Raw genomic sequence first — 55449 nt, 5'->3', positions numbered from 1 at the left:
GCCATCGACTTGGCCACCGCCGCCGCCGCCGCGACCTCGTGGTGGCTGACGAACTCGCCCGGCAGCACGTCGACCAGGCCCGCCGACAGGCTGACGAGGGGATAGCGCTGCATCACCCCGCGCCGGTCGACCGCACTGTAGCCGCGCACCGCGACATGCTCCGGCGAAAAGTGCGACTGCACCGACTGCTCGAACTGCAGCAAGGCGCTCTGGCAGCGCAGCTGCGCATCGTCGGCGCGGAACAGCACGACGAAATCGTCGCCGCCGATATGGCCGACGAAATCGCGCACCGGGTCGGCACAGCCGAGCAGCGTCTCGCCGCACAGCCGGATCAGCGCGTCGCCGCGCGCGTAGCCGTAGACGTCGTTGTACGGCTTGAAATGGTCGAGATCGAAGTAGGCGACCGTGAACGGATGCCGCTCGGCCAGCCAGCGCTCGATCCGCTCCTGGATCGGCACGTTGCCCGGCAACAGGGTCAGCGGGTTGGCGTGCCGGGCCGCATGGACCTGCAGCTCGGTCATCGCCCGCATCAGGTCGTGGCCGGTGCCCATGCCGAGGTAGTTCGCCTGCGAGGTAATGATGAAACCGTCGGCGAGATAGCGCCGCTCGGCCGCGGTGACGAGCTGCGACAGCTCCTGCAGGCTGGTCGTCGCCTCGACGATCAGCGGGCTGCGGTCCATCAGCACGCTGCACGGCCGGTTGCCGAACAGCTCGGGCGTGAACGGCCGGGCGAAGAGCTCGAGCACCTCGTGACGCTTGAGCAGGCCGACCGGGCGGGTGCCGTCGACCACCGGCAGCGCGTACAGCGTCGCGTCGTCGGCGAAGCGGCGGTAGATCGCCTTCGCCGGCTCGTCCGGCGACACCTTGGTGACGTCGACGAGCAGGTCGCCGGCGCTGCCCTGACGGTTGCTCGCCAGTTGCGGCCGCTCGATGCCGTCGAACTCGAGCGCCAGCCGCGGCGGCGGGCTCGCCTGCGGCCGGCCGATCAGGTAGCCCTGCGCCAGCGAGATGCCGATGCCGCGCACGACGTCGAGTTCGTCCGGCGTCTCGATGCCCTCGGCGACGACCCGGGTGCCGGTATTCAGCGCGATATGGTGGATCGAGCGGACGAACTGGCGCTTCTGCGCGTCCTGCCGCAGCCCCTGGATGAAGTACTTGTCGATCTTGACGTACTCGGGCTTGAGTTCGGACCACAGCCGCAGCCCCGAGAACCCCTCGCCCAGATCGTCGATCGCGATCCGGAAACCCATCTCGCGGTAGTGCAGCAGCGCTTCCTTCAGCAGATCGTAGTCGTGCGTCGGCTGCGTTTCGGTCAGTTCGATCACCACGCGCTGCGGCGGCAGGCCGACGTCGCGGAGGATCTCCAGCGTCGCGCCGGGGCGGAAATCCGGGTGGATCAGCGTCGCCGGGCAGACATTGAGGAACAGCTTGCCCGGCAACTGCTCGCGGACGAAGGCGGCGACGACGGTGCGGCGACAGGCGAAGTCGAGCTGCGCCAGCAGGCCGTTTTCCTCGGCGACACGGAACAGGTTGATCGGCGAATGCAGGAAGCTGGTCGACGGCCCGCGCACCAGGCCTTCGTAACCGAACGCTTCGCCGTCGCGCATCGACGCGATCGGCTGGAACAGCGCATTGAGGCGCCCCTGGGCAATGATCTGTTCGAGATCGCCGCGCAGGATTTCGCGACCGTTGGACATGACTGGTTCTGTAGGGGGAAGGTCGACCCAGTCTAGGACCGGGCCATTACGGAAAAATGACAAGTTCATGCCTACACGGTATTTACAGACAAAGAAATCTGAAAACATCGGGCGGCGGCACGCCGCCCGCATGACTTGCTCAGCCCGGATAGGCCCACAGGTCGACGACCCGGTTGCCATCGTCGACGATCAGCCGCAGCTTCGCCGGTGCGTAGTCCGGATCGGCGAACAGCGTTCCGGCAGCCGTGGCGGGCAGGCCGGCGCAGCCGGCGAACGTCAGCGTTACCGCCAGCGCCCCCGGCAGCGTCGACGGGCCGGTCTGGCCGCTGATCCGGCAAGCGCCTTCTCCCGCGGCAATCGCGCCCTGCGCCGACAGCAGGATCGCCGCCACGCCGCCGCCGGCGAGTGGAATCTGGTAGGCCCCGGCGAGCGCGGCGGTGCTGGCCGCCGGACTGGGCCGCGGCTCACGCCCGCTCAGCGTCACCGTGGTATCGACACCGGCCGGCGGCACCGCGCGCCATGTACCGCTGGCGTCCTGCTTGTACAGCGTGCGGGCGGCCTCGTCGGCGTCGTTGACGACCAGCAGGCGGCTGCCGTCGCTGCCGGCGTAGTACTGTCCGGCCGCCGGCGCATCGCCATCGCCGGTCGCCACCGTATAGCTGCCGGCCGGCAGCGCCTCGACGTTGACCTTGGCGGCAGGGGCGTCGGGCCGGCTGCCGTCATCGCCGCCGCAGGCGGCCAGCAGCAGCGCCAGCAGCAGCGGGCTTGCAGTTCGGAATCGCTTCATCACCGCTCCCCTCACTGCGCCAGCAGGTCTTTGAGACGCAGGCGCAACCATTGCTGGGCCTGCGGCCGGGCTTCGTAGCCGACCTGCATCGTCGTCACCGTCGCATAGCCCTTGGCGTTCAGCGCCGACTCGCTGTTCGCATCGGCGGCCGACGGCGTGTTGTTGAGCCTGAACGTCACGCCCGGGTAGGGATACTTGACGCCATAGCCGGTCGAGATCGGGTCCTTGGACAGATCGGCGACGAAGCGCGGCGCCATCGCCGTGTAGCTGCCGAAGCGGCCGAACACCCACTGCACCCTGGCGCTGCCGCCGGCATCGAACTTCGGGAAGTTGACATTGATTGCCGTGCCGGCGGGCATGATCGCACCACTGCCGCGTTTGGCGAGCAAGGCATTGACGAACCTGACCGTCAGCACCGCGGCCTCGTCGGCCAGCGCCGCGTTGTCCTTGGTGTTCGTATCGGCGCTGACCGCGATCGCCGGAATGCCGCGGCTGGCGGCAAAGATCGCATTACTGACGGTGCCCGACGAATTGACGATGCTGCCGAGGTTCTGGCCCTCGTTCGGGCCGGAGATCAGCAGATCGGGCGCCTTGCCCCAGCGCGCCGGGGCCAGCACGTCGAGCCCGTACATCGTCGCCATCACCGGCGTGCCATCGACATAGCTGATGTCGGCGATCGCCGGATCGGTGCCGACCGCCGCCGCGCCGGCCTTGACCGTGCCACCGCGGCAATCCTTCGCCAGCGGCGTCAGCGGCGTCAGGAAGTTGACCGATGCGCCCTTGCCGCTCTGGTCCTGGCACGGTGCCGACACGATCACGTCGTGGCCGGCCGCCTTGAGCCGGGTGTACAGCGCACGCACATTGGCCGCGGTAAAGCCGTCGTCGTTGGACAACAGAATGTTCAGTGCAAAAGCCGGCGTAGCCAGGCCGGATACGACCAGTGCTGCCGCAATGTGACTCGGTTTCATCTCGCTCTCTTGTTGGGCTTGGAGCGCAAAATGAAAACAAATATGTATGTATTTTTGATGAAAGGCAGTACAGGCCAGCATTTCGGTGAGAAAATCGACGCCGGACTTTAATCAAAATGACTATCACTTATGAAATTATGGCGATTGGGTATTGGTATTAACCCTAAGTGATACCGGTACCAATCGGCATAAAATCGCTTCCTATGGCTACTCAAATCGAACGCTCCAGCGCAACCCAGGCCCGGCTGATCGACGCGACCATTTCGCTGCTGGACGAACTCGGCTACGCAAGGCTGAGCGAAACCCGCATCTGCGAGCGCGCCGGCGTCAGCCGCGGCGCGCTGCGCCACCATTTCCCGAGCGGTCGCTACGACCTGCTGCCGGTGGTTGTGGAAAAACTGGTCTCATCCGAGGCCGCGCGCTTTGCCGCGCTTGGCCAGTTGACGCCGCTCGAGCGCGTCCACCTGATGCTGCACAGCACCCTCGCCTACCCCGATCACAGCACCAGCGTCGCGCTGTTGCAGATCTGGATGGCCGCGCGCGGCGATGCCAAGCTGTTCGACGGCGTCGGGCCGATTTTCGACAGCGCGCTGCCCCGCCTCTTCGGCCTCGAGCCCGGCGTACCGCACGACCCGCAGACGCTGGCGTTGCGCTTTCTGCTGCACGGTGCGGCGCTGCACCGCTTCAGCGCCGACTACGACGTGGCCAAGCTGCGCGATGCACTGCGCTGGATGCTGGGCCTGCTCGAGCAGCCGGCAGGCTTCGCCGAACGCTTCGCGTCGTTCACCGGTCAGCGGGCCGTCGAAGCGGTCTGATCCGGGCTACGACGAAAAAAAACGGCGCCGATGGCGCCGTTTTTCATGGGCCACCCGGGGGTGGCACCGGCTTCATTCGCGGTAGCCGTTGGTGATCGGCATCCGCCAGTCCTTGCCGAAGCTGCGGTGGGTGATGCGCGGACCGACCGGCGCCTGGCGGCGCTTGTACTCGTTGATCCTGAGCAGCCGCACCACGCGGTCGACATCGGCCTGGACGAAACCCAGCGCGACGATTTCGGCCCGGCTGAGGTTGCGCTCGACATAGGCCTCGAGGATCGCGTCGAGCACGTCGTACTCGGGCAGCGAATCCTGGTCTTTCTGGTCCGGCCGCAGCTCGGCGCTCGGCGGCCGGGTGATGATGCGCTCGGGAATCACCCCGGCCAGCGCAAACGCATCGGTGCGATTACGCCAGTTCGACAGCCGGTAGACCAGCGTCTTGGCAACGTCCTTGAGCACCGCAAAGCCGCCGGCCATGTCGCCGTACAGCGTCGCGTAGCCGGTGGTCATCTCGCTCTTGTTGCCGGTGGTCAGCACCAGGCTGCCGTGCTTGTTCGACAGCGCCATCAGTAGCGTGCCGCGAATCCGGCTCTGCAGGTTTTCCTCGGTGGTGTCGGGCTGGGTGCCGGCAAACTCGGGCGCGAGCCCGGCCATGAACGCCTCGTACATCGGCCAGATCTCGATTTCCGAGTACTTGCAGCCCAGGCGCCCGATCATCTCGCGCGAGTCGTCGACCGAGATGCCGGCCGTATAGCGCGACGGCATCATCACCGCGTGCACCTTGTCGGCACCGAGTGCGTCGACGGCGATCGCCAGCGTCAGCGCCGAGTCGATCCCGCCCGAGAGGCCGAGCAGCACGCCCGGAAAGCCGTTCTTGCCGATGTAGTCGCGCACGCCGGTCACCAGCGCCTTGTAGACGCTTTCCTCCTCGCTGCATTCGGGCGCGACCTCGCCGAGCTGCAGGTCGCCGTCGAAGTAGTCGGCGTAGGCGAGCGTGGTCGCGAACGGCGCTGCCTGGACGACGACGTCGCCGCTGCGGTTCATCGCGAACGAATGGCCGTCGAACACCAGTTCGTCCTGGCCGCCGACCATGTTGACGTAGACGACCGCGATGCCGTTCTCGTCGACGCGCTGGCGGACCACCTCGTGGCGCTTGTCCTGCTTGGCCTTGTGGTAGGGCGAGGCATTCAGCACCAGCAGCAGCTCGGCCCCCTCGTCGCGCGCGGCGGCGGCCGGCTCGATGTCCCAAACGTCCTCGCAGATCACCACGCCGATGCGGACATCGCCCGCCGCATTCGGCTGCTCGAACACCAGCGGCACGGCGCCGGGCGTGAAGTAGCGGACTTCGTCGAACACCTCGTCGTTCGGCAGCAGCATCTTCTCGTAGCGGCCGAGCACGTTGCCGTCGCGGATCACCGTCGCGGTGTTGTAGCGCTCGTCGCCCGAGGCGCGCGGGTGGCCGACGACCAGGGTGATGCCGTCGACCTCGTCGATCAGCCGGCCGATCGCGCGCGCGCAGTCGGCAAGAAAGCTCGGCCGCAGCAGCAGGTCTTCGGGCGGGTAGCCGGTCAGCACCAGCTCGGGCGTCACCAGCACGTCGGCGCCGGCTTCGCGGGCTTGCTGTGCAGCGGCGAGGATCAGGTCGAGGTTGCCGGCGATATCGCCGACCTTGGGATTGAGCTGCGCAAGGGCGATTTTCATTGGGCGGGTGCCGCGATGGAACAAGCGGGCATTTTACGACACCGCGCCGCCGAGCGCCTTGCCAAGATCGCGGTACGGACCGGCTGCATTTTCCCGACGCCGCTGCCGTCGCGCGCCGCCCGCAGGCGGCCCGATGAGCATGACGTACCGGCCGCGGCAATCCATGCGTCCTGGGCTTGGCGAGCCGGCCAAAGCGGCACGCGGCAGCAGGCCGGCGCGGGTCCTTCGGGCCGGGCGCAAATGCCACGGCGCGGCGGGCTAGCGCCGGCAGGATCCGAAGGTGGCGTTCATGCGGCGGACTTCGCGACGGGCCGGCCATTGCCGTTCGGGCTGTCGGTGTGGTCGAGAACATAAAAGCGCGGGTCGGCGCAGCCACTGATGCGGTAGCCGGCGGCGAGGAGCGGATCGAGCAGTGCCGCTGCCAGCCCGTCGCCCACCATCAAGGCAATGACGGTGGCGCTGCGCGTTGGTCCCGCCGGTGCAGGTCGGGTCGCCATGGCGCCTGGAACGACGGGTAAACACGGCCGGTGTTTGTTCATGCTCACGATCCTTTGACAAGGAGCGGATGGCGCCGGGCACCCTGCAGGGAAACAGCCCTCGTCGGCGCGGTCCATCCAGAACGAATTGGCAGGGCACTCGAAAAAGCACCCGGCGAACTTGCTTTGCTGATTCAGCAAGGCGTGTTCCACAACGCACAACCGATTGTTTTATTTGAGTTAATCGGATCAAAGCGGGCGAGGAAGACCGTGCCGGCGCTGAAACCGTCTCAAGCCTGAGACTTCCAGCCGCGGCCGGCTTGGCGGCCACGACCGGGGAGCCGGGCTATCTGCTTGTTCCGATTGGGAAATCCGGATCGCGCGGCAGTCTCAGCCCCGACACGGACGGTCACGGTCTGGGCTGCGCCACGACCACCGGCCGTAGTGCGTCACGGCGTCGCGCTCAGCCCAGCGCCCTGGCGACGTCGACGTCGTCGATCTGCTCGGGGCGCAGATAGCGCCTGGCATAGTCGAGATAGACGCCACTGTTGAGGAACAGCGCGAACAGCTCGGGGTCGATGTGCGCGTCGTCGCGCATCTTGCTCATGATCGCGATCGACTGCGACAGCGTCTTGCCCTTCTTGTATGGCCGGTCGACCGCGGTCAGCGCCTCGAAGATGTCGGCGATCGCCATCATCCGCGCCGTCGCGCTCATTTCGTCGCGCTTGAGCCGTTTCGGATAGCCCTTGCCGTCCATCTTCTCGTGGTGGCCGCCGGCGATCTCCGGCACGCGCCTGAGGTGGCGCGGGAAGGGCAGCTTCTCGAGCATCACGATGGTCTGGACGATGTGCTCGTTGATCTTGTAGCGGTCCTCGTCCGACAGCGTGCCGCGGCCGATCGCGAGGTTGTGCAGCTCGCCGCGGTTGTAAAGCAGTTCGGGCACGGTCATCCGGAAGCCGTGGCCCTCGGGCAGCGCATCGCGCGGGCTGCGCGGGAAACGGTGCTCGGGCCGGTCGGCCAGCAGCGGCTCGGTCACCGGCAGCGTCTGGGGCACATCGCCCTTCCTGAGCAGCTCGTCGTGCGAAATGCCGAGCCGGTCGTCGAGCGTGCGCTGCCAGCTGCGCGCGGCGATCGCCTGCAGCCGCCCGACCCGCTCGGGCGCCATGAACTCGCCGCCGAGATTGCACTCGGCGACGAAGGCGAACTCGTCGTCGAGTTCTGCCCACTGCTCGCGCAGCCGCGCCGCCAGCGCTTCGCGGTCGCCACCGGCGGCCACCGCCTCGAGCATGGCGATTTCGGCATCGCGCTTGAGCACCTCGAAGCGCATCCGCACCTCGTGGATCCGGTCGTAGATCGTCTCGAGCTTGGTCGCCTTGTCGACGACGTACTCGGGCGTCGTCACCTTGCCGCAGTCGTGCAGCCACGCGGCAATATGCAGTTCCTCCCAGTCGTCGTCGGACAGCGCGAAGCCGGCGAACGGCCCGCTGCTGGCGTTGCACGCGGCGCGCGCGAGCATCTTGGTCAGTTCGGGCACCCGCTGGCAGTGGCCGCCGGTATACGGGCTCTTGGCGTCGATCGCGCCGGCAACGAGCTGGATGAACGATTCGAGCAGCTTCTTCTGTTCGAGGATCAGCCGCTGCGTCTCGATCGTCACCGCCGCCGTGCCCGACAGCGCCTCGACCAGCGTGATCAGCTCGCGGCCGACGCCGTAGCGCAGCACCTTTTCGTCCTGCAGCAGGAAGATGACGCCGACCAGCTCGTCCTGGCGGTTTTTCAGCGGAATCGAGATCGTCGTCAACGGCTTGTCGAAACGGCCGAAGGCACCGTACCAGTCGTTGAGCGTCGGCGTCAGCAAGGACGCCAGCGTGCTGCCGCCACCGGCGGCGATCAGCGCCGGGTGGACGCCGTCGCTGCTCGACGTCAGCGTCGGCAGCGCGCGCGGATCGGCCAGCGCCGCGTCGTCGAGCCTGGCCTGTGCCGGCACCAGCTCGCCGTGTTCGCCGGCGAGGTAGATCACCCCGCCCTTGGCCTGGGCGATCTGCGTCGTTTCCTCGAGGATGCGTGCCAGCAGCGGCTCGAAGCGCTTCTCGGCCGCCATCGCCTCGCCGATGTCGAGGAAGTTGTGGATCGTCGACTTCATCAGCGCCATCGCCTGTGCCAGCTCGTCGATCTCGGAGATGAACGACGTGATCGGCGCCGATCTGCCGAAGCGCATCGCGCGGATCTGCTGCGCCTCTTCGGTCAACGCCTTCAAGGGGCGCGACGCCAGCTTGGAGATCACATAGGCCGCCAGTGCGGCCACCAGCAGGATCGTGATGGCGATCAACAAGGAGCGCGTGCGCAGGCGCTGCGCCTCGAGCAACAGCTCGTTCTGCGGCGCGCCAACCGCCAGCAGCAGCGCATTGCCGCCGCGCAAGGGGATCGGCGCCGCGAAACCGAGCCAGTCCTGCCCGCCGACGCTCAGCGTTTTTGCCGCACCGCGCTCGAACACGGGCTCGATCAGGCGCTCGAGCACCGGCTGTTTCAGCTCGGCCACCCGCGCCTGCCTGACCTGATGATTGCCGGCCTCGCGCATCAGCGTCTGCCCGTTCGATGCGGCAATGACGTGCCCCTTGCCGTCGACGATGCCGAGCACCGCCCCCGGCGTCATCTTCTCCTTGGCGAGCACGGTATCGAGCGCAGCCAGCGTGATGTCGGCGCCGACGACGCTGCGGCCGTTGGCGGTGCGCCGCGACAGCGTGGTGCCGACTTCGCGCGTGGTGAAGAACAGGTAAGGATCGCTGATCTGGTGCGCCGGCCTGCCGATGGCGCTCAGGTACCACGGCCGGGTGCGCGGGTCGAAACGGTAGCCGGGCGCGAAGCGTTTCTCGATCAGGCTCAGGTCGCGGCGGTAATAGAGAAAGGCGCCGTCGCCGTCGACCAGGCTCTGTACCAGGAAGGCCGTACCGGGCGGCAGCGGCTGTGCCGCACCGATCAGCGGCGCACCGGTCAGCTTGCGCACGAGGAAGAAGTCGCCGTTCTCGTAGCCGATGTAGATCGCCGACAGGCTGGGCTGGCTCTGCAGCGCTTCGGTCAGGTAGGCAAGGCTCTCGAGCCGCTCGTCCAGATCGAAGGCGTACATCAGGTGCTGCTGCGCCAAGAGGTCGACCACCGTCAGCGCCGGCGTGTAGATCCCCTCGACGGTGCGGACCGTTTGCGAACCGATCTGGTTGAACAGGCTCTCGGTCGCCGTGAGCAGCATCTGCCGCGTGCTCTGGTACTGGTAGAAGGTGTTGATCAGCGCGTAGACGGTGATCAGTGCGACAAACAGATAGGCGATATGCAGGTGCAGCGGGTAGCTCAGTCGCCGTCTGGTCGCGGCTCGCGGTTCTGGCATGACGGCAGCTCCGTTCGGTACACCTCTGAGCTTAGAGCCTGTTCATGATCTTTTCACAGTCAGCGCCGCGCCGGAAAAAGCGTAATCGTGAGGAATGAGACGCAACCCATCACAATTGGCAAGGCGTACGACGCAGCGAATGCGCCTTGCCGGCACACCGGCGTGGCACGGTCAGCGGCCCAGCCACGGCGGCGTCAGCCCCTGCGCCGCCCAGTGCGCCTCGAGCCGCACCCAGACGGCGTCCTTCTCGGCCTCGCTCATCGACACCCAGTTGGCGACTTCGATATAGGTGCGGCCGCAACCGCGGCAGACGTCGTCGCCGAGCCCGGTCGAGCAGACGGCAATGCAGGGGGTGTCGGGGCGGTGCTTGGCGTTCATGGCCGCGATTTGACGCGAGTTTGCAACAGCCGGCAAGCGCCGGACGGATGCGCGGCGGCGCGGCTGGCCGCCTTTCGGCCAGTGTCATGCATTTGACGCACCGGCGTCACGGCATCGTCACACATGCCTCGCACGATGGGCCCAACCCATCGCAGAGACGCCTATCGAATGAGTGACGCGCCGCTGGCTTTCCGCAGTATCTGGATCTCCGACGTCCACCTCGGCACCGCCGGTTGCCAGGCCGACTACCTGCTCGATTTCCTCAAGCACGCCGAGTGCGAGCACCTCTATCTCGTCGGCGACATCATCGACGGCTGGGCGCTCAAGCGCAGCTGGTACTGGAAACAGAGCCACAACGACGTGATCCAGAAGGTGTTGCGCAAGGCGCGCAAGGGCACGCAGGTCACCTACATCCCCGGCAACCACGACGAAGGCGCGCGGCAGTTCCTCGGGCTGATGTTCGGCGACATCCGCATCGAGGACGAGGTGATCCACACCACCGCCGACGGCCGCCGCTTCCTGATCCTGCACGGCGACCGTTTCGACGGCGTGGTCCAGTGCGCCAAGTGGCTGGCCATCGTCGGCGACCGCGCCTACGGCATCACGCTGCGGCTCAACTACTGGTTCAACCGGCTGCGCGCGCGGCTCGGCCTCGGCTACTGGTCGCTGTCGCAATACCTCAAGCACAAGGTCAAGACCGCGGTGAGCTTCGTCGGCAAGTTCGAGGAGGCCGTCGCCGCCGAGGCCAAGGCGCGCGGCGTCGACGGCGTGATCTGCGGCCACATCCACAAGGCCGAGATGCGCGAGATCGACGGCGTGCTCTATTGCAACGACGGCGACTGGGTCGAAAGCCTGACCGCGCTGGTCGAGACCCACGCCGGCGAGCTGAAGATCATCACCTGGCAGAAGTTCTACGCCGAACAGCAGGCGCCCCGGCTGATCGCCGCGCCCGACAACAGCCTGCAGCCGCAAGCCTTGCCGGTCGGCAAGCACAGCACCGATCTCTCCACGGAAAAAAGGGTTGCCGCATGAACATCCTCATCGTCACCGACGCATGGGAGCCGCAGGTCAACGGCGTGGTGCGCACGCTCAAGCAGACCCGGCGCGAACTCGAAAAGCTCGGCCACAGCGTCGAGCTGATCACGCCGCAGGACTTCACCACCTTCCCCTGCCCGACTTATCCGGAAATCCGCCTCTCGTGGCGGCCGGGCAAGAAGATCGCCGCGCGGATCGAGGCCTTCCGCCCCGATGCGATCCACATCGCCACCGAAGGCCCGCTCGGCCTGGCCGCGCGCAAGTACTGCATCCGGCACAAGCTGCCGTTCACCACCGCCTACCATTCGCGCTTCCCCGAATACGTGCAGCTGCGCTTCGGCATTCCGGTGGCGTGGACCTACCGCTGGCTGGCGCGCTTCCACAACGCCGCCGAAGCAACGATGGCGCCGACCCGCGTCGTCGTCGACGACCTGAAGGCGCGCGGCTTCACCAAGACCGTGATGTGGTCGCGCGGCGTCGACCTCGACATCTTCAAGCCCGTGACGCGCGACAAGCTGCAGACGCGCCGGCCGATCTTCGTCTACGTCGGCCGCGTCGCGGTCGAAAAGAACGTCGAAGCCTTCCTCGAACTCGACCTGCCCGGCTCCAAATGGGTCTGCGGCGACGGCCCCGCCGCCGCCGCGCTCAAGGCCAAGTACCCGGGCGTCAACTGGCTGGGCGTGCTGAGCCAGGACGAACTCGCCGAGGTCTACAGCGCCGCCGACGTGTTCGTGTTCCCGAGCCGCACCGACACCTTCGGCCTCGTCCTGCTCGAAGCCATGGCCTGCGGCTGCCCGGTGGCCGCCTACCCGGTGACCGGGCCGATCGACGTCATCGGCAACGACGGCCCCGGCGCGCTGCAGGACGACCTGCAGGCCGCCTGCCTTGCCGCATTGAAGATCGACCGCAACGAAGTCCGCCGCTTCGCCGAACGCTTCTCGTGGGCCGCCGCCAGCCGGCAGTTCCTCTCCCACCTGCACCCGTTCACCCCGGCCGCGCAGCAGGAGTTGCAGTTGAGTATGCAGGCGGCGAAGTAAGCACAACCGCAGACCCGCCCCATCAAGGCCGCGCTCAACAAGCGCGGCCTTGATGCATTTCGCACCACTCGTCCTCGCTACCGCATGCCTCGGCACTGCGCACGTGTAAACTCGCAACAATACTGAAAGCAATTGGCATTCTGTCGATGTTATCGGACATGTCGCCTATTTCTTTATTTACCCTGTAATGCACCACACTAAAACCATGACGCACCCAGAAAAACTCTATAAGTACACCTCGTCCAACACTGCTTTGATCGTCTTACAGAACTCTCGCCTAAGATGGTCAAGCCCATTGCTTTTCAACGATCCGGCCGAGTTCCAGCGCATGCCACGCTTTGAGCCAACGATTGCCGAAGCTTCTAAAGAATTCCCTGAAACTCTGCTTAAAATAGCGACTGAGAAAACCAATATTGACGAGTCAACCCTTTCTCCATCCGCAAGACTCTTACTTAGAATCACAAGAGAGCTAATTATTCAAAAAATTCCTAACGCAGAAATAATTGCCGCACTTGCTACACCTAGAAATGAAGACCCAGATACCTATGTAGCATCTGGCCTGCGTGATTTTATCGGAAGCGCGCTCTTATCCACTGCACGGGTAATTTGTCTCACAACCAATCACAGCAACGATGCAATGTGGGCAAATTACGCCGAGGGTCATAAGGGGTGTGTTCTAGGATTTAGGCACATTCCAGAGTTGTCTACGCCATTTCTTGAAGCAAAACAAACAAGATACTCTGAAAGCCCTCCAGTAGTTGGAGCGGGGCTTGACTTTCTTCTTTATGGAGATACCAAGCAGCTGAGAGAATCTACGATGAGAGCTATTTGCTATACAAAAAAATCTGAATGGGCATACGAACAAGAATGGCGAGCTATTACGTGGCGCCCAAATGAAGGAGACTCACAATTTGGTGATTACAAATTTCATCCTAATGAACTAGAATCGGTAACTCTCGGGACAAAAATTTCGCCAGACACGGAGTTGATCATCAAGCAGTTATTGCGAGACATCTACCCATCTTGCAGCTTATATCGTTTAGAAATGAAAAATGGCGAGACGATTCGCACCCCCATAAACCACTGCGTAAGTGATGCATAACAATTCGCTCAAAGCGCTAACTTCGTTCTCCGAGACGGTGTTTCGCCGCCCCTTAGCTTAATCATTAAATAGCCCTCCAAGCAAAACCAACCTCACCCCCGCTTGCACGACAGGATGTAATCCAACGCCGAGTAGTTCTGTTTCAGATACTCGGCCACCCCCGGTGCCTGCAGCTTCTGCACATCCGGCCCCTTGCCCCAGGGCGGAATATCGCCGTAGCTCATGTTGAAACGGCTGACGGTCTGTTGCATCGACGCAGGTGTCACATAGCCGATCGGTGTTTCCCACGGCTGGGTGCCGAGGTGTTCGACCTTTTCGCCCAGCGTGATGAACAGGTGTTCGGTGCGGGAGTTAGTGCCAGCACCGGCGAAGCTGATATAGCCGCGCTTGAACGATCGCAGTGCCGGCTGCTTTAGGTCGTCGGCGATCGCCGGCCATTTTTTTGCCGCGGCCTTCGATTGCGGAAAGCCGAACTGGCACAGCACGCCGTCGATGCAGCGGAAGAACGGCACGCGGTTGAAGTGGCCGGCGTCGACCAGTTGCAGGAAGCGCTCCGCACCCTTGGGACTCCATTCCGGGCGGATGACGATGTCGATCGCGCCCTTGGTGGTCTGGCACACCACATTGATTTGGCCGGCGGCGCTGCCGGTTGCGGCGGCCGTCGCCAGCGCCATGCTTACGAGTTGCAGCTTCATCTTGTCTCTCCCTGTGGCCTGCGGCCTTGTTGTCGGATGCTCCGCCGGCCTTGCGCCGGCGTGGGTGCAGCTTGCCGTTGCGGCTGCCGGGCCACAAGCGCGAGGCTCGCCAGCGTTGCGGCCGGGCCGATGACCGTCGATACGCGCCGTCCGGTCATTGAATCTATTTCTGCCGGGCCCATCTGAACGGGTAAACAAGGAGACCGCATGTTCGGCTTTCTCAAGACCCGCAAACGCGCCAGACTGCTGGCCGCCAACCCGATTCCCGATGCGCTGTGGCAGCAGGTGATGCGTGCGCCGCTGTTCATCGGCTTGTCCGACAGCGAACGGCTGACCCTGCGCGACCACGCCGCGTGGTTTCTGGCCGAGAAGACGATCACCCCGGTGAACGGGCTGGAGCTCGCCGACGCGGCGCGCGTGCTGCTGGCGGCGCAGGCGGTGCTGCCCATCCTCCATCTCGGCTTCGACGCCTACGACGACTGGCACGAGGTCATCGTCTACCCGGGGCAGTTCCTCAGCCGCGACCGCTATACCGACCACATTGGCCTGGTGCACGAATTCGAGCAGGAACTCGCCGGCCAGGCGCGCAGCGACGGCCCGGTGCTGCTGTCCTGGCTCGACGTGTCCGAATCGCCGTGGCTCGACGGCTGGAACGTCGTCATCCACGAGTTCGCCCACAAGCTCGACATGCGCTCGGGCGACGCCAACGGCTGCCCGCCGCTGCACAAGGGCATGGACTACGCCGGCTGGAAGCGCAGTTTCTCGCTGGCCTTCGACGACCTGAGCCGCCGCGCCGACCACCAGCTCTACAGCCCGATCGACCTGTATGCGGCCGAAAACCCGGCCGAGTGCTTCGCGGTGTTCTCCGAATACTTCTTCGAGACGCCGCACGCGCTGACCGACCATTACCCGGCCATCTACGAGCAGCTCAAGGCGTTCTACAAGCAGGATCCGGCGGCGCGGCTGCCGCGCGTCCGTTACCGGCCGTGCTTCGAGCCGGTAAACTTCGGCCCGGTGACCATCCCGACCCCGGCACCGGAGTATTAGGAGCCCATTCAAAGCCTTTTCACGCCTGCGCCGAACCGGAAAAAAGTCAGGCATAAGACGTGCGATACAGGCGATAACCACCTGTTGGCAAGAGTCGCAACACAGTGGATGATTTTTTCCGGCCCGGCACTGCGGGTTCGGTGCATTACCGGCGGCGTACCGCGTTGCAAGCCGCTTACGGTACGCGTACCGTGGCGCGACTTGCGCCTTGCCCGCCACCGGTACTACGCCGAACGCAGGCGCGAAAAGACTTTGAACAGGCTCCATGAAATGCAGATGTTGTTGAATGCCGGTGACACCGTCGCCGGCGAACTGGCCGCGCGCTACGGCTTTGCGCCGGTGCACGACGCACCGGCCGGCGGCCACTACCTGGCGTTCGAGGACGGCCGGCTGGTGCTGCAGCAGGCCGGCGACAAGGCGCGCGTCTGCGTCGACTTTGTTGAAGGCGCCGCGGCGCACCGGCGCAAGTTCGGCGGCGGCCGCGGCCAGCCGGTCGCCAAGGCGGTCGGGCTCAAGGGCGGTGCGAATCCGGGCGTGCTCGACGCGACCGCCGGCCAGGGGCGCGATGCCTTCGTGCTCGCCAGCCTCGGCTGTACGGTCACGCTGATCGAGCGCAGCCCGGTGGCCGCGGCGCTGCTCGAGGACGGCTTGCGCCGTGCGGCGCTGGATGCCGGAACGGCGGAGATCGCCGGCCGGATGACGCTGGTCCACGCCGATTCGCTGCAATGGCTGATCGACGCCGACGCAAAGTCGTTCGACGTGGTCTTTCTCGACCCGATGTTTCCCGAGCCGGACAAGCGCGCGAAGTCGAAGAAGGAAATGGCGATGTTCCAGGCGCTGATCGGCGGCGATCCGGATGCCGATGCGCTGCTCGCGCCGGCAAGGCGCATCGCCCGCCAGCGTGTCGTGGTCAAGCGGCCGCGGCTCGCGCCGTGGCTGGCGGGACTGAAACCGAACTTCGATTACCTAGGGGACAGCACCCGCTTCGACGCCTACCTGCCGCTGGGCTGAGACGCCGAGATGCGCCGCAACTCGACGCAATCGTCGTCGACACCGCCGCCGCCGACCGACAGCGTGCAGCTCGTGTTGCCGAAGCGGCGATACGCCGGCTCGCGAACCGGCGCCACGGCGGGCGCCGCTTGCACGGCATCGGCCGCGACGACGGTGCTGGCCGCGGAGGCCTCGGCGGCGGCCCGGCTGGCCATCGCCGTCAGTTCGTCACGGAGCCGGTGAACTTCGCCACGGCTTTGCGACAGCTCGCGGCCGAGCGCGGCGATGCGCGCGTCCTGCGCCGCCGCATCGGTATCGGCGAGCCGCTTGCCGAAGAACACGCCGGCGAGCAGCGCCAGCGCCACGAACACCAGCACCAGCGACGCCCACAGCAGCGCCCTGATCACGCCCATCAGAACGTCCCGGTCTTCGGCGCGTCGCCGGCCGGCAGGATCTCGCCGAGCGCCGGCAGATCACCCTTCTGGTCGAAATCGATGCCGCCCGGCCGCCACGGCGAGAACAGCTTGCCGTGCAGCCGGTACGACGGCGCGGCGCCGTTGCCCTGCTTGAGCAGCCGCGCCAGCCCGCCGAGGTTGCTGACGATGTCGACCGGCACCGTCGCCTCGCCGAGCGCCGGAATCGTCACGCTGGCGTTCGACACGCCGTCGGCCACCGGCTTGCCGTTGACCTCGAGCTTGGCGTTCAGCCCCGACACCGGCACCGAGATGTCGTTCGGGTTCTGCACGCGCAGGGTCAGGGTAAAGCGTTGCTCGAACAGGCCGATGTCCTTGATCGCGATCCCGGCAACCGACACCTTCGGTTTCTCGTACGAGGTCGGCACGCCGGCGCAGGCGGCCAGCAGCGCGATCAGCGCGATCGCCAGCAGCCTTTTCATGCCGCCACTCCCGCCAGCACCGCCAGCCGCTCGGCCAGTTCGCCGTCGAGCTTCAGCGCGCCCGGTGTTTCCGGGTGGATCACCGCGAAGGTCACGTCGGCCTCGGCAACGAGCTTGCCGTTGTCCTGGCGGACGATGCGCTGGGCGATGACGCCGGCGCGCTCGTCGAGCCGGTCCAACCGGGTTTCGACCAGCAGCACGTCGCCCATCGTCGCCGGGCGCTTGTAGCGGATGTCGATGCGGCTGACGACCAGCGCCAGCCGGCGCTGCATGAACCAGTCGAGGTCGCCGTGCGCTTCAAGCGTTTCCCAGCGCGCTTCCTCGAGAAATTCGAGATAGCGTGCATTGTTGACGTGGCCGTACAGGTCGAGATGGTAGCCACGGACTTTGATTTCGGTCTGGTGCATGGGAAAGCCAAGCGGACGGAGGGAGAGCCAAATCTTAGCACTTTGATTTCCCACGGGTCTTAGTGATAATCGGGCGTTCGCCGTTTCAAAACGCGCCTGTTTGTTAACGCCGGCGCGCCGCAACCCGGTTTGCCAGGGGCGGCCCCTACAATATGCGACCCTGCCAGCACCGATACCGCGCCTTGCGCGACCGGTTCGCGGTACGGGCCGCAGGAGACTACGCCCGATGGACCTGCGCCACTCGCGGCCATTCCGGATCTTTCTGCTTCTGATCGCCGGATTGACGCTGCTGATCGGCATCGTGCCGTACTTTGTCGAAGCCACCGTGCTGCGCGAAACGCTCGCCAGCCAGATCGCGTCCGAGACCCGCCGCACGCTCACCGTTGCCGGCAATGCCCGCTTCGTGCTGCTGCCCCGCCCGGCGTTCACGCTCGGCGACGTCACGCTGACCCAGCCCGACACCCAGACCCGCTTCATGCACGCCGACCGCGTGCGCGTGCGGCTGGCGCTGTGGCCGCTGCTGCGCGGCAAGCCGGTGATCGACCAGGTCGAGATCGACAGCCCCGAGCTGACGATCGAGCGCTTTGCCGACGGCACCTACAACTTCGAAGACCTGCTTGCCGACCCGACACACCCGCGCAAGGTCGACATCCGCCTCGACGCGCTGCATTTCGACCAGGCCAAGCTCGTCTATCGCGACGCGCTGGTCGGCGTCAACGGCACCTTGTCGGGCCTCGACTTCAGCCTCGACAACCTCGCCGACCCGAAGAACGGCAAGCTCACGGCCGGCGGCCAGTTGCAGATCGGCGACGGCGCCACCCCGTGGTGGCGCGGCAGCGTCGAGGTTGGCGCAGCGATGCGCTACACCGAGGCGGAGCGCCGGTTGTCGGTCGCCGACCTGCGCTTCGAGCTCAAGCAGCAGGGGCCGAGCAAGCCCGGCGTCGACATCGAAGCCAGCGGGCTGACCGCCGTCGGCAACCTCGTCTACGGCTGGCAACCGCTGCGGCTCGCCGGCGGCGAGCTGAAGATCACCGGACACGGCCGCCGCGGCGTGCAGGACTGGCAGGGCGAACTGAACCTGCCGGCGCTCAAGGTCACCGAGAGCACGATGCAGCTCGACCGGCCGAAACTGGCGCTGCGGATGCAGGGGCCGCGCGGCCGCTTCGCCGCCGGCGTCTCGGTGCCGCAGCTGTCGGGGACGCTGCAGGGACTGATGCGCGCCGACCAGGCGCGGATCAACGTCGAGCTGATCACGCAGCAGCAGACGCTGGCGCTGAACTTCGTCAGCCCGCTCGAGCTTTACAGCGGCACGCTGGCGCGGCTGCCGAGCTACCAGCTCGCCGGCCAGTACGGCAACAAGGCGCTGCCGCGCGGCGCGATTCCGTTCGCGCTGGCCGGCACCGCCGCGCTGAACCTGCGCAACGAGACGATCCGGCTCGAAAGCCGGGGGACGCTCGATCACTCGCCGGTCAAGGCGCTGTTCAACGTCGACGACTTCATCACGCCGCACTACGGCTTCGACGTCGATCTGGCCCAGCTCGACCTGACACCCTATCTGCCGGCGGTTGCCGCCGGCGCCAAGGGCGTCTCGGCGACAACGCCGATGGCCTTCCAGTGGCTGGACCGGCTCGACGCGCAGGGCCAGTTGAAGATCGGCCAGCTGACGATGAACAAGCTGCACTTCAACGACATCGCCCTCGGCCTGACCGCCAGGAGCCGCAAGCTCGTACTCGACCCGCTCGCCGCCAATGTCTACGGCGGCCAGCTCTCCGGCCGACTCGAAATCGACAACGGTCGCGGCAAGCCGCGCTGGCACGCGACGCAGAAGCTGTCGAACATGAACATCAACATGCTGCTGACCGACCTGCTCGACACCTCGCGCTTCGAGGGACGCGGCCACCTCGACCTCGACGTCAGCGCCGTCGGCGACCGGCTCGCCGACCTGCGCAAGACCGCCGGCGGCGACGTGCGCGTCCAGTTGTCCAAGGGCTCGGTCCGCGGCATCGACATCGAGGCGCTGCTGCGCACCGCCAGCCGCCAGATCAAGGCGATGAACGGCGAAGTCACCCAGTTGCCCAACCTCGAAGCCCGGACGCGCTTTTCGGAGCTGAATGCCACGCTGCAGCTCAAGCACGGCGTCGCGACCAACAACGACCTGCTGGTCCGCGCCGGCGTGCTGCGGCTGGCCGGCAGCGGCAGCATGGATCTCGGCGAGGGGCGGCTCGACTACAAGCTCAAGGCCGGCGCCAACCCCGACGTGCCCGAACTCAAGGGTCTGGCCGGGCTGATCCTGCCGATCGAACTCACCGGGCCGATCGCCGCGCCGAGCTATCACGTCGACTACGCCGCGCTGAAGCACCAGTTGCTCGAGCGGCAGAAGGCCGAGGAAGCGGCGAAGGCCAGGGCGCACGAGGCCGAACTGGCCCGGAAGGCCGCAGCCGAGAAGGCGGCGCAGCGCAAGACGGCCAAGCCGGCCGCCAAACCCGCCCCCAAGGCGCCCGCCAAGCCGGCCAAGGCCCGGCAATGAGTGCGTTCGCCACCCGGCTGGTCGGCTGGCAGCGCGACCACGGCCGGCACGACCTGCCGTGGCAGGTTGCCGACCCATACCGCGTCTGGCTGTCGGAAATCATGCTGCAGCAGACGCAGGTGACCACGGTCATCGACTACTACCAGCGCTTTCTCGCCCGCTTCCCGGACATTGCCAGTCTGGCCGCCGCGCCGCTCGACGACGTGCTCGCGCTGTGGAGCGGCCTCGGCTACTACAGCCGCGCGCGCAATCTGCACAAGGCGGCGCAGGCGGTGATGGCCGATTTCGGTGGCGTGTTTCCGCACGCGCCGGCCGAGATCGAAACGCTGCCCGGCATCGGCCGCTCGACCGCCGCGGCGATCGCCGCGTTCTCGTTCAGCACCCGCGCGGCGATCCTCGACGGCAACGTCAAGCGCGTACTGGCGCGCTGGGCCGGCATCGACGGTTTTCCCGGCCAGAAGGCGATCGAGAACCGGCTGTGGGCGCTGGCCGACAGCCTGCTGCCGGTTGCCGCCGACATGCCCGCGTACACGCAGGCACAGATGGACCTCGGCGCAACCGTGTGCACGCCGAAGAAGCCTGCATGCCTCGCCTGTCCGGTCGCGAGCGACTGCATCGCGCGGATCACCGGCCGCCAGGCCGAGCTGCCGACACCGAAACCGAAGAAGGCGGTGCCCGAGCGCCGCACGGTGATGCTGCTGATCCGCGACGACAAGGGCCGGCTGCTGCTGCAGAAGCGCCCGCCGACCGGCATCTGGGGCGGGCTGTGGAGCCTGCCCGAAACGGCCGACACGCTCGGTGCCGAACGCCATTGCGCCGACGCGCTGGGGCTCGCGGTTGCACTCGAACCGGCGCAGCCCGACTTCGTCCACGTGTTCACCCACTTCAAACTGACGATCACGCCGCAACCGGCGGCACTGCTTGGCGCGACCGCGCTGGCCGACAACGACACGCTGCGCTGGTTCGGCCGCGACGAAGCGCTGGCCGCCGGCATTCCGACGCCGCTGCGACGGCTGCTCGCACCGGGCTGACACACGGCGGTCATTCAGAACGGGCATATTGCGGCCAGGATCTCTTAGACGCAGTACGCTCACAGGGGCAGGCCACGGCCTGCCCCTCTTTTTTTGCCATCAGCGGCAGGTATAACCGCCATCGACGGCCAGGCTGACGCCGGTGATCATCGCCGCCGCGTCGCTGAGCAGGAACAGCACCGGGTCGGCAACCTCGACCGGTTCGGCGAAGCGGCCGAGCGGGATCGCCGCCAGCGCCGGATCGCGCTTGGCCGGATCGCTCCATGCTGCCACCGCCATCGGCGTCAGCGTCACCGTCGGGTTGACGCTGTTGACACGGATGCCGAGCGGGCCGAGTTCGAGCGCCATCACCCGCGTGATCGCGTCGAGCGCCGCCTTCGATGCGCAGTAGCTCAGGTGCGAATCCAGCGCGATCAGCGCGGCCTGGCTCGAGACGTTGACGATGGCACCGCGCCTGCTGGCGGCGACCATGGCCTTGGCCACGTGCTTGGCCACCAGCGCCGCACCACGTGCGTTGACCGCCATCACCCGGTCGAACTCGGCCGGGTCAAGCTCTAGGCAGCCTTCGAGCGAGGCGATGCCGGCGCAGTTGACGAGGCCGTCGAGCGGCCGCAGATCGTTCAGCGCACTGCCGACCGACGCCAGATCGCCGACATCGAGCAGCAGCGGCTCGAAGCCTTCGTCGCGGCGCAGCCGCTCGGCATCCTGCGGCTTGCGCACACCGGCGATCACGTGGGCACCGGCCTGCACCAGCCGCTGTGCAATGGCCAGACCGATGCCGCTGGCAGCGCCGGTGACAAGGATGTGTTTGCCGTTCAGGTCGGGAAACAGGTTCATTGCAAAATTCCAAGAAAGGCCGGACCGAGCCGGCACACAAAAGAAAGGGTCAGATCGAAGCCAGCCCGTGCATCACCGGCTTCAGGCTGGGATAGAGATCGCAGTACAGGTCGTACAGCTTCTGGTAACGCGCCCACGCCTGCGGCTCTGGCCGGGCGCGTTCGGCCAGCGTCACCCAGCCGCGCTCGGCATCCGCCGCGCCAACCATGCCGGTGCCGACTGCCGCGAGCAGTGCCGCACCGAGCGCCGCCTCGACTTCCTCGACGATGGTGTAAACCGGGTAGCCGGTGATGTCGGCAATGATCTGCATCCACAGATCCGAATGTGCGGCGCCGCCGACGACGATCAGGCGCTCGTCCAGCCGTTCGGCGCCGCGGGCGCCGGCCTCCATATTGTGTTTGAGCGCGAAGGTCACGCCTTCGAGCACTGCGCGATACAGATGGGCGCGACTGTGGAACAGCGACAGCCCGACGAAGGCCCCGCTGGCCTTGGCATCCCAGACCGGGCTGCGCTCGCCCATCAGATAGGGCAGGAACAGCACGCCGTCTGCCCCGGCCGGCACCGCCTGCGCACGCTGCTCGAGCAGCACGTGCGGATCGACGCCCTGCGCCCTGCCCTCGGCGATCTCGGTCTGGCAGAACGCGTCGCGGAACCAGCTGACCGATGCACCGGCGGTGATCGCGCCGCCGAAGATGTAGTTGTCGCGCTCGCCGTTGTAGACGTGCGGCATGCTGATCAGGCCGTGACGGGCGTCGACGTCCTTGTTCAGATAGCCCCAGCACATGCTGGTGCCGATCATCGCCACATGGTCGCCGGCCTTGACGACGCCGGCGGCGAACGTCGCCACCGCCGCGTCGACGCCACCGGCGATCACCGGCGTACCGGCCGCCAGCCCGAGCGCATCGGCCCATTGCGGCAGCAACCCGCCGACCACGTCGCTGCTGTGCACCAGCCGCTCCGGCATCATGGCCGCCGGAATGCCGAGCATCGCCATCGCCTCGGCCGACCACGTCCGCGCCCGGATGTCGTAGACGCCGCCGATGTTGCCAGCCGAGCTGTGGTCGACGGCGACCTCGCCGGTCAGCAGGTAGTTCACGTAGCTGTTCGGCGGCAGCAGGTAGCGCGTTTTCGCCCAGACTTCGGGCCGCTGATGCTTGAGCCACAGCATCTTGGTGTAGCCGTAATAGCTGTCGACGCCGTTGCCGGTGAGGTCGTACAGCCGCTCTAGGTCGACCCCGGTCTTCACCCGCTCGACCTCGTCGCCGGCGCGCCGGTCCATCCAGATCAGGCACGGGTGCAGCGGGTTCATGTCCGCGTCGACCGGAATGCCCGAGCCGCCGTACAGGCTGCTGACGCAGATTGCGCGCACGCTCGCCGGCGGCACTGCGCTCTTGGCCATCACCTGCCGTACGCATTCGCACACCGCATCGAACCAGACCTGCGGCCACTGCTCGGCCCACAGTGGCCGGGGCGTGTCGACCTGATAGCCCTGCGCGTGCTGGGCAATGATGGCACCGCCGGCATCGACCAGCAGCGCCTTGGTACTCTGGGTGCCGATGTCGACACCGATCACATAAGCCATGGGAGTCCTTCATGCCCGTCCGAGGGCGGGCTGAACGTTAGATAAGCCGGAAGCAAAATCCAGAGCAACTGTGCTGGCAAGGCGCGCGAAATGTAGGCAGTACAAGCAGTACGACCAGCGAGCGCAACGCCGCCAGCAGGCTTGCGGCGTCAGCCCGCATTGGGGGTCAGCAGCACCTTGATCGAGTCAAGCGAATCGGCCACCTTGATCGCGGTGTCCCACTCTTCCAGCGTGTACTTGTGGGTAACGATGCCCTTCGACGTCACGAGGCCGCGGTCGAGCAGGTCGATCGCGATCGGGTAGCAGTACGGGCCAAGGTGGGCGCCGCGGATGTCCAGCTCCTTGCGGTCGCCGATGATCGACCAGTCGGCAGTGGTTTCCTTGCCGAACACCGAGAACTCGACGAAACGGCCGAGCTTGCGGATCAGGCTCAGGCCCTGGTTGACGCCGATCGGCGCGCCGGTCGCCTCGATGTAGACATCGCAGCCGTAGCCGTTGGTCAGCGCATCGACGATGGCCTTGGCGTCTTCCTTCGACGGATCGATCACCACGTCGGCACCGAACTGCAGCGCCAGATCGAGCCGCTCGCGCACCAGATCGATGACGACCAGCTTCTTCGGCGTTTTCAGTCTGGCGACCTGCACCATCATCAGCCCGATCGGGCCCGCGCCGGCGATCACCACCACGTCGTCGAGCTGGATGTCGCCGCGGTTGACTGTGTGCACCGCGCACGCCAGCGGCTCGATGATCGCTGCGTCCTCGAGCGATACCGAATCCGGAATTTTGTGGACGACGGCGTTCGATGGCAGGCGCATGTAGTCGGACATGCCGCCTTCGGCGACTTCGCGCTGGAAGCCGAAGATGTTGTGAACCTCGCACATCCAGTACTTGCCGCTCTTGCAGAAGCGGCACTTCTCGCACGGGACGATCTGCTCGGCGATCACGCGCTCGCCGGCCTTGCAGCCGAAGTGTTCGTCGGCGCCGTCGCCAACCTCGACCACGGTGCCGAAGAACTCGTGCCCCGGCACCACCGGCGGCTTGACCCAGCTCTCGGTGCTGTTGCTGCCCCAGAACATCGCCGCGCCCGAATGGCACTTGCAGTCGCTGGCGCAGATGCCGCAGGCGTCGATCTTGATGACCAGCTCGCGCGCACCGGCCTTGGGGCGGCGGACCTTCTGGTAGCGGTAGTCCTTCGGGCCGTGGCAGACGACGGCGTTCATGTCGACTTCGTGATACTGGTACTTGCTCATGGTGCGCTCCAAAAGAAAGGTGAAGCAGGTGGAATTCGCGGCGTGCAGCGCCCCCTGCCGGGCGGTTTTGCCGCCGGCATCGGTGTGCACGACTGGGTTAAAGGGCCGGGGACTCAGCGGCCGTCAGCACGCTGCGAAGGCAAGGCGTACGCGCGCTGACAGTACATTCGGGTACGGCAAGCGCGTGCAACGCAGGATTCGCGGCGTGCTGGCGGTCGCTAGCGGCGTTTGGTTCGCTCGCGGCTGATATAGATCGCCAGCAGGATGATCACGCCCTTGATGATGTTCTGGACGTAGGGCGACACGCCCATCATGTTCAGCCCGTTGTTGAGCACGCCCAGCATCACCGCGCCGATCAGCGTGCCGACGATGGAACCACGGCCGCCCGAGATCGCCGTGCCGCCCATCACCACCGCGGCGATCGCGTCGAGCTCGAACGACACGCCGGCGTTGGGCTGGCCGGACATCAGCCTCGAGGTCAGCACCAGACCGGCAATCGACGCGGTCAGGCCCGACAAGCCGTAGACCAGCAGCTTGTAGCGCGGCACGCGCACGCCGGAGAGCCGGGTCGCCTCCTCGTTGCCGCCGATCGCGTAGATGTAGCGGCCGACCGGGGTGTGGTCGAGCAGCACGTAGGCGGCAACGAACACCAGTAGCATGATCAGCACCGGCGCCTGCAGCCCCAGCACCTTGCCGCTGCCGAAGAAGGCGAACCAGTCCGGCAGCCCGTCGATCGGGTAGCCGCCGGTATAGATCAGCGCGATGCCGCGGGCGATACCCATCGTCGCCAGCGTGACGATGATCGGCGGCATGCCGGCGTAGGCGACGAAGAAGCCGTTGGCGACGCCGAACAGCAGGCCGACGCCGAGGCCGATGGCGATCGCCGCTTCGGGCGGCATGCCGCCGACCATCAGCCCGGCCATCAGCGTACCGGCCAGCGCCATCACCGCGCCGACCGACAAGTCGATGCCGCCGGAGAGGATGGCGCAGGTCATGCCAACGGCGATGATCGCGTTCACCGACACCTGGCGGGCGATGTTGACGAGGTTGTCCGGGTCGAAGAAATGCTCGGTCGTCAGCGTCATGGCGATGCAGACGAGCACGAGGCCGATCAGCGGAAAGAACACCGGCGACTGGCTGAAGCGCTTGTAGCGGGTGGCGAAGCCCGGCGCCGCCTTGGCGGTGTCAGGCGAATTCATGGTGAGAACCTGCGGTTGCATGGCGCATTACCTCGTTCGATTCAATGGCGTCGTCTTCCAGTACGGTGACGATGGCGCCCTGTTTGAACACCGCGACCCGGTCGCACATGCCGACGATTTCCGGCAGCTCCGACGAGATCATGATGATCGCGTAGCCCTGCGCCGTGAGCCGGCGCATCAGGTTGTAGATTTCGGCCTTGGCGCCGACGTCGATGCCGCGGGTCGGCTCGTCGAAGATCAGGATCTTGCAGTGGTGGTTGAGCCACCGCGCGATCACGACCTTTTGCTGGTTGCCGCCCGACAGCGTGCCGACGCGCGTGCCCGGCCCCGGCGCCTTGACGCCGACCTGGCGCATCACGTCGACCGTGGTGCGGCCTTCGAGCCCCTGGTCGATCAGCGGCCCGACACGCTGGTACTTGCCGAGGTTGTTGATCGAGATGTTGTCGCGGATCGAGAAGTCGAGAATCAGCCCCTCGGTCTTGCGGCTCTCGGGCAGCAGGCCGATGCCCTGCGCCAGCGCGTCACCGGCGTTGTTCAGCTTCACCGGCACGCCGTTCAGCCACACCTCCTTGCGGTGCGCCGGATCGGCGCCGATCACCGCGCGTGCCAGCTCGGTCCGGCCCGAACCGACGAGGCCGGCAAAACCGAGGATCTCGCCCTCGTGCAGGTCGAAGCGGTTGACCGGATCGTGCTTGTAGCGCTGCAGCGCGCGCACTTCGAGCACCTTGCGGGCGTCGCGGTTGCGCGCCGGTTTGGGCGGAAAGCTCTGCTCGAGCCGGCGGCCGACCATCATCTCGACCAGCGCGTCGACATCGGTCGTCGCGACGTCGGTCGTGCCGACGTACTGGCCGTCGCGCAGCACGGTGATGCGGTCGCAGACGGCGAAGATCTCTTCCATGTGGTGCGAGATGAAGATCATCGCCACGTCGTGCGCCTTGAGTTCGCGCATGATCGAGAACAGGTGCTCGGCCTCGCTCGGCGTCAGCGTCGCGGTCGGCTCGTCGAGCACCAGCACCTTGGCATTCAGCGACAGCGCCTTGGCGATCTCGACGAACTGCTGCTCGGCGACCGACAGGTGCCGCACCGGCACGGTCAGGTCGATGTCGATGCCGAGACGGTCGAAAATCATCGCCGCGCGATGGCGCATTTCGGCCTTGCTCAGCAGCCCGGCCCGGTTGGTCCGCTCGCGGCCGAGGAAGATGTTCTCGACGGCGTTCAGGTCCGGAATCAGACTGAACTCCTGGAAAATGATGCCGATGCCGGCGGCAATCGCGTCGTTGTAGCGCTCGAAATGCCGCTCGGCGCCATCGAACACGATGCGGCCTTCGTCGGGCTGGTGAATGCCGCAGAGGATCTTCATCAGCGTCGACTTGCCGGCACCGTTCTCGCCGAGCAGCGCATGCACTTCGCCGCGGTTCACCGACAGGTGGATGTCCTGCAGCGCCTTCACGCCCGGGAACGACTTCGAGATGTGTTCCAGCGTCAGGATGGTTTGATTGTGGCTTTGACTCATCGTCCCCCCTTGGGAGGGTTGGCGCGCCCGGGCATCAGTCCCCGGACGCAGCTACATCTGCAAACCGGTCCGTGATCCGCCACACAGCAAACCGGATCACGGACAGCGTCTTACCAGCTAAAAGTCTTGGCGCCGGCCTTGTCGATCAGCTTCACGTCGACCGGCACCGTGGCCGGGACGTTGGCGCCCCACTTCTTCGCCATCGCGATCGCCAGCGCCAGGCGGACCTGATCACGCGGATACTGCGCACTGGTGGCGATGAACTTCGAGTTCGGTTTCTGCAGTGCCTTGATCGCGTCCGGCGCACCGTCGACGCTGGTCAGCTTCACGTCCTTGCCCGAGGCTTCGATCGCCGACAGCGCACCGAGCGAACCGGTGTCGTTGACGCTGAAGATGCCCTTGAGCTTCGGATTGGCCTGCAGGATGTTCTCGGTCACCGTCAGCGCGGTGGCGCGTTCCTGCTTGCCGTTCTGCACCGAGACGATCTTGATGCCCGGGTACTTGGCCAGCGCCGCCTTGCAGCCGCGCACGCGTTCGAGGATCGGCACGACCGGGATGCCGTCGAGGATCGCCACGTCGCCGCTGCTGCCGATGTTCTTGGCAAGGTAGTCGCAGGCCATCACGCCGGCGTCGTAGTTCTTCGAGCCGACGAAGGAGTCGATCGGTCCCTGTGCCTGCGCGTCGACGGCGACGGTGACGACACCGGCCTTCTTGGCCGACTTCACCGCGTTCTGGATGCCGACCGAATCGGTCGGGTTCAGCAGCAGGATGTCGATCTTCTTCTGCACCATGTCTTCGACGTCGCTGATCTGCTTCGAGACGTCGTGGCGGGCGTCGGTGATCACGACCTGCGCGCCCATCGAGCCGGCGGCCTGCTCCAGCGCTTCCTTCATGGTCACGAAGTACGGGTTGTTCAGCTCCTGGAACGACATGCCGATCTTCAGCGGCGCAGCCTGCACTGGTGCGGCGATGGCAGCGGCACAGAGGCCGGCGGCGAGGGTCTTGACGGTCAGGTTCAGAAAACGGTTCGAGTGGTACATGGCGATCTCCAGATCTCTCATCACAAAGGGACTACGGGAATGCACCGACGCTCATGGCGCGGCCGGTTCGGTTCAACAGGGCCGTGTCTGGCGCTCTCCTTCTCTCGGTTGGTCGGCGGGCCTCAGGCCCGGGCGAATTCGGGTTCCAGCGCCGCGTAGGCACGGCGGAACCGGTCGTGCCGCGCGTGCAGCAACGCGGCCATTTCGGGATTCGGGCGGATCGCTTCGGCCACCGGCGGCACGGTGCAGACGGCCTCGACCGCTTCACCGCCCACCGCCAGCCGGGCAAGCCGGGCCGCGCCGAACGCGCCGCCGAAATCGCCGTTGGCGTGGCGCAGCAGCGTGATACCGGTGGCGCTGGCGATCAGTTCGCCCCAGAAGCGGCTTTTCGAACCGCCGCCGACGAAGGACGCGGTCCCGACGCGGCTGCCGGTCGCCGCCAGCGCGGCATAGCCGTCGGCCAGGCCGAAGGCGACGCCCTCCATCACCGCGTAGCCGACGGCGGCGCGGTCGCTGGTGCCGCTCAGGCCGAGCAGCGTGCCGCTGGCGCGGGCATTGTTGTGCGGCGTGCGTTCGCCGTTCAGGTAAGGCAGGAACAGCGGCGCGCGGGCGGCATCGGCACGCTGCGCCAGCCCGGCCAGATCGCCGACCGGCGTCTGCGTCAGCTGCGACGCCCACGTCAGGCTGGCGGCGGCCGAGAGCATCACGCTCATCTGGTGCCAGCGCTGCGGCAGCGCGTGGCAGAAAGCGTGCACGGCCTGTGCCGGATTCGGCAGAAAGCGTTCGTTGGCAACGAACATCACGCCCGACGTGCCGAGCGAGATGAAGGCATCTCCCGGGGACACCGCGCCGATGCCGACCGCCGCCGCTGCGTTGTCACCGGCGCCGCCGGCCACGACGACTTCGTGGGCGATGCCCCATTCGGCCGCCAGCGCCGGCCGCAGCGCGGCACCGGCCTGCGAACCTTCGACCAGCCGCGGCATGCTGGCGCGGTCCAGCCCGGTGGCGTTCAGCATCCGGTCGGACCAGTCACGGCCGGCCACGTCGAGCCACAGCGTGCCGGCGGCGTCGGACATCTCCGAGACGAATTCGCCGGTCAGCCGGAAGGCGATGTAGTCCTTGGGCAGCAGCACCTTGTCGACGCGGGCACGGATCGCCGGCTCGTACTTCTGCAGCCACAGGAGCTTGGGCGCGGTGAAGCCGGGCATCGCCAGATTGCCGGTGATCTGCCGCGACTGCGGCACCAGCGCTTCGAGCTCGATGCACTCAGCGTGAGCGCGGGTATCGTTCCACAGGATGGCCGGCCGCAGCACGCGCTGGTGCTTGTCGAGCAGCACAGCGCCGTGCATCTGCCCCGAGAGGCCGATGCCGCGCAGCGCGGCAAATGCATCGGGCGCGGCGCTGCGCACCCGGTCGATTGCCTTCAGCGTGGCGTGCCACCACTCGTCCGGGCTCTGCTCGGACCACAGCGCTTGCGGGCTGGCAATGGCGAGCCGGACGGCATCGCTGGCCAGCAGCCGCTGTTCGTCGTCGACCAGCATGGCCTTCACTTCGGAAGTGCCGAGGTCTATGCCCAGGAATGTCACGATGTAGCGCTCCCCTCCCGGCGCGTTTTTCGCGCAGGATCGGTTGTTCGGTTCGGAGTTCAGCGGCCGGTCAGGCGGCGCTGAGGCAGGCGGCGTTCAGCTGCTGGCAACTTCGGAACTTCGATGGCGGCATGTTCTTCTGCGCCAGGAAGTGCCGGTTGAAGTTGGACACGTTGTTGAAGCCGACGAGGAAGCAGATCTCGGTGACGGTGAACTCGCTGCTCGTCAGCAGCTCGCACGCCCGGTTGATCCGCATCCGGTTGATGCACTGCACGACCGACATCCCGGTGTGCTTGCGGAAGTAGCGCGAGAACGCGCTGACGCTCTGCCCGGCCAGCTCGGCCAGATCGGCCTCGGGCAGATCGCTGGCGAGGTTCTCGCCGATGTACGACAGCACCTGGTTGATCGTCGACGACATGTAGTGCTTCGGATCGGCGCGGTACTCGGCACTGGCGAGCGGCTGGCGGTGCTCGCAGCGCGCCAGCAGGTCGAGCAGCGACAGGAACAGCACGATGCGCCGGCAGCCCTGCGCTTCGAGCAGTTCGTCGAAGATCGGCCGGGCGGCAGCGGCAGTGTGTTCGCAGAACACCAGACCGCGTTGCGATTCGGCCAGCAGCTTCTGCGTGTGCGCCAGCTCCGGAAACGCGGCGATGCCGTTACTGATGTATTCGGCCGGAAACTGCACGATCAGCCCGCGGCGCTCGACGGTCTGGCCCTCGGGCAACTCGCTGACCCAGTTGTGCGGCAGGTTCGGCCCGGTCATCACCAGATTGCCCGGCGCGAAATCGCCGATGAAGTCGCCGACGAAGTATTTGCCGCTGGTTTCGGCGATCAGCTGGATCTCGTATTCCGGGTGGTAGTGCCAGCGCACGGTACGGAACGGATAGCCGTGATACCAGACGCGGAACGATTCATTGCCCTGCAGTTCGACGACTTCAAGGTCTGGGGTCATGGTGCTGCTCCTTTCCCCGCAGCCGGCAGCACCGGCGGCACGACCCACTGCAAACTGACGGAAAACGGATGACGGTGCACAGGCGCGCATCGGCATCACCCCCGACCGGCCATGGTCGACATGGCGGACGGGCGCAACCGTCCATAAACCACGGCCCCGTCGCAGCGCCAATCCGGTTTTCCCCGTAGCCGGCCGGCGGCGGCGGCCTGCAGCCCGCTTGCACAGCGCCCGGCCGGGCGCAGAACCATTGTCGTCATCGCTTGCTCCGTGTGTCGTATCCAGTCCGGCCCGTCCTGCCTTCGCCCGGGGTCTTCGCCCCGAAACGGTGCCCTGCTTGCCGCGCTCCGGAACGCTCCGGGCCGCGCGCCACTGAAACATAATTTTTTCGACTACATACGAACAACCACAAAAACCGCCAGACCCCGATACTTTTTTGCAGGAATCACTTGTCCAAGATCAGGAAATCATGAAGTTTTCTGCAGCGCACTACATACGAAAGACGCGCCGGCGCTAGAATTCTCCGCCGCACGCATTGCGGTGCACCGGCCACGCGTGCGCCCCGAAACCGTGCGACCGCACAACCGAAAAAAGCTGCAAATACCCGCCATGCCGCCGAAAATCGGTAGCAAACGCATTGGCGCTGCCGTCAGGAAGGCCCGGCATGATCTTCGACCAGTTCAATCTCGTCCTGCTGCTGTTGCAGCAGATGTGCGTTTACCTCGTGATCGCTTATCTGCTGTCGAAAACACCGCTGTTCACCCCGCTGATGCAGGTGACGATCCGGCTGCCGCACAAGCTGGCGTGTTATCTGATCTTCTCGACCTTCTGCATCCTCGGCACCTATTTCGGCCTGCACATCGACGATTCGATCGCCAACACCCGGGCGATCGGCGCGGTGCTGGGCGGCCTGCTCGGCGGGCCGTCGGTGGGGCTGGCGGTCGGGTTCACCGGCGGGCTGCACCGCTATTCGCTCGGCGGGCCGACGGCCACCGCGTGCATGATCTCGACCGTCACCGAAGGGCTGATCGGCGGGCTGGTGCACCGCTACCTGATCCGCCGCGGCCGCGTCGACATCCTGTTCAGGCCCCTGCTGGTCGGCGGCGTCGCGCTGCTTGCCGAGGTGATGCAGATGCTGATCATCCTCGCCGTTGCCCGGCCGTTCGCGATGGCGGCGCAGCTGGTCGAACACATTGCGCTGCCGATGCTCGTGGCCAACACCATCGGCAGCGCGATGTTCATGCGCATCCTGCTCGACCGGCGGGCGATGTTCGAGAAGTACTCGACCGCGTTCTCGTCGCGCGCGCTGAAGATCGCCGCCCGTGCCGAAGGCGCGCTGCGCGACGGCTTCAACCAGGAGAACAGCACCAAGGTCGCGCGGATCATCTACGAGGAGACCGGCGTCGGCGCGGTGGCGATCACCGACCGCGACAAGCTGCTGGCCTTCATCGGCATCGGCGACGACCACCACCTGCCCGGCACGCCGATCACGTCCGCCTACACCTTCGAGGCGATCGCCCGCAACGAGGTGGTGTTCGCCGACGGCAACGCCATGCCCTACCGCTGTTCGATCCGGCCCAACTGCCCGCTCGGCTCGACGCTGGTGATCCCCTTGCAGGGCGAGGGCGACCGCGTCGTCGGCACGATCAAGCTGTACGAGCCCAAGCGCAAGCTGTTCTCGAGGCTCAATCGCACCCTCGGCGAGGGCATCGCCAAGCTGCTTTCAAGGCAGATCCTCGCCGGCCGCATCGACGCGCAGCAGCAGCTGCTGGCGCAGTCCGAGATCAAGCTGCTGCACGCGCAGGTGAACCCGCACTTCCTGTTCAATGCGCTGAACACCATCAGCGCGGTGATCCGCCGCGACCCCGACCACGCGCGCCGGCTGATCCAGTACCTGTCGACCTTCTTCCGCAAGAACCTCAAGCGCCCGAGCGATGTGGTCACGCTGGCCGACGAACTCGAGCACGTGAACGCCTACCTGCAGATCGAACTGGCGCGCTTCGCCGGCCGGCTCGAGGTCGAGATCGACCTGCCCGAGCGCTTTCTGGCGGTGCAACTGCCGGCGTTTTCGCTGCAGCCCGTCGTCGAGAACGCGATCAAGCACGGCACCTCGCAACTGCTCGGCCACGGACGGGTCCGCATCCATGCCCGTGCCGGCGACGGCGGCGATACGCTCTGCTTGGTGGTCGAGGACAACGCCGGCCTGTATCACCCCAAGCCCGGTGGCGACGGGCTCGGCATGAACCTCGTCGACCGGCGCATCAAGGCGCGTTACGGCGCGGGCTTCGGCGTGGCCGTCGAGTGCGAGCCCGAGCTCGCCACCCGCGTCATCCTGCACCTGCCGATGGCAACGCAGCCGGAGCACGCGCCATGATCAAGATCCTCATCGTCGACGACGAACCGCTGGCCCGCGACGAGCTGGCCGAACTGCTCGCCCCCGAGGCCGACCTGCAGGTCGTCGGCCAGGCCGGCAACGCGATCGAGGCCATCGCCGCGATCAACCGGCTGCATCCGGACGTGGTGTTCCTCGACATCCAGATGCCGCAGATTTCCGGCCTGCAGCTGCTGCCGATGCTCGACCCCGACCGCATGCCCTACATCGTCTTCGTCACCGCCTTCGACGAGTTCGCCGTGCAGGCCTTCGAGGAACACGCCTTCGACTACCTGCTCAAGCCGGTCGAACCCGCCCGGCTGGCCAAGACGCTGGCGCGGCTCAGGAAGGAGCGCCAGTCGCAGCAGATCGGCGCGATCGGCGGCAATGCGCCGCTGACGCAGCTGCCGTGCTACGGCCACAACCGCGTGTACCTGCTCAAGGTCGACGCGGTCGAATACGCGCTGTCGCGCCTGAGCGGCGTCTATCTGGTCGATGCCGACGGCAACGAGCACTTCACCGAGCTGACGCTGAAAACGCTCGAGGACAAGACGCCGCTGCTGCGCTGCCACCGCCAGCATCTCGTCAACCCGGCGCGGATCGCCGAGATCCGCTTCGGCGACGGCGGCGGTGCCGACATCGTCACCCAGGGCGGGCAGACGGTGCCGGTGAGCCGGCGCTTCCTGCGCATGGTCAAGGATGCGCTCGGCATCGTCTGAGCCGCGCACTTGCTGCGCGGCCCTGACCGGGGCTCATGCGCTGCTCGGAACACCCCGAGGGTGCTGCGGGCGTCCTCATGTACCTTTCGTACATGCCGGTTCCCGTGCTGCGCTTCGCCCCGCCGAGGCCCGCTCGCAACAGCACATGAACAGGTTCTGACGCATCACCCGGCCTGCAACAGGCCACGTCCGCACCGCTTCTTCCGCTTTTACGACCGCTCGCGTCCGCCGGCAACCGCTGGCCCGATCCGGCCACCTTTCGATCAAGCCACGCGCATAAGGTGGCGGCATCCCATTTCACCAACCGGAGTGCCGCCATGGATCACGCCCTGACGTTCGTGATCGCCACCATTTGCATCCTGATGATCTGCTACCGCCTGTACGGGGTGTTTTTCGTCCGCAAGGTGCTGCGAGCCGATGATACAAAGATCACCCCCGCCCACGAGCTCAAGGACGGCAAGGACTACCTGCCGACCAACAAGTGGGTGGCCTTCGGCGGCCACTTCGCCGCCATCGCCGCCGCCGGCCCGCTGGTCGGCCCGGTGCTCGCCGCGCAGTACGGCTATCTGCCGAGCTTTTTGTGGCTCTTGATCGGCTGTGTGATCGGCGGCGCGGTGCACGACACCGTGGTGCTGTTCGCGTCGATGAAGCACCGCGGCAAGTCGCTGTCCGAAGTCGCCAAGGCCGAGCTCGGCCCGGTGGCGGGCTGGTGCACCGGGCTGGCGATGCTGTTCATCATCACCATCACCATGGCCGGGCTGTCGATGGTCGTGGTGCATGCGCTCGAGCGCAACCCGTGGGGCGCGTTCGCGGTGTTCATGACCATCCCGATCGCGATCTGCGTCGGCCTGTGGGAAAAGATGACCGGCAGCATGAAGAACGCCAGCTATGTCGGCATCGTCGCAATCATGGCCTGCGTGTTCGCCGGCCCCTACATCCAGCACACCATGATCGGTGAATGGCTGTCGCTGAACGCCAAGACCGTGTCGCTGATCCTGCCGATCTACGCCTTCTTCGCCACCGCGCTGCCGGTGTGGATGCTGTTGACGCCGCGTGCCGCGCTGTCGAGCTTCATGAAGATCGGCGTGTTCGGCCTGCTGATCGTCGGCGTGGTGTTCATCAACCCGCAGATCCAGTTCCCGGCGGTGACCGACTTCATCCACGGCGGCGGCCCGGTGCTTGCCGGCCCGGTCTGGCCGTTCATCTCGATCACCATCGCCTGCGGCGCGATCTCGGGCTTCCACGCCTTCATCGGTTCGGGCACCACGCCCAAGCAGATCGACAAGTGGAGCGACATCCTGCCGGTCGGCTTCGGCGCGATGCTGGCCGAATGCCTCGTCGGCGTGATGGCCCTCGTTGCCGCCACCGCGCTGCACCCGGCCGACTACTTCGCGATCAACTCGACCCCGGAAGTGTTCAAGACCCTCGGCATGGACGTGATCCACCTGCCGGCACTGAGCCAGGCCATCGGCCTCGACCTTCAGGGCCGCACCGGCGGCGCGGTGACGCTGGCCGTCGGCATGGCGGACATCTTCACCAAGATCCCGTGGTTCTCGTCGCTGGCGTCGTACTTCTTCCAGTTCATGGTGATGTTCGAGGCCGTGTTCATCCTCACCGCCATCGACTCGGGCACCCGCGTGTCGCGCTACCTGCTGCAGGACTTCCTCGGCGACCTGTGGGCCCCGCTCAAGCGCACCGACTGGATGCCCGGCGCGATCGGCACCAGCATCCTCGCCTGCATCGCCTGGGGCTACCTCTTGAACTCGGGCGACATCAACTCGGTGTGGGCGCTGTTCGGCGTGTCGAACCAGCTGATGGCCTCGGTCGGCCTGATCATCGGCGCCACCATCATCCTGCGCATCGCCGACAAGCGCGTGTACATGCTGACCTGCCTGATCCCGCTGGCCTACCTGTTCGTCACGGTGAACTACGCCGGCTACTGGATGATCGACAACGTCTACTTCAACGCCGCGGCCAAGGGCTACAACGTCTTCAACGGCATCATCTCGATCGTGATGATGGCGCTGGGCGTGGTGATCCTGATCTCGGCCCTGATGAAGTGGAAGGAAATGCTGGGCCTGACCCCGGCAGCGCGGCTGAAGCTGGCGCAAGCCTGACTCCCGCCCGCCCCCACGCAAACCGCCGGCATGCCCGGCGGTTTTTTCATGCCCGCCGGCTACCCAACTTCAGCGCGACGACGTCCGCACGCAGCGGTAGCTGAGCCCCGCGCCGTCGAAGCGGCCGCTCAGGTGCGCCTCGACCGGGCAGACCGCGTAGGTCCAGCCCCGGTACAGCTGCACCGACGCATGCGGCGCCACCGTGCGCTCCTGCACCTCGGTATCGGGGCCGATCTCGGCCACCCGGTTGCACGGCCAGTTGGCATTGCGCGCCCCGGGCAACGCGCAACCGAGCAAGCGCACCGGCTTCGGGCAGACATTGCGGTACAGCGGATCGTCGAGCGGCGACGCATCGAGCCGCTCGGGCTGCAGGCAGTCGACCGCCTCGGGAACGCGGGTTTCGAGCGTGGCCGACCACGCAGCCGGGGCGGCCAGAAGGGCAAGCAGGAGCAAGCGGTGCGGGGCCATGGTGGTCTCTCCTTGGTCGGACAGCGCCGGACTGCACGGTGAAACGCGGCAGCTGATTCCGCTATAGCGGATTTGCACGGCCACGGCGGCAGGTCAGGACGGATGGCATCCAAGGGGACGGGCACGGCAGATTAATTTCTTGGCGCTTTCTATTTATTGACACCAGTCAAATAGAATTGCTCGCCTCCTCACCGACAATGCCTTGCCGCCAGCCTTCGGAATCCCCTATGCGCTTCCCCCGGATCACCTTCTCCCTCATTCTCGCCACCACCCTTACCGCCCATGCCGCCGACGACAACGGCCCGCCCCTGCGCCACGACCTGAACGAACAGGTGCTGATGCTGCCGGCCAAGCCGGGGCTGTTCGGCTTCGATCTCGAGACCACGCTGTTCAAGCCCGACGGCCCGGGGCCGTTTCCGCTGGCGGTGATCAACCACGGCAAAAAAGCCGGCGAAGCATTCCGGCAGGAGCGGCAGCGCTATCCGCTGATGGCGCAGGAGTTCCTCAAACGCGGCTACATCGTAGCGCTGCCGATGCGACGCGGCTTTTCCAGGTCGGGTGGCAAATACGTCGTGGAAGGCTGCAACCTCACCCAATTCGCCCGCGATCAGGCGGACGATGTCACCAAGGTCATCGAACTGCTGCGAGCCCGGCCGGATGTGGATGGCAGCCGTATTCTGGTCATCGGCCAGTCGCTCGGTGGCTACGTAACTCTGGCGCAGGCGGAGCGCAATGTCGCCGGCGTCAGGGCAGTACTGAACTTTGTCGGCGGCATCTACTGGCCCGACAACCAGTACTGCGACTTGCAAACAGCGCGCAACGAGTCCTTCACCAATCTGGGCTCGGATGCGAAGGTCGATTCGCTGTGGTTTTATGGCGAGAACGACGCGTACACCCCAGCCGAAACTGCCGCCAGGCTGTACGAGCGCTATCAGGCGGCGGGTGGTCGTGCCGAGTTCGTGCGTTTTGATGCGCCGAAAAATGCCGCGCACGGCCTGTTCGGCACGCGCGAGGGGTTCGATAAAATCTGGTGGCCCAAGGCAGAGCCCTTCCTCAAGGCCCATGGCCTGCCAACGGCGGTGATCAACCCGCAATACATCGGTCCGCCTGCACCGAAAGCCAGCGGCTACGCGCGAAGCCCGCGCAACTTCTACGTTTTGCCCCCCGCCGACGAAGGCTGTAAAACCGAGTACCGCAAATTCGTCGACGACAACGTCGCGCCGCGTGCATTTGCCTTCAGCGCCGACGGCGCATGCGGCTGGGCCGCCAATAGCGACGACCCCAGCTTTTATGCGCTGAAGAGCTGCAAATCGGTCGCCAAGCAGCCCTGCCAGCTCTACCTCGTCGACGATGTCGTTGTCTGGCCCATTGCGGGCATAGCACCGTCCGACACCAGCACTGCAAAACAGCCCAAGCCCGCACCTGAAAGCTGAACCCGACTGCGGTAAACTCGCCGTTTTCCCCCGCGCCGCCAGAGAGCCCCGCCATGCCCGTGAACCTGCCCGAACTCGATCCCGCCCAATTGCACGCCGTCGCCGGCGTGGAAATCGGTATTGCCTCCGCCGGTGTCAAGACCGCCGGCCGCAAGGACGTGACGCTGTTCCGATTCGCGCCGGGCACGCGCGTGGCCGGCGTGTTCACGCTCAACCGCTTCTGTGCCGCCCCGGTGCGCATCTGCCAGACCCATCTGGCCGAGAGCGGCGAAATCCGCGCGCTAGTGATCAACACCGGCAACGCTAACGCCGGCACCGGCGTCGACGGTTTTGATCGCGCCAAGCAGATCTGCCTGGCCACCGCCGAAGCGCTGGGTGTCACCCCGGCCGAAGTGCTGCCGTTCTCGACCGGCGTGATTCTCGAACCGCTGCCGCACCAGAAGATCATCGCCGCGCTGCCGGCCGCCAAGGCCGATCTGGCCCCTGCCAACTGGGCCGCCGCCGCGTACTCGATCATGACCACCGACACCGCACCCAAGGCCAAGTCGGTGCAGCTCGAAATCGGCGGCAAGCAGGTCACCATCACCGGCATCGCCAAGGGCGCCGGCATGATCCACCCGAACATGGCGACCATGCTCGGTTTTGTGGCCACCGACGCCAGCGTCAGCCAGTCGCTGCTGCAGGATCTGGTCAAATGGGCCGCCGACCGCTCGTTCAATTCGATCACCGTCGACGGCGACACCAGCACCAACGACAGCTTCATCCTCGCCGCCACCGGCCAGGCCGGCAACGCCGAAATCGATGACGCTGCCAGCGCCGAATTCGCCGCTTTGCGCGACGCGGTACTCGAAGTCAGCCAGTACCTCGCCAAGGCCATCATCCGCGACGGCGAAGGCGCCACCAAGTTCATGACCATCAAGGTGGAAGGCGGCAAGACCTGGGACGAATGCAAGGCAGTCGGCTACGCCATCGGCCGCTCGCCGCTGGTGAAAACCGCCTTCTTCGCCTCCGACCCCAACCTCGGCCGCATCCTCTGCGCGATCGGCTACTCGGGCGTCGACGCGCTCGACGTCGACGCGCTCGAAGTCTGGCTCGACGACGTCCTCGTCGCCAAAGACGGCGGCCGTCACCCGGACTACAAGGAAGAAGACGGCCAGCGCGTGCTCAAGCAGTCCGAAATCACCATCACCGTGAAGCTGGGCCGCGGCAATGTCGAGGCGACGGTGTGGACGTGCGATTTCAGCTATGACTATGTGAAGATCAATGCAGATTACCGGTCTTGATTGACCGGATTAATCCAAGTAAAAAACGCCGGCGTGGATGCCGGCGTTTTTTATGTCAAAGTCAACACCAATGACCGTTTATGACGCTTCGAACAACGCGGACACGCGTGTACACTCAGCGAAATTGGTTACAATCAAACGCCGACTCTTACACGCAACCAATATCATTAAAAACGCAACTACATTTTTATATTAACCATGTTATGCACCAAGGCACACACTAGGCGTGCCAACCTTAAAAAACGGGAGGAATTCGGTGTCAGCATCCGCATACAAAGACCACCCAATAAGGGCATTGGTATCTCAAATTCTTAAGATGCAAGCAGCACCGGAATTTGCAGAGCTAAACGTAGCTGATAGCGAGCAGTACGCGTTTGCACGAGACAAGGTGTTTGCAATAGCTCACGCGATTAATGCATTACTCCATCACACACCGGCCGAACTAACCAGCACTCATGCACTTAGTCAGCTTCAAAATGGTCTCCAGACCCCATTGAGTGAGCTAACTTCATTTCTAGCAAACAAAAATTTAGGGCACCTTAGCAATGCTGCCGGGCAATTTGATCAAAACGTGCTTCCGTACCTTTGGGGCTTTGCACCACAACTTCAAAATCTACCCCAAGACTCTCTTTCCAATTTGCTGGAATCCCAAGCCGCCGTATCGCGTGAATCTATTCGGCAGCTCGCGGCGCAACGAGATGACTTAGCAACAAAGCTTCAAGAACTTACAGCCCAAGCTGCGGTTCAAGAAGAACGGCTTGATACTCTCGCCGAAGGGGCTGCCAAGGAGCGTGCGGAGGCCGCAGCTACTGTTGCGAAGCTCGAGCAATTGTTTGCACAAAAAGAAACAGATCGAGCAAGTATATTTGAGGCTACTGTTTCAGAACTGAGTAGAGATTTCAAAGATTTTGAAAACAAATCCAAGACCGAAAGTGCAGCAATAATAACCAACCTAGAAGACCACCGTACTCAAGCCGCTCGTATTGTTCAAGTTGTCGGTAACATCGGCGTCACTGGAAACTATCAGCAAATTGCAAATACTGAGGCAGTCCAAGCCAACTTCTGGCGTTGGGCAACAATTATAATATTCTCTGCCGGCATTGCTGTCGCAGGAGCGACATTCATCAAATTTTGGGGCCAGCCTTTTTCATCAGAAAACGCATGGTCTGTTGCGATTCGCCTTCTCTACGCCATAGCTATCACTGCACCAGCTTGGTACACAGCTCGCGAATCTGCCCGCCATCGAACCAATTCGGATCGAGCGAGACAGACCGAACTCGAGCTTGCCTCAATAGGTCCTTTCATTGAACTCATGCCGGAGGATAAAAAAGTGCAGATTCGCGAGCAGCTTACTCCCTCGTACTTTGGAAAAACGGTGGAAGCGCACACCGCGAACAACCCATTTGACGCGGCAGCCGTAAAGGATCTGGCAATCGAACTCGCCAAGGTGCTTAAAAAATAAATCAATTTTACCTACTCAAACAACAACGCCGGCATTCGCCGGCGTTATTGCTTACGAAAAAACCAAACCAATCAAGTCACCACCGTCGGCGCATCGCGCCCGGTCAGCCCCTTGATATCCGCCAATTCACGCGATGCGGCAATCAGCGGCGCCAGCGCTTCCTGCGCGTCGAGGTCGAGGCGCTGGCGTTCCGGTTGTTCCAGATACACCCGCAGCGTTGCGCCATCGGTGCCGGTGCCGGAGAGCCGGTAGACGATGCGGGCGCCGTCGTCGAAAACGATGCGGATGCCCTGACGGCTGCTGTGGCTGTGGTCGATCGGGTCGTCGTAGGCGAAGTCGTCGGCGAGGGCGATGCGCTTGCCGGCCAATTCGCTGCCAACCAAGGTCGGCAGTTTGGCGCGCAGACCGTCGACCAGCGCGTTGGCGGCGGCGGTATCGATCGCTTCAAAGTCATGGCGGCTGTAGTAGTGGCGGCCGAAGCGCGCCCAGTGGGCTTCGAGCAGCTCGTCGATCGACTTGCCGGTTTTGGCGACGAGGTTGAGCCAGCACAGCACCGCCCAGACGCCGTCCTTCTCGCGCACGTGGTCGGAGCCGGTGCCGTAGCTTTCCTCGCCGCACAGCGTCACCTTGCCGGCGTCGAGCAGGTTGCCGAAGAATTTCCAGCCGGTCGGCGTTTCGAAACAATCGATGCCGAGTTCCTTGGCGACGACGTCGACGGCGCACGAGGTCGGCATCGAGCGGGCGACGCCGGTCAGACCCTTGGCGTAACCGGGGATCAGCGTTGCGCTGGCGGCGAGCACCGCGAGGCTGTCGGACGGCGAGACGTTGTGCTTGCGGCCGACAACCATATTGCGGTCGGCGTCGCCGTCGCTGGCGGCGCCGAAGTCGGGGCCGTTGTCGCCAGAGGCGTTGTGAGGCGCATCGCCAGAGGCGCCGTGGGAAGCAGAGCCGCGCATCGCGGCGATCAGCTCGGTTGCATGCGCCGGGTTCGGGTCCGGGTGGTGACCGCCGAAGTCTTCCAGCGGCACACCGTTGACGACCGAACCGGCCGGCGCACCGAGCAGGCCTTCGAGAATCCGCGTCGCATACGGGCCGGATGCCGCGCTCATCGCGTCGAAACGCAGCGTGTGGCCGGCGGCAAACCAGGCGCGGATTGCGTCGAAATCGAACAGCTGCTGCATCAGCCCGGCGTAGTCGTCGACCGGGTCGATCACGTCGACGATCATCTCGCCGCCCGCGCCGTCAATCACATAGCGGCCGAGCATGTCGAGATCGAACGCGGCCGATTCGGCGATCCGGTACTCAGCAATCGTCTGAGTCGCCGCGTAGATCGCATCGGTGATTTTCTCGGGCGCCGGGCCACCGTTGCCGATGTTGTACTTGATGCCGAAGTCGCCATCCGGGCCGCCGGGGTTGTGCGATGCCGAGAGGATGATGCCGCCGTCGGCACCGTGCTTGCGGATCACGCAGCTGACCGCCGGCGTCGACAGCAAGCCGCCCTGCCCGACCAGCACCCGGGCGACGCCGTTGGCCGCAGCCATGCGCACGATGGTGTCCACCGCCACGCGGTTGTGGAAGCGGCCGTCGCCGCCGAGCACCAGTGTGGCGCCGGCCAGCGGCACGGTATCGAACACCGCCTGGACGAAGTTTTCGAGGTAATGCGGCTGCCGGAACACCGTCACCTTCTTGCGCAGGCCCGAGGTGCCGGGCTTCTGGCCGTCGAACGGACGGGTGGAAATCGTCTGGATCGTCATGGTCTGACCGGATGAAAAGTTGACACCGCCCGCAAGGCGGAAAACCCAATGGTAACGCGATACCCATGACGGCGGCAGGGCTGCATCGGGGGGCAAAGTCGAGTAAAATACTCGGCTTTGCTAGCCCGACCGTCACCGCCATGCTTGCCCGCCTGCGTGAAAACATCCGAGTCGTCTTCGATCGCGACCCCGCCGCCCGTTCGGTCTGGGAAGTGGTCTGCTGTTACCCGGGCTTTCACGCGCTGACCCTGCACATTGTGGCCAACGGTCTGTGGCGCCGTGATTTCAAGCTGCTGGCGCGCTTCGTTTCACACGTCGGGCGCTTTCTGACCGGCATCGAGATCCACCCCGGTGCGACCATCGGCCAGCGCGTGTTCATCGACCACGGCATGGGCATCGTCGTCGGCGAAACCGCGGTGATCGGCGACGACTGCACGCTGTATCACGGCGTGACGCTCGGCGGCACCACGTGGAACCAGGGCAAGCGCCACCCGACGCTGGAAGCCGGCGTCATCGTCGGCGCCGGTGCCAAGATCCTCGGCCCGATCACGATCGGGGCCGGCGCCAAGGTCGGCTCGAACGCCGTCGTCGTCAAGCCGGTGCCGGCCGGCGCGACCGCGGTCGGCAACCCGGCGCGCATCATCCAGAACGACAGCGAGAACGCGCGGATGCAGAAGGCGCAGCAGCTCGGCTTCTCGGCCTACGGGATTTCCGGCGACATGAACGACCCGGTGGTCAAGGCGATCCACGGTCTCCTGGATCACTCGGTCAATACCGACGCCAAGGTCGAGGCGATCCTGAAAAAGCTCGAGCAGCTCGGCGTCGACTGCAGCCAGGAACGCGCCCGCAGCGATCATTTCGATCCCGACTACCTGAACAAGATCGTCGAATGATGCGCGAATAACCGAGTGTTTCGGTCAGGATTTTAGTTGACTAAAACACTAGGGTATTTTACGATCTAGCCGATCATCGAAGGACTGAAGAGCGCACGATGCGACTGACCACCAAGGGCCGCTTTGCCGTTACCGCCATGCTCGACCTCGCCCTGCGCGAAGCCGGCGGCCCGGTGACGCTTGCCGGCATCAGCGAACGGCAGCACATCTCGCTTTCCTACCTCGAACAGCTGTTCGGCAAGCTGCGCCGGCGCGAACTGGTCGACAGCGTGCGCGGCCCCGGCGGCGGCTACTGTCTGGCCCTGCCCGCCCGCGAGATCACCGTTGCGGCGATCATCTGCGCCGTCGACGAACCAATCGACGCCACCCAGTGCGGCGGCAAGGAAAACTGTCTCGAAGAGCACCGCTGCATGACCCACGACCTGTGGAGCGGGCTGAACGCGACGATCTTCGACTTCCTCTCGTCGGTGACGCTGGCCCAGCTGGTCGAGCAACAACAGGAAAAACTGCGCCGCCGCAGCGACGCCGCCAATGTACTCGTCGACGCGCGCGGCGCGCGGCAGCACAGCGAACTACCCGCCCCGCAATGACCGGGCAAACAGGAGCCCTCATGGACATGCAAGCCGACAAGAAGCCGATCTACCTCGATTACTCCGCCACCACCCCGGTCGACCCGCGCGTGGCGCAGAAAATGATTCCGTACCTGACCGAAATCTTCGGCAACCCGGCGAGCCGCTCGCACGCCTACGGTTGGGACGCGGAAGCGGCAGTCGAGGAAGCGCGCGAACAGGTCGCTGCGCTGATCAACGCCGACCCGAAGGAAATCGTCTGGACCTCGGGCGCAACCGAGTCGGACAACCTGGCGATCAAGGGCGCGGCGAACTTCTACAAGACCCGCGGCAAGCACATCATCACGGTGAAGACCGAGCACAAGGCCGTGCTCGACCCGTGTCGCGAGCTGGAGCGCCAGGGCTTCGACGTCACGTATCTGGACGTCAGGGACGACGGCCTGCTCGACCTTGAAGCCTTCAAGGCCGCACTGCGCCCGGACACCATCCTCGTGTCGGTGATGTTCGTGAACAACGAAATCGGCGTGATCCAGGACGTCGAAACCATCGGTGAAATCTGCCGCGAGCGCGGAATCATCTTCCACGTCGACGCCGCGCAGGCGACCGGCAAGGTCGAGATCGACCTGCAGAAACTCAAGATCGACCTGCTGAGCATGTCGGCGCACAAGAGCTACGGCCCCAAGGGCATCGGCGCGCTGTACATCCGCCGCAAGCCGCGCGTGCGCCTCGAGGCACAGATGCACGGTGGCGGCCACGAGCGCGGCTTCCGCTCGGGTACGCTGGCCACGCACCAGATCGTCGGCATGGGCGAAGCGTTCCGCATCGCCCGCGAGGACATGGCGCAGGAACTCGAACGCACCCGCATGCTGCGTGACCGCCTGTGGGCCGGCCTGTCCGACATCGAGGAAACGCACCTGAACGGCGACATGGACCGCCGCGTGCCGCACAACCTCAACGTCAGCTTCAACTTTGTCGAAGGCGAATCGCTGATCATGGCGCTGAAGGAACTGGCGGTGTCGTCGGGCTCGGCGTGTACCTCGGCGTCGCTCGAGCCGTCCTACGTGCTGCGCGCACTGGGCCGCTCGGACGAACTGGCGCACAGCTCGATCCGTTTCACCATCGGCCGCTTCACCACCGAAGACGACATCGACTTCGCGGTGAAACTGATCCACCAGAAGATCGGCAAGCTGCGCGAACTGTCGCCGCTGTGGGACATGTACAAGGAAGGCATCGATCTGAACACCATCGAGTGGGCCGCCCACTAATCGCATCCGCGGCGTGCGGGCCGGCGTTGTTGCCGCCCCGCTCGTGGGCATAACGCCCACGTCGCGAACCGGCGCCTAGCCTGCCCTTTCGGCGCGGCGCGATTGAACTGATTGAACGATTGATGTGCCGAGCGAAACGGGCCGGCGCTTTGAGATAAGAGGTAATCGAAATGGCATACAGCGAAAAGGTCCTCGACCACTACGAAAACCCGCGCAACGTCGGTGCGTTCGACAAGGGCGACGACGATGTCGGTACCGGCATGGTCGGTGCGCCGGCCTGTGGCGACGTGATGAAGCTGCAGATCAAGGTCGGCGCCGACGGCGTGATCGAGGATGCGAAGTTCAAGACCTACGGCTGTGGCTCGGCGATCGCATCGAGCTCGCTGGTCACCGAATGGGTCAAGGGCAAGACGCTCGACGAGGCGCTGTCGATCAAGAACACCCAGATCGCCGAAGAGCTGGCGCTGCCGCCGGTGAAGATCCACTGCTCGATCCTCGCCGAAGACGCGATCAAGGCCGCCGTGGCCGACTACAAGAAAAAGCACGACTGATGTATCGATTGCGGAACGGGCGCTGCCCGTTCTGCCGCAGGAGTAACAAACATGGCCCTGACGCTCACCGACGCCGCCGCAACGCATATCAGCAACTTCCTCGCCAAGCGCGGCAAGGGGCTGGGTATCCGGCTGTTCGTGAAAACCGCCGGCTGCTCGGGCATGGCATACAAGCTCGAATTCGTCGATGTCGCGATCGAGGACGACCTCGTGTTCGAAAGCCACGGCGTCAAGCTGTTTACCGACGCCAAGAGCCTGCCCTACATCGACGGCACCGAGCTCGATTTCGCCAAGGAAGGCCTGAACGAGGGCTTCAAGTTCAACAATCCGAACGTGAAGAACGAGTGCGGCTGCGGCGAGAGCTTCCACGTCTGACCCCGATCGCCCGCCGATGAATTTCGACTTCGCCCAATCCCACTTTGCGCTGTTCGGCCTGCCGCAAACCTTTGCGCTCGACCGCGCCGCGCTCGACGCGCGCTACAAGGCACTGCAGGCCGACTATCACCCGGACCGCTTCGCCAGCCACGACGATGCGACCCGCCGCCTGAGCCTGCAGATCGCCACCCGGATCAACGAGGCGTACCAGACGCTGAAGTCGCCACTGGCACGCGGCCGCTATCTGCTGACGCTGGCCGGCGTCGATACCGAGGAAGAAACCAATACGGCAATGCCGATGGACTTCCTGATGGCGCAGATGGAATGGCGCGAAGCGATTGCCGAGACCCGCGCCGGCCGCAGCGTCGACGCGCTCGAGGCGCTGAACCGCGACCTCGCCGCCGAGACCGACGCACTGACCCTCGAGCTTGGCGCGCTGATCGACACCGACCACGACTATCCGGCCGCGGCGATGGCCGTGCGCAAGCTGCGTTTCCTCGAAAAGCTGCACGAGGAAATCGGCGACGCGATCGAAGCCGTGCTTTTCTGATGCCGCGCCACCGGCGCTTGTTTTACTCCGGCGCCCTGGCGCCCTGATCCATACACACCGCGAATCCATGGCCCTACTGCAGATTTCCGAGCCCGGTCTTTCCGCCGCCCCGCACCAGCACCGTCTGGCGGTCGGCATCGACCTCGGCACGACCAACTCGCTGGTCGCCACCGTGCGCAGCGGCAGTGCCGCCTGTCTGCCGGACGACGATGGCCGCACCCTGCTGCCGTCGGTCGTCCATTACAGCGCAGACCAGACCGTCACCGTCGGCCATGCCGCGCAGAAGCGCCAGAACCAGGACCCGGCGAACACCGTCGTCTCGGTCAAGCGCTTCATGGGCCGCGGCCTGCAGGACGTCGCCGACGCGGCCACGCCGTACCGCTTCGTCGACGAGCCGGGCATGCTCAAGCTGTCGACCGCCGCCGGCATCAAGAGCCCGGTCGAAGTCTCGGCCGACATCCTCAGGGCGCTGCGCGCCCGCGCCGAACAGAGTCTCGGCGGCGAACTCGTCGGCGCGGTGATCACCGTCCCGGCCTACTTCGACGACGCCCAGCGCCAGGCAACCAAGGACGCCGCGCGTCTCGCCGGCCTGAACGTGCTGCGCCTGCTGAACGAACCGACCGCCGCGGCGATCGCCTACGGCCTCGACAACGCGTCCGAGGGCACCTACGTCATTTACGACCTCGGTGGCGGCACCTTCGACGTGTCGATCCTCGAGCTGACGCGCGGCGTGTTCGAAGTCCGCGCGACCAGCGGCGACTCCAAGCTCGGCGGTGACGATTTCGACCACCGGCTGTACTGCTGGATCCTCGAAGCCGCCGGCCTGTCGCAGCTCGGCGACAAGGACGCGCGGCTGCTGCTGACCAAGGCCCGCCAGGCCAAGGAGGCGCTGACCGAGCACGCCAGCACGCAGGTCACCGCCAGGCTGTCGGACGAGCGCGTCATCGACGTCGAGCTGACCGCCGAAATCTTCCAGCAGATCACCGAGCATCTGGTGCAGAAGACGATCATGCCGGTGCGCCGTGCGCTGCGCGATGCCCGGCTCTCGCCGGAAGACATCAAGGGCGTCGTCCTCGTCGGCGGCGCCACGCGGATGCCGCACGTGCGCCGTGCCGTCGCGCAGCTGTTCGGCAAGCCGCCGCTGACCAACCTCGACCCGGACAAGGTCGTCGCGCTCGGCGCGGCGATGCAGGCCAATGTGCTCGCCGGCAACAAGGGCGACGACGACTGGCTGCTGCTCGACGTGATTCCGCTGTCGCTCGGCCTTGAAACCATGGGCGGCCTGGTCGAGAAGGTGATCCCGCGCAACAGCACGATCCCGACCGCGCGCGCGCAGGAGTTCACCACCTTCAAGGACGGCCAGACCGCGATGGCGATCCACGTGCTGCAGGGCGAGCGCGAACTCGTGACCGACTGCCGCTCGCTGGCACGCTTCGAGCTGCGCGGCATTCCGGCCATGGTCGCCGGCGCCGCGCGCATCCGCGTGACCTTCCAGGTCGACGCCGACGGGCTGCTCAGCGTGTCGGCGCAGGAACAGAGCTCGGGCGTGCAGGCCAGCATCGTCGTCAAGCCGTCGTACGGGCTGTCCGACGACGAGATCGGCCGCATGCTCAGCGACTCGATGGCGCACGCCGGCGACGACCTCGAGGCGCGCAAGCTCGCCGAAGCACGGGTCGAGTCCGAGAGCATCGTCAACGCCACGCTCGCCGCACTGGCGCAGGACGGCGACCTGCTCGACGCCGACGAAACCGGCCGCGTCAACGCGGCCATCGCCGCTGCACAGGCCGCCAACGCCGGCAGCGACGCCAACCTCATCCGCACCGCCGCCGAGGCGCTCAATCAGGCCAGCGGCGATTTCGCCGCCCGCCGGATGGATCGCGCCGTGAGCCGCGGGCTGGCTGGCCACAAGGTCAGCGACTTCCAAGGGGACTGACCGGAATGACCCAAATCGTTGTACTGCCGCATCCGACGCTGTGCCCCGAAGGCACGGTGTTCGACGCCGAACCCGGCACGTCGATCTGCCAGGCGCTGCTCGACCACGACATCTGGATCGAGCATGCGTGCGAGATGTCGTGCGCGTGCACGACCTGTCACGTGCTGGTCCGCGAAGGCTTCAACAGCCTCGAGCCGGCCGAGGAGCTGGAAGAAGACCAGCTCGACAAGGCCTGGGGCCTCGAGCCGTGCTCGCGACTGTCGTGCCAGGCGCTCGTTGCCGACGCCGAACTGGTGGTCGAGCTGCCGAAATACACGATCAACCACGCGCGCGAAAACCATTGAAATGACGTCCGAAAGCCAGCAGCGCGTCGCCGCGGCGCTCGACGCCGCCGGCATCGAAACCCGCATCGTCGAGTTCGACGCGTCGACCCGCACCAGCGCCGACGCGGCGGCGGCGATCGGCTGCAGCGTGGCGCAGATCGCCAAATCGGTGATCCTGCGTGCCAAGGCCAGCGAGCGGCACGTGCTGGTCGTCACCAGCGGCGCCAACCGCGTCGACGAGAAGGCCGTTGCCGCACTCGTCGGCGAGAAAATCGGCCGCGCCGACGCCGACTTCGTCCGCGCGCGGACCGGCTTCGTCATCGGCGGCGTTGCGCCGATCGCCCACGCCGAGGCTCCGATCACGCTGATCGACGAAGACCTGCTCGGCCATGAAGAACTCTGGGCCGCCGCCGGCACGCCGAACAGCGTGTTCGCACTGGCGCCCGATCACCTCGTCGCGCTGACCGGCGGACGCGTTGCCAAAGTCAAAGAGGAAAGCCAGCCATGAAATGGACCGACAGCCGCCTGATCGCGATCGAACTCGCCGAGGCCCATCCCGACATCAGCCCGCTCAAGGTCAACTTCGTCGACCTGCGCAACTGGGTGATGGCGCTGCCCGATTTCAACGACGACCCGAAGCACTGCGGCGAAAAAATCCTCGAAGCGATCCAGCTTGCCTGGATCGACGAAGCCGACGAAGACTGAGCCTTCCCGCCGCCGCCGCGCCCTTTGTTCGGCAATCCCGGCAAAGGGCGTTTGCGCATTTGCGCCATACCGGCCCGCGGCTTGCCATGACGGATAGGCTAGAATCGTCGATACGACAACGTCACGCCATCATGCCCGCCGCTCCCCTGACTTCCGCCCAACTGATCCGTGCCGCCCGCCACCGCCTCGATGCGCTGCTGGCCGAAGGCGAACGCGATACGCCACTGGCCGCCGACGTGTTCAATGTCGCCAAGGCGGTCCAGCTTGCCTGCGCACAGAACCGCGACGTCGCGCTGGCGCAGATCCTCATCGACCAGCGCAGCGCCTACCCGGCCAGGCATGTGTGCGACGTCGCCACCGTCGTCGAACTCGTGCTCGCCCGGCTCGGCCGCACCCGTGCCGAACGGCTGCCGGTACTGGCCGCGGCGCTGACGATGAATCTGGGCATGCAGGCGCTGCAGACGACGCTGGCAAGCCAGACCACGCCGCTGACGGCCGAACAGCGCGAAACCATGCAGCAGCACCCGCAGCGCAGCCGCGACCTGCTGAGGCAGCATGGCGTCGCCGACCAGCTCTGGCTCGACTGCGTGCTGCAACACCACGAGGCACCGGACGGCAGCGGCTATCCGCAGCAACTCAAGGGTGACGCGATCCGCTTCGAAGCCAGACTGCTCGGCATCGCCGACCGCTATTGCGCGCTGCTGACGCAAAGCGCGTGGCGCCATGCGCAGCACGCCGACGCAGCGCTGAAGCAGAGTCTGGCCGACGGCGTCGACGCCAAGCTGGCCAGGCTGTTCACCGAAACCGTCGGCGTCTATCCGCCCGGCACCCCGGTTGCACTCGCCAACGGCGAAACCGGCGTGGTTCGCGCCCCCGGCGAACAGGCCGACGCGCCGTATGTCGCCGTCGCCTCGCCGGTCGGGCTGATCGAGCGCAACACCGGCCACGCGACGTTCCGCGTCGCCGCGATTACTCCCCCATCCCCGTTCAACGCCGAAGCCGTCTGGGGCAAGGACGCGGCCGGCACCCACACTGGAACCACGACATGAGCTTCAAGGACATCCTCGACACCCTGCCGGCCATCGACCATCTCGCCGCGCTCGAGCTGCTGCACGGTGACGAACTGGTTGCGCGGATCGAGAACAAGCCCGGCCAGGCCGGCAGCGTTCGCGTCTACCACGCGCTGTATCAGGAGTTCGGCGCCATCGACGCCGTCGCCGCCGACAAGGGCCTGCGCCTGTACGCCGAGCACACCGCCGACGCCGAAGCCTTCCCCGGCAAGCATCCGAACATCGACCGGCTGATCGCGCTGGTTCAGGGCGGCACGCCGCTGGCGGTACGGCTGGTCGGCATCTGAACAACGGGGCACGCCGAACGCAAAAAAGCCGCTGAATCAGCGGCTTTTTTTATCAATCCCGTTCCGGCAACCGTACCGCGACATACTGGCCGGTGAAACGTACCGCTTCGGCCGTCCCGTCGCCGACCGATACGTGCACCGCCAGCCTCGCGCGGCCGCGCCGGGCCAGGGTGCGGCGGAAGGCGGCCAGATCGGCGTCGCCGACCGGCAGGACCGTCGCGACCAGGTCGGCGTGCAATGGTGCGACGAAATGGGCGTTGCCGCTCTGGATCACCACGTCGACGCGGTCGGCTGCAACCACGCCGCCGGCCGCTTCGTTGGTATAGAGCCAGCCGGCGATCGTTGCCAGCGTCGACAGGCTGCCGCCGAACGCGGTCGCGTGGTCGTTGCGGTTCGGGTCGAACGGCGCATGCAGCGACCAGCCCGACGCGTCGCCGCGCAGCGTGACCTGCATCGCCGCCAGCACCGGAAAACCGGTCTGCAGCCTTGCGGTCCAGCGCGCGGCGAAATCGCTCACCGGCAAATCACTTGCCGACCGGATGCTTCGGCGGCAGGAAAAGCGCGGCGATCTGTTGAGTACGCTTGGGCAACGCCGGCAGCGGCCGCGTCGGCTGCGGCACGTCGATGTCGTTCGACCGCGGGCGCGACTGGCGCGGTGCAGCAGCGCGGGCCTCGACGGTGTCGCGGCGCTCTTCCGGATGGCGGCGCTCGCCGCGGTTCGGGCGCTCGGGCTGCACCGGCGTCGTGCCCGGCGAATAGCCCGGCACCGGCGTCAGCGGCAGTTCCTTCTTGATCAGCTTCTGGATCAGCGCGTAGGCCTTGTCCTCGCCCGGGTCGACCAGCGAGATCGCCACGCCCTTGGCGCCGGCGCGGCCGGTCCGGCCGATCCGGTGGACGTAGTCCTCGGGGTTGTTCGGCAGCTCGAAGTTGACCACATAGGGCAGCTCGGAGATGTCGAGGCCGCGCGCGGCAACGTCGGTCGCAACGAGGATCTGCAGCGTGCCGTCCTTGAAGCGCTGCAGCGTTTCGAGCCGGGCGCGCTGCTCGCGGTCGCCGTGGATCGCCTCGCAGTTGAAACCGCCGCGCTTGAGTTCGCGCGCAACCTGGTCGGCGCCGATCTTGGTGCGGTTGAACACGATGACCTGGCCCATCTGGTGCGTGCGGATCAGGTGCGCCAGCAGTGCCGGCTTGCGGTGCGTTTCGCACGGGTGCAACAGCTGCTCGACGTTCTCGTTGGTCGCGTTCTGCCGCGCCACTTCGACGAGTTCCGGGTTGTTCAGGAACTCGGCCGAGAGCTTCTTGATCTCGGGCGAGAACGTCGCCGAGAACAGCAGGGTCTGCTTGCGCTTGGGCAACATCGAGATGATCTTCTTGATGTCGAGGATGAAGCCCATGTCGAGCATGCGGTCGGCCTCGTCGAGCACGAGGATCTCGACCTGCGACAGGTTCACCGACTTCTGCTGCACGTGATCGAGCAGCCGGCCCGGCGTGGCGACCAGCACTTCGACGCCGGCGCGCAGCGGCGGAATCTGCGCCTTGATGTCGACGCCGCCGAAGACGATGTGGCTGCGCAGCGGCATGAACTGCGAGTACGTCTTGACGTTCTCGCCGACCTGGTCGGCCAGCTCGCGCGTCGGCGTCAGGATCAGCGCGCGCACCGGATGCTTGGCCGGCGACACGCTGTTGCTGGCATGCGGCGCCAGCAGGGTCAGGATCGGCAGCGTGAACGCGGCGGTCTTGCCGGTGCCGGTCTGCGCGGCGCCGAGCACGTCGCGGCCGGCGAGCACCAGCGGAATTGCCTTCGACTGAATCGGGGTCGGGTTTTCGTAACCCATGGCCTCGACGGCCTGCTGTACTTCCCGGGCCAAGCCCAGGGTCGAGAAACTCATTAGCGGTGTGCCCTGCGGTTGCTGCGCGCAGAATGCGCCAACAGCTTGAAGGAAAAGGCAGAAATGTACACCCAAGCCACCGCTACCGCATCCCCAATTGGCACATTCAACGCAGCAAAACCGCCGCGCGGCGGATAAATCGCCCTCAATGAAAGCCTGTTGACAGATATGGCCGGATCAGGACTCGCCGATTCGGCGCCGGCACTCTACACTCGCGGTATTTTCTAGCCGGAGCCCCGCCCCATGTACGAAGCCGCCCGCCAGCACCTGTCCACGGTGCGAGACTGCCTGCGTTTTGCCGTCAGCCGCTTCAACGACGCCGGGCTGTTCTACGGCCACGGCACCGACAACGCCTTCGACGAGGCCGCCTACCTGCTGCTGGCGACGCTGAAACTGCCGATCGACAAGCTCGAACCCTTCCTCGAGGCCCGGCTGCTGCCGTCCGAGGTCGACCGGCTGATCGAGGTGATCCGCAAGCGCGCCGACGAGCACGTCCCGACCGCCTACCTGACCAAGGAAGCCTGGCTCGGCGACTACAAGTTCTATGTCGACGAACGGACCATCGTGCCGCGCTCGTTCATCGCCGAACTGCTGTTCAACGAGGCGCTCGAGCCGTGGATCGAGCATCCGGAACTCGTTCACCGCGCGCTCGACCTGTGCACCGGCTCGGGCTGCCTGGCGATCGTGCTCGCCGATGCCTTCCCCGACGCGCAGGTCGATGCCGTCGACCTGAGCCCGGACGCGCTCGATGTCGCCGAGCTCAACGTCGCCGACTATCACCTCGGCGACCGGATCGACCTGCTCGACGGCGACCTGTTCGGGCCGGTGACCGGCGAGGTCTACGACCTGATCATCTCGAACCCGCCCTACGTCGATGCGCATTCGATGGACGAGCTGCCCGACGAGTACCGCCACGAGCCGGAAATGGCGCTCGGCAGCGGCGACGACGGCCTCGACATCACCCGCAAGATCATCGACAACGCCAGCGCCTTCCTCAACCCGCGCGGCGTGCTGGTCGTCGAGATCGGCCACAACCGCGACGTGCTCGAAGCCGCCTACCCGCAACTGCCCTTCGTCTGGCTCGACACCGCCAGCGGCGACGGTTTCGTCTTCCTCTTGACGCGCGAGATGCTGGCCGACGCCGGCCTGTAAGAGCGGCGAACAAATCCTGCTGGCTGCGTTGTACTCACTTGCCGTACCTACTCGTACTGTCTGCGTTTCATACGCCTTGCCAGCACCGCGGTGCTGAATTTTGTTCGCCGCTCTAAACCGCACTCACAGATGCGACAACGCCACCGCGAACCGGTGGCGTTTTTCATTTGGCGTGCCCCCGCAGCGGAACCAGGCCGGCCGGCGCCTGCCCAAGCAAGGGGCAGAAGCGCCCGTCCTGTCTGATCATTGAATGTCATTCCGCCCGTTCCCCCGACCAGGAGTCCCGCATGATCGTCACCACCACCGCCACACTCGAAGGCCACAAGATCAGCCGCTACTGCGGCATCGTCACCGGCGAGGCCATCCTTGGCGCCAACGTGTTCAAGGACCTGTTCGCCGGCATCCGCGACCTCGTCGGCGGCCGTTCGGCCACGTATGAAAAGGAGCTGCAGAAGGCCCGCGACATCGCGCTGCAGGAGCTGCAGGAACGTGCAGCCGCACTCGGCGCCAACGCGGTGATCGGCATCGACCTCGACTACGAGGTGCTCGGCCAGAACAACGGCATGCTGATGGTTTCGGCCAGTGGCACCGCGGTCGTCACCACGCCGGCCTGAACCGCCGGCTGCTACAGCGCCTTGCTCATGAACACGCTGAAGCCGTTCGGCATGTAGTCGGCGAACGGCCCGCAGCGCGCAAAACCGTTGCGCTCGTACAGCGCGTGCTCGTGCAGCAGCGCGTGGGCCTGCGGGTGGGTCAGGTCGTCGACGACGATGCGCATCCCGCCCGGGCGGACGGACATCAGGCGCCTGCCTCGACGTGGCGGGCAAAGCGGTCGAGGATCGCCTGCCAGCCCTGGCGCTGCTGCTCGGCACTGTGCTCGTCCTCGGCGTCGAAGGTTTCGCGCACGATCACGCCGTCGGCGACCGGCACGAACGCCACGCTTACCGTCCGGCCGTCGCCCATCGCGTATTCGATCAGCTGGTGCTCGGCGATCCGGGTGTACACGCCTTCGAAATCGAAGCCGAAGCTGCCGTCCTTCGCCTCCATCCGCGCGCTGAACGTCCCGCCAACCCGCAGGTCGACGCGGCTCCTCGTCGTATGCCAGTCGTCGGATGCGGCATTCCAGCGCACGATGTCGTCCGGGTTGTTCCAGGCGGCCCAGACCGGGCCGATGCCGGCCCTGACCACGGTTTCCACGGTGATTTTCATTTGTTTTGCTCCAGAGTGGCCACATCAGTTGTCGAAACTTGTCTCAAACGACTTACAACGAGTAACTACGGCATTTTCGAGGCATTGATCCGCTCGCTGGCCGACTGCCTGCCTGCCGCAACGGCCTGCAACTCGCCGGCGCGCCCCAGCCCGA

54 protein-coding genes (2 of these 54 running past the window's edge) are annotated in these 55449 nt (G+C 65.7%); 28 read left to right on the top strand and 26 right to left on the bottom strand.

All coding sequences use genetic code 11. The annotated features are described in order from the left end of the window. The 3 genes from BJP62_RS15165 to surE form a co-directional block, all read right to left on the bottom strand. Positions 1–1697, bottom strand: the 5' portion of a protein-coding gene (locus BJP62_RS15165; protein ID WP_070530940.1) for a GGDEF domain-containing protein. It extends 79 nt beyond the left edge of the window; the window shows 1697 of its 1776 coding nt (coding positions 1–1697); its start codon is at positions 1695–1697; its stop codon lies off the left edge, out of view. 139 nt (positions 1698–1836) lie between these two features. Continuing rightward, positions 1837–2484: a hypothetical protein gene (locus BJP62_RS15160; protein ID WP_070530938.1), complete on the bottom strand. Its 648-nt coding sequence runs from the start codon at positions 2482–2484 to the stop codon at positions 1837–1839. Positions 2485–2495: 11 nt separating this feature from the next. Next, entirely contained in the window at positions 2496–3452 is a 957-nt protein-coding gene (gene surE / locus BJP62_RS15155) for a 5'/3'-nucleotidase SurE (protein WP_070530936.1), read from the bottom strand. A gap of 203 nt (positions 3453–3655) precedes the next feature. On the opposite strand from surE, the gene BJP62_RS15150 reads away from it, so the two are divergent. After that, on the top strand, positions 3656–4267 hold the full coding sequence (locus tag BJP62_RS15150) for a TetR/AcrR family transcriptional regulator (protein ID WP_070530934.1): 612 nt from the start codon (positions 3656–3658) through the stop codon (positions 4265–4267). Between the two features lie 72 nt (positions 4268–4339). Here the strand turns inward: BJP62_RS15150 and BJP62_RS15145 are convergent, their stop codons facing one another. The 4 genes from BJP62_RS15145 to BJP62_RS15135 all read right to left on the bottom strand — a co-directional run bounded on the left by BJP62_RS15145 (position 4340) and on the right by BJP62_RS15135 (position 10195). Continuing rightward, the gene (locus tag BJP62_RS15145) at positions 4340–5965 is read right to left on the bottom strand and encodes an NAD+ synthase (protein ID WP_070530933.1); all 1626 of its coding nucleotides are present in this window, start codon (positions 5963–5965) and stop codon (positions 4340–4342) included. Positions 5966–6252: 287 nt separating this feature from the next. Next, positions 6253–6504 (bottom strand): hypothetical protein, encoded by a 252-nt coding sequence (locus BJP62_RS18540; RefSeq protein WP_145927227.1) that lies wholly within the window; start codon positions 6502–6504, stop codon positions 6253–6255. Positions 6505–6904: 400 nt separating this feature from the next. Further along, the gene (locus BJP62_RS15140; RefSeq protein WP_070530931.1) at positions 6905–9817 is read right to left on the bottom strand and encodes an HD domain-containing phosphohydrolase; all 2913 of its coding nucleotides are present in this window, start codon (positions 9815–9817) and stop codon (positions 6905–6907) included. A 171-nt stretch (positions 9818–9988) separates the two neighbouring features. Further along, a complete protein-coding gene (locus tag BJP62_RS15135) occupies positions 9989–10195 on the bottom strand; it encodes a DUF1289 domain-containing protein (protein WP_070530930.1) in 207 nt (68 codons plus the stop codon). Between the two features lie 168 nt (positions 10196–10363). On the opposite strand from BJP62_RS15135, the gene BJP62_RS15130 reads away from it, so the two are divergent. The 3 genes from BJP62_RS15130 to BJP62_RS18155 all read left to right on the top strand — a co-directional run bounded on the left by BJP62_RS15130 (position 10364) and on the right by BJP62_RS18155 (position 13369). After that, positions 10364–11227, top strand: a complete 864-nt coding sequence (locus tag BJP62_RS15130; protein ID WP_070530928.1) for a UDP-2,3-diacylglucosamine diphosphatase — start codon at positions 10364–10366, stop codon at positions 11225–11227. After that, a complete protein-coding gene (locus tag BJP62_RS15125; protein WP_070530926.1) occupies positions 11224–12267 on the top strand; it encodes a glycosyltransferase family 1 protein in 1044 nt (347 codons plus the stop codon). Before BJP62_RS15130 ends, BJP62_RS15125 begins: the two co-directional genes overlap by 4 nt. Before the next feature lie 205 nt (positions 12268–12472). Then, entirely contained in the window at positions 12473–13369 is an 897-nt protein-coding gene (locus BJP62_RS18155; RefSeq protein ID WP_168163844.1) for a DUF2971 domain-containing protein, read from the top strand. 92 nt (positions 13370–13461) lie between these two features. Here the strand turns inward: BJP62_RS18155 and BJP62_RS15120 are convergent, their stop codons facing one another. Beyond that, positions 13462–14064, bottom strand: a complete 603-nt coding sequence (locus BJP62_RS15120) for a peptidylprolyl isomerase (protein ID WP_070530924.1) — start codon at positions 14062–14064, stop codon at positions 13462–13464. 207 nt (positions 14065–14271) lie between these two features. Between BJP62_RS15120 and BJP62_RS15115 the strand changes: the two genes are divergently transcribed. Both BJP62_RS15115 and BJP62_RS15110 read left to right on the top strand, forming a co-directional pair. Further along, a complete protein-coding gene (locus BJP62_RS15115; protein WP_070530922.1) occupies positions 14272–15111 on the top strand; it encodes a zinc-dependent peptidase in 840 nt (279 codons plus the stop codon). Positions 15112–15387: 276 nt separating this feature from the next. Next, positions 15388–16122, top strand: a complete 735-nt coding sequence (locus tag BJP62_RS15110; RefSeq protein ID WP_145927226.1) for a class I SAM-dependent methyltransferase — start codon at positions 15388–15390, stop codon at positions 16120–16122. On the opposite strand, the gene BJP62_RS15105 is transcribed toward BJP62_RS15110, so the two are convergent. From BJP62_RS15105 to BJP62_RS15095, 3 genes are read right to left on the bottom strand one after another with little or no spacing between them, the layout of a single operon-like run. Further along, positions 16104–16514, bottom strand: coding sequence for a hypothetical protein (locus BJP62_RS15105; RefSeq protein WP_070530919.1), 411 nt, complete (start codon positions 16512–16514; stop codon positions 16104–16106). The two genes, BJP62_RS15110 and BJP62_RS15105, sit on opposite strands and share 19 nt — an antisense overlap. After that, positions 16514–16996 (bottom strand): LEA type 2 family protein, encoded by a 483-nt coding sequence (locus BJP62_RS15100; RefSeq protein ID WP_070530917.1) that lies wholly within the window; start codon positions 16994–16996, stop codon positions 16514–16516. Before BJP62_RS15100 ends, BJP62_RS15105 begins: the two co-directional genes overlap by 1 nt. Then, complete coding sequence (locus BJP62_RS15095; protein ID WP_070530916.1) at positions 16993–17403, bottom strand: thioesterase family protein; 411 nt, start codon at positions 17401–17403, stop codon at positions 16993–16995. The genes BJP62_RS15100 and BJP62_RS15095 overlap by 4 nt, the downstream gene beginning before the upstream one ends. Before the next feature lie 226 nt (positions 17404–17629). On the opposite strand from BJP62_RS15095, the gene BJP62_RS15090 reads away from it, so the two are divergent. Next, positions 17630–19930, top strand: a complete 2301-nt coding sequence (locus BJP62_RS15090; RefSeq protein WP_070530914.1) for an AsmA family protein — start codon at positions 17630–17632, stop codon at positions 19928–19930. Next, complete coding sequence (gene mutY / locus BJP62_RS15085; protein ID WP_070530912.1) at positions 19927–20961, top strand: A/G-specific adenine glycosylase; 1035 nt, start codon at positions 19927–19929, stop codon at positions 20959–20961. Before BJP62_RS15090 ends, mutY begins: the two co-directional genes overlap by 4 nt. 99 nt (positions 20962–21060) lie before the next feature. Here mutY and BJP62_RS15080 read toward each other — a convergent pair whose 3' ends face one another. The 8 genes from BJP62_RS15080 to BJP62_RS15045 all read right to left on the bottom strand — a co-directional run bounded on the left by BJP62_RS15080 (position 21061) and on the right by BJP62_RS15045 (position 30920). Beyond that, positions 21061–21798 (bottom strand): SDR family oxidoreductase, encoded by a 738-nt coding sequence (locus BJP62_RS15080; protein ID WP_070530910.1) that lies wholly within the window; start codon positions 21796–21798, stop codon positions 21061–21063. 49 nt (positions 21799–21847) lie between these two features. Beyond that, entirely contained in the window at positions 21848–23380 is a 1533-nt protein-coding gene (locus BJP62_RS15075) for an FGGY-family carbohydrate kinase (RefSeq protein ID WP_070530908.1), read from the bottom strand. A gap of 149 nt (positions 23381–23529) precedes the next feature. Further along, positions 23530–24630: an alcohol dehydrogenase catalytic domain-containing protein gene (locus BJP62_RS15070; protein WP_070530907.1), complete on the bottom strand. Its 1101-nt coding sequence runs from the start codon at positions 24628–24630 to the stop codon at positions 23530–23532. A gap of 218 nt (positions 24631–24848) precedes the next feature. Further along, on the bottom strand, positions 24849–25829 hold the full coding sequence (locus BJP62_RS15065; RefSeq protein WP_070530905.1) for an ABC transporter permease: 981 nt from the start codon (positions 25827–25829) through the stop codon (positions 24849–24851). Continuing rightward, positions 25816–27342 (bottom strand): sugar ABC transporter ATP-binding protein, encoded by a 1527-nt coding sequence (locus BJP62_RS15060; protein ID WP_070530904.1) that lies wholly within the window; start codon positions 27340–27342, stop codon positions 25816–25818. The genes BJP62_RS15065 and BJP62_RS15060 overlap by 14 nt, the downstream gene beginning before the upstream one ends. 110 nt (positions 27343–27452) lie before the next feature. Further along, the gene (locus BJP62_RS15055; protein WP_145927224.1) at positions 27453–28382 is read right to left on the bottom strand and encodes an ABC transporter substrate-binding protein; all 930 of its coding nucleotides are present in this window, start codon (positions 28380–28382) and stop codon (positions 27453–27455) included. 122 nt (positions 28383–28504) lie between these two features. Next, positions 28505–29968: a xylulokinase gene (gene xylB / locus BJP62_RS15050; RefSeq protein WP_070530900.1), complete on the bottom strand. Its 1464-nt coding sequence runs from the start codon at positions 29966–29968 to the stop codon at positions 28505–28507. A gap of 70 nt (positions 29969–30038) precedes the next feature. Beyond that, the gene (locus BJP62_RS15045; RefSeq protein ID WP_070530898.1) at positions 30039–30920 is read right to left on the bottom strand and encodes an AraC family transcriptional regulator; all 882 of its coding nucleotides are present in this window, start codon (positions 30918–30920) and stop codon (positions 30039–30041) included. 661 nt (positions 30921–31581) lie between these two features. On the opposite strand from BJP62_RS15045, the gene BJP62_RS15040 reads away from it, so the two are divergent. The 3 genes from BJP62_RS15040 (at position 31582) to BJP62_RS15030 (ending at position 36124) form a co-directional block, all read left to right on the top strand. Continuing rightward, the gene (locus tag BJP62_RS15040) at positions 31582–33291 is read left to right on the top strand and encodes a sensor histidine kinase (protein WP_070530896.1); all 1710 of its coding nucleotides are present in this window, start codon (positions 31582–31584) and stop codon (positions 33289–33291) included. Then, on the top strand, positions 33288–34007 hold the full coding sequence (gene btsR, locus BJP62_RS15035; RefSeq protein WP_070530895.1) for a two-component system response regulator BtsR: 720 nt from the start codon (positions 33288–33290) through the stop codon (positions 34005–34007). The genes BJP62_RS15040 and btsR overlap by 4 nt, the downstream gene beginning before the upstream one ends. A gap of 317 nt (positions 34008–34324) precedes the next feature. Further along, positions 34325–36124, top strand: coding sequence for a carbon starvation protein A (locus BJP62_RS15030; RefSeq protein WP_070530893.1), 1800 nt, complete (start codon positions 34325–34327; stop codon positions 36122–36124). 69 nt (positions 36125–36193) lie between these two features. Here the strand turns inward: BJP62_RS15030 and BJP62_RS15025 are convergent, their stop codons facing one another. Then, positions 36194–36592, bottom strand: a complete 399-nt coding sequence (locus BJP62_RS15025) for a hypothetical protein (protein WP_070530891.1) — start codon at positions 36590–36592, stop codon at positions 36194–36196. 227 nt (positions 36593–36819) lie between these two features. Between BJP62_RS15025 and BJP62_RS15020 the strand changes: the two genes are divergently transcribed. The 3 genes from BJP62_RS15020 (at position 36820) to BJP62_RS18535 (ending at position 40770) form a co-directional block, all read left to right on the top strand. Next, on the top strand, positions 36820–38025 hold the full coding sequence (locus tag BJP62_RS15020) for a S9 family peptidase (RefSeq protein ID WP_070530889.1): 1206 nt from the start codon (positions 36820–36822) through the stop codon (positions 38023–38025). Between the two features lie 53 nt (positions 38026–38078). Beyond that, the gene (gene argJ, locus BJP62_RS15015; RefSeq protein WP_070530888.1) at positions 38079–39308 is read left to right on the top strand and encodes a bifunctional glutamate N-acetyltransferase/amino-acid acetyltransferase ArgJ; all 1230 of its coding nucleotides are present in this window, start codon (positions 38079–38081) and stop codon (positions 39306–39308) included. A gap of 256 nt (positions 39309–39564) precedes the next feature. Next, positions 39565–40770 carry a hypothetical protein gene (locus BJP62_RS18535; protein ID WP_145927223.1) on the top strand — a complete coding sequence of 402 codons (1206 nt, stop codon included), beginning with the start codon at positions 39565–39567 and terminating at the stop codon, positions 40768–40770. Between the two features lie 71 nt (positions 40771–40841). Here the strand turns inward: BJP62_RS18535 and BJP62_RS15010 are convergent, their stop codons facing one another. Next, the gene (locus tag BJP62_RS15010) at positions 40842–42524 is read right to left on the bottom strand and encodes an alpha-D-glucose phosphate-specific phosphoglucomutase (RefSeq protein ID WP_070530886.1); all 1683 of its coding nucleotides are present in this window, start codon (positions 42522–42524) and stop codon (positions 40842–40844) included. Positions 42525–42664: 140 nt separating this feature from the next. On the opposite strand from BJP62_RS15010, the gene cysE reads away from it, so the two are divergent. The 12 genes from cysE (at position 42665) to BJP62_RS14950 (ending at position 51045) form a co-directional block, all read left to right on the top strand. Beyond that, positions 42665–43417, top strand: a complete 753-nt coding sequence (gene cysE, locus BJP62_RS15005) for a serine O-acetyltransferase (protein WP_070530885.1) — start codon at positions 42665–42667, stop codon at positions 43415–43417. 98 nt (positions 43418–43515) lie between these two features. Then, the gene (gene iscR / locus BJP62_RS15000; protein WP_070530883.1) at positions 43516–44007 is read left to right on the top strand and encodes a Fe-S cluster assembly transcriptional regulator IscR; all 492 of its coding nucleotides are present in this window, start codon (positions 43516–43518) and stop codon (positions 44005–44007) included. A 26-nt stretch (positions 44008–44033) separates the two neighbouring features. Then, a complete protein-coding gene (locus BJP62_RS14995) occupies positions 44034–45251 on the top strand; it encodes an IscS subfamily cysteine desulfurase (protein ID WP_145927283.1) in 1218 nt (405 codons plus the stop codon). Positions 45252–45421: 170 nt separating this feature from the next. Beyond that, positions 45422–45802 carry a Fe-S cluster assembly scaffold IscU gene (gene iscU / locus BJP62_RS14990; protein ID WP_070530879.1) on the top strand — a complete coding sequence of 127 codons (381 nt, stop codon included), beginning with the start codon at positions 45422–45424 and terminating at the stop codon, positions 45800–45802. A gap of 51 nt (positions 45803–45853) precedes the next feature. After that, positions 45854–46177 carry an iron-sulfur cluster assembly protein IscA gene (gene iscA, locus BJP62_RS14985; RefSeq protein ID WP_070530878.1) on the top strand — a complete coding sequence of 108 codons (324 nt, stop codon included), beginning with the start codon at positions 45854–45856 and terminating at the stop codon, positions 46175–46177. Between the two features lie 16 nt (positions 46178–46193). Beyond that, positions 46194–46727: a Fe-S protein assembly co-chaperone HscB gene (gene hscB / locus BJP62_RS14980; protein WP_070530876.1), complete on the top strand. Its 534-nt coding sequence runs from the start codon at positions 46194–46196 to the stop codon at positions 46725–46727. A 67-nt stretch (positions 46728–46794) separates the two neighbouring features. After that, positions 46795–48660, top strand: coding sequence for a Fe-S protein assembly chaperone HscA (hscA, locus tag BJP62_RS14975; RefSeq protein ID WP_070530874.1), 1866 nt, complete (start codon positions 46795–46797; stop codon positions 48658–48660). Positions 48661–48665: 5 nt separating this feature from the next. Continuing rightward, entirely contained in the window at positions 48666–49004 is a 339-nt protein-coding gene (gene fdx, locus BJP62_RS14970; protein ID WP_070530872.1) for an ISC system 2Fe-2S type ferredoxin, read from the top strand. 1 nt (position 49005) lies between these two features. After that, positions 49006–49491, top strand: a complete 486-nt coding sequence (locus tag BJP62_RS14965) for a YbaK/EbsC family protein (RefSeq protein WP_070530871.1) — start codon at positions 49006–49008, stop codon at positions 49489–49491. After that, positions 49488–49688 (top strand): Fe-S cluster assembly protein IscX, encoded by a 201-nt coding sequence (gene iscX, locus BJP62_RS14960; protein WP_070530869.1) that lies wholly within the window; start codon positions 49488–49490, stop codon positions 49686–49688. The genes BJP62_RS14965 and iscX overlap by 4 nt, the downstream gene beginning before the upstream one ends. A gap of 131 nt (positions 49689–49819) precedes the next feature. Further along, positions 49820–50737, top strand: coding sequence for an HD-GYP domain-containing protein (locus BJP62_RS14955; protein ID WP_070530867.1), 918 nt, complete (start codon positions 49820–49822; stop codon positions 50735–50737). Then, complete coding sequence (locus BJP62_RS14950; RefSeq protein ID WP_070530866.1) at positions 50734–51045, top strand: DUF2322 family protein; 312 nt, start codon at positions 50734–50736, stop codon at positions 51043–51045. Before BJP62_RS14955 ends, BJP62_RS14950 begins: the two co-directional genes overlap by 4 nt. 52 nt (positions 51046–51097) lie before the next feature. On the opposite strand, the gene BJP62_RS14945 is transcribed toward BJP62_RS14950, so the two are convergent. Continuing rightward, positions 51098–51562, bottom strand: coding sequence for a YiiD C-terminal domain-containing protein (locus tag BJP62_RS14945; protein WP_145927221.1), 465 nt, complete (start codon positions 51560–51562; stop codon positions 51098–51100). A gap of 7 nt (positions 51563–51569) precedes the next feature. After that, positions 51570–52934, bottom strand: a complete 1365-nt coding sequence (locus BJP62_RS14940) for a DEAD/DEAH box helicase (RefSeq protein ID WP_070530862.1) — start codon at positions 52932–52934, stop codon at positions 51570–51572. A 243-nt stretch (positions 52935–53177) separates the two neighbouring features. Between BJP62_RS14940 and prmB the strand changes: the two genes are divergently transcribed. Both prmB and BJP62_RS14930 read left to right on the top strand, forming a co-directional pair. Then, the gene (prmB, locus tag BJP62_RS14935; RefSeq protein ID WP_070530859.1) at positions 53178–54086 is read left to right on the top strand and encodes a 50S ribosomal protein L3 N(5)-glutamine methyltransferase; all 909 of its coding nucleotides are present in this window, start codon (positions 53178–53180) and stop codon (positions 54084–54086) included. A 287-nt stretch (positions 54087–54373) separates the two neighbouring features. Continuing rightward, entirely contained in the window at positions 54374–54700 is a 327-nt protein-coding gene (locus tag BJP62_RS14930; RefSeq protein WP_070530856.1) for a heavy metal-binding domain-containing protein, read from the top strand. A gap of 11 nt (positions 54701–54711) precedes the next feature. Here BJP62_RS14930 and BJP62_RS18865 read toward each other — a convergent pair whose 3' ends face one another. The 3 genes from BJP62_RS18865 to BJP62_RS14920 all read right to left on the bottom strand — a co-directional run. Continuing rightward, on the bottom strand, positions 54712–54885 hold the full coding sequence (locus BJP62_RS18865) for a hypothetical protein (RefSeq protein ID WP_205700911.1): 174 nt from the start codon (positions 54883–54885) through the stop codon (positions 54712–54714). After that, entirely contained in the window at positions 54885–55295 is a 411-nt protein-coding gene (locus tag BJP62_RS14925) for an SRPBCC family protein (RefSeq protein WP_070530854.1), read from the bottom strand. The genes BJP62_RS18865 and BJP62_RS14925 overlap by 1 nt, the downstream gene beginning before the upstream one ends. 65 nt (positions 55296–55360) lie before the next feature. Next, positions 55361–55449, bottom strand: partial view of a DUF4188 domain-containing protein gene (locus tag BJP62_RS14920; protein WP_070530852.1) — the end only. Its footprint extends 388 nt past the window's final position; the window shows 89 of its 477 coding nt (coding positions 389–477); its start codon lies off the right edge, out of view; the stop codon is at positions 55361–55363.

It is taken from the genome of Jeongeupia sp. USM3, from assembly GCF_001808185.1.
Taxonomy (GTDB): Bacteria; Pseudomonadota; Gammaproteobacteria; order Burkholderiales; family Chitinibacteraceae; genus Jeongeupia.
This window is presented reverse-complemented; position numbering and strand designations above follow the sequence as displayed.

What these genes read in the sequence shown, in the direction of transcription:
- BJP62_RS15160 (WP_070530938.1), bottom strand. Translation starts at nt 2,484, where the DNA reads ATGAAGCGATTCCGAACTGCAAGCCCGCTGCTGCTGGCGCTGCTGCTG.
- surE (WP_070530936.1), bottom strand. Translation starts at nt 3,452, where the DNA reads ATGAAACCGAGTCACATTGCGGCAGCACTGGTCGTATCCGGCCTGGCT.
- BJP62_RS15150 (WP_070530934.1), top strand. Translation starts at nt 3,656, where the DNA reads ATGGCTACTCAAATCGAACGCTCCAGCGCAACCCAGGCCCGGCTGATC.
- BJP62_RS15145 (WP_070530933.1), bottom strand. Translation starts at nt 5,965, where the DNA reads ATGAAAATCGCCCTTGCGCAGCTCAATCCCAAGGTCGGCGATATCGCC.
- BJP62_RS18540 (WP_145927227.1), bottom strand. Translation starts at nt 6,504, where the DNA reads ATGAACAAACACCGGCCGTGTTTACCCGTCGTTCCAGGCGCCATGGCG.
- BJP62_RS15140 (WP_070530931.1), bottom strand. Translation starts at nt 9,817, where the DNA reads ATGCCAGAACCGCGAGCCGCGACCAGACGGCGACTGAGCTACCCGCTG.
- BJP62_RS15135 (WP_070530930.1), bottom strand. Translation starts at nt 10,195, where the DNA reads ATGAACGCCAAGCACCGCCCCGACACCCCCTGCATTGCCGTCTGCTCG.
- BJP62_RS15130 (WP_070530928.1), top strand. Translation starts at nt 10,364, where the DNA reads ATGAGTGACGCGCCGCTGGCTTTCCGCAGTATCTGGATCTCCGACGTC.
- BJP62_RS15125 (WP_070530926.1), top strand. Translation starts at nt 11,224, where the DNA reads ATGAACATCCTCATCGTCACCGACGCATGGGAGCCGCAGGTCAACGGC.
- BJP62_RS18155 (WP_168163844.1), top strand. Translation starts at nt 12,473, where the DNA reads ATGACGCACCCAGAAAAACTCTATAAGTACACCTCGTCCAACACTGCT.
- BJP62_RS15120 (WP_070530924.1), bottom strand. Translation starts at nt 14,064, where the DNA reads ATGAAGCTGCAACTCGTAAGCATGGCGCTGGCGACGGCCGCCGCAACC.
- BJP62_RS15115 (WP_070530922.1), top strand. Translation starts at nt 14,272, where the DNA reads ATGTTCGGCTTTCTCAAGACCCGCAAACGCGCCAGACTGCTGGCCGCC.
- BJP62_RS15110 (WP_145927226.1), top strand. Translation starts at nt 15,388, where the DNA reads ATGTTGTTGAATGCCGGTGACACCGTCGCCGGCGAACTGGCCGCGCGC.
- BJP62_RS15105 (WP_070530919.1), bottom strand. Translation starts at nt 16,514, where the DNA reads ATGGGCGTGATCAGGGCGCTGCTGTGGGCGTCGCTGGTGCTGGTGTTC.
- BJP62_RS15100 (WP_070530917.1), bottom strand. Translation starts at nt 16,996, where the DNA reads ATGAAAAGGCTGCTGGCGATCGCGCTGATCGCGCTGCTGGCCGCCTGC.
- BJP62_RS15095 (WP_070530916.1), bottom strand. Translation starts at nt 17,403, where the DNA reads ATGCACCAGACCGAAATCAAAGTCCGTGGCTACCATCTCGACCTGTAC.
- BJP62_RS15090 (WP_070530914.1), top strand. Translation starts at nt 17,630, where the DNA reads ATGGACCTGCGCCACTCGCGGCCATTCCGGATCTTTCTGCTTCTGATC.
- mutY (WP_070530912.1), top strand. Translation starts at nt 19,927, where the DNA reads ATGAGTGCGTTCGCCACCCGGCTGGTCGGCTGGCAGCGCGACCACGGC.
- BJP62_RS15080 (WP_070530910.1), bottom strand. Translation starts at nt 21,798, where the DNA reads ATGAACCTGTTTCCCGACCTGAACGGCAAACACATCCTTGTCACCGGC.
- BJP62_RS15075 (WP_070530908.1), bottom strand. Translation starts at nt 23,380, where the DNA reads ATGGCTTATGTGATCGGTGTCGACATCGGCACCCAGAGTACCAAGGCG.
- BJP62_RS15070 (WP_070530907.1), bottom strand. Translation starts at nt 24,630, where the DNA reads ATGAGCAAGTACCAGTATCACGAAGTCGACATGAACGCCGTCGTCTGC.
- BJP62_RS15065 (WP_070530905.1), bottom strand. Translation starts at nt 25,829, where the DNA reads ATGAATTCGCCTGACACCGCCAAGGCGGCGCCGGGCTTCGCCACCCGC.
- BJP62_RS15060 (WP_070530904.1), bottom strand. Translation starts at nt 27,342, where the DNA reads ATGAGTCAAAGCCACAATCAAACCATCCTGACGCTGGAACACATCTCG.
- BJP62_RS15055 (WP_145927224.1), bottom strand. Translation starts at nt 28,382, where the DNA reads ATGTACCACTCGAACCGTTTTCTGAACCTGACCGTCAAGACCCTCGCC.
- BJP62_RS15045 (WP_070530898.1), bottom strand. Translation starts at nt 30,920, where the DNA reads ATGACCCCAGACCTTGAAGTCGTCGAACTGCAGGGCAATGAATCGTTC.
- BJP62_RS15040 (WP_070530896.1), top strand. Translation starts at nt 31,582, where the DNA reads ATGATCTTCGACCAGTTCAATCTCGTCCTGCTGCTGTTGCAGCAGATG.
- btsR (WP_070530895.1), top strand. Translation starts at nt 33,288, where the DNA reads ATGATCAAGATCCTCATCGTCGACGACGAACCGCTGGCCCGCGACGAG.
- BJP62_RS15030 (WP_070530893.1), top strand. Translation starts at nt 34,325, where the DNA reads ATGGATCACGCCCTGACGTTCGTGATCGCCACCATTTGCATCCTGATG.
- BJP62_RS15025 (WP_070530891.1), bottom strand. Translation starts at nt 36,592, where the DNA reads ATGGCCCCGCACCGCTTGCTCCTGCTTGCCCTTCTGGCCGCCCCGGCT.
- BJP62_RS15020 (WP_070530889.1), top strand. Translation starts at nt 36,820, where the DNA reads ATGCGCTTCCCCCGGATCACCTTCTCCCTCATTCTCGCCACCACCCTT.
- argJ (WP_070530888.1), top strand. Translation starts at nt 38,079, where the DNA reads ATGCCCGTGAACCTGCCCGAACTCGATCCCGCCCAATTGCACGCCGTC.
- BJP62_RS15010 (WP_070530886.1), bottom strand. Translation starts at nt 42,524, where the DNA reads ATGACGATCCAGACGATTTCCACCCGTCCGTTCGACGGCCAGAAGCCC.
- cysE (WP_070530885.1), top strand. Translation starts at nt 42,665, where the DNA reads ATGCTTGCCCGCCTGCGTGAAAACATCCGAGTCGTCTTCGATCGCGAC.
- iscR (WP_070530883.1), top strand. Translation starts at nt 43,516, where the DNA reads ATGCGACTGACCACCAAGGGCCGCTTTGCCGTTACCGCCATGCTCGAC.
- BJP62_RS14995 (WP_145927283.1), top strand. Translation starts at nt 44,034, where the DNA reads ATGCAAGCCGACAAGAAGCCGATCTACCTCGATTACTCCGCCACCACC.
- iscU (WP_070530879.1), top strand. Translation starts at nt 45,422, where the DNA reads ATGGCATACAGCGAAAAGGTCCTCGACCACTACGAAAACCCGCGCAAC.
- iscA (WP_070530878.1), top strand. Translation starts at nt 45,854, where the DNA reads ATGGCCCTGACGCTCACCGACGCCGCCGCAACGCATATCAGCAACTTC.
- hscB (WP_070530876.1), top strand. Translation starts at nt 46,194, where the DNA reads ATGAATTTCGACTTCGCCCAATCCCACTTTGCGCTGTTCGGCCTGCCG.
- hscA (WP_070530874.1), top strand. Translation starts at nt 46,795, where the DNA reads ATGGCCCTACTGCAGATTTCCGAGCCCGGTCTTTCCGCCGCCCCGCAC.
- fdx (WP_070530872.1), top strand. Translation starts at nt 48,666, where the DNA reads ATGACCCAAATCGTTGTACTGCCGCATCCGACGCTGTGCCCCGAAGGC.
- BJP62_RS14965 (WP_070530871.1), top strand. Translation starts at nt 49,006, where the DNA reads ATGACGTCCGAAAGCCAGCAGCGCGTCGCCGCGGCGCTCGACGCCGCC.
- iscX (WP_070530869.1), top strand. Translation starts at nt 49,488, where the DNA reads ATGAAATGGACCGACAGCCGCCTGATCGCGATCGAACTCGCCGAGGCC.
- BJP62_RS14955 (WP_070530867.1), top strand. Translation starts at nt 49,820, where the DNA reads ATGCCCGCCGCTCCCCTGACTTCCGCCCAACTGATCCGTGCCGCCCGC.
- BJP62_RS14950 (WP_070530866.1), top strand. Translation starts at nt 50,734, where the DNA reads ATGAGCTTCAAGGACATCCTCGACACCCTGCCGGCCATCGACCATCTC.
- BJP62_RS14940 (WP_070530862.1), bottom strand. Translation starts at nt 52,934, where the DNA reads ATGAGTTTCTCGACCCTGGGCTTGGCCCGGGAAGTACAGCAGGCCGTC.
- prmB (WP_070530859.1), top strand. Translation starts at nt 53,178, where the DNA reads ATGTACGAAGCCGCCCGCCAGCACCTGTCCACGGTGCGAGACTGCCTG.
- BJP62_RS14930 (WP_070530856.1), top strand. Translation starts at nt 54,374, where the DNA reads ATGATCGTCACCACCACCGCCACACTCGAAGGCCACAAGATCAGCCGC.
- BJP62_RS18865 (WP_205700911.1), bottom strand. Translation starts at nt 54,885, where the DNA reads ATGTCCGTCCGCCCGGGCGGGATGCGCATCGTCGTCGACGACCTGACC.
- BJP62_RS14925 (WP_070530854.1), bottom strand. Translation starts at nt 55,295, where the DNA reads ATGAAAATCACCGTGGAAACCGTGGTCAGGGCCGGCATCGGCCCGGTC.